Genomic DNA, 55,364 nt, shown 5'->3' with positions numbered 1-55,364 from the left:
ACTGCCTCGAAGATCACGACGACCATCCGAGCGATACCACGAGGACGCACATCCCGATGACCGGATGGCCGACCGACCAGGTGTACATGGAACTCAAAAACCAGCTTGAGGCGAGCGGCGGTGTCATGGTGATCGTTCTCGACGAGATCGACAAACTCGTCAAGAAGAGCGGGGACGATACACTGTATAATCTCACCCGGATCAACTCCGACCTCAAGGAGGCCAAGGTCAGCATCATCGGCATCTCGAACGATCTTCGGTTCACCGACTTCCTCGATCCCCGGGTGCTCTCGTCGCTCTCTGAGGAGGAGATCGTCTTCCCACCCTACAATGCCCCGCAACTCTGCGATATCCTGCAGCAGCGTGCCGACATAGCGTTTGCGGAAGGTGCCCTCGACGAAACGGTCATTCCCCTCTGTGCCGCGCTCGCGGCGCAGGAGCACGGTGACGCCCGCCGGGCGCTGGACCTTCTCCGGGTGTCGGGGGAACTTTCGGATCGTGAGAATGCTACGCTGGTGACGGAACGGCACGTCAAACTTGCCCAGGAGAAGATCGAGACGGACAGCATGGTGGAGTGTGTCTCAACCCTCCCGACCCAGAGCAAGGCCGTCCTCTACGCGATGCTGATCCTTGAGCAGATGGGCAAAAGGATCTTCACGAGCGGCGAGGTCACGATGGTGTACCGGGAGATCGCACGGATCCTCGATCTCGATGTTCTGACGCACCGGCGGATCACCGATCTCATCTCGGAGCTGAATATGCTCGGCGTCATCAACACGCGGGTTGTCTCGCGCGGCCGGTACGGCCGGACCAAGGAGATGTGGTTCGACGCCGCCACCAGCAAGATCGAGGAGGTCGTCCACCGCGATCCGCGTCTCTCGGATCAGCGGCTGAAAGAGATCGACAGCAATCGTTTGAAAGCAATGTTCAGGTGATTTCATGGATGAAACAGATCGTCTGCTCCTCCGCGAGCTGGAGGAGAACTGCCGCATCCCGCTCGGTGAACTTGCGGTGATGGCGGAATGTGATGAGCGCGAGGTCGAGGAACGCATCAGGAAGCTTGAGGAACTGGGCGCGATCCGGAAATACGCTGCATTTGTCGACTGGGAACGGGCAGGTGACGGTCTGGTTACCGCCGTTATCGAGCTGAAGGTGTCGCCGGAACGGGACTACGGCTACGACCGGATTGCGGACAGGATCGCCCGGTTCCGGCAGGTGCGGTCGCTTCGGCTGATGACCGGCGCATACGACCTCCAGCTCCTCGTCGTCGGCGGGAGCATGCATGAGATTGCCCGGTTTGTCTCCGAACAGATCGCTCCCATGGACAGTATCCGGGAGACGGCGACGCACATCACCATGAAATCCTACAAGGAGAACGGCACCATCCTTGCTGAACACGATGAGGTGGAACGCCTCCCATATTCGTTCTGAGGCGACGAAATGAGGGATTTTATCTCTGAGCGAGCCCGCGTCATCCCTCCGTCAGGCATCCGGAAGTTCTTCGACATTGCCCTGACAATGGACGACGTCATCTCGCTCGGGGTCGGTGAACCCGACTTTTGCACCCCCTGGAACATCTGCGAGGCGAGCATCTACTCCATCGAGCAGGGCGTTACGAACTACACCTCGAACAAAGGCACGCCTCAGCTTAGGGCCGCGATCTCCCGGTATCTTGATGCGCGGTTTCACACGCCCTACGACCCCGAGAGTGAGATCATCGTTACGAACGGGGTTTCAGAGGCGGTGGATATCGCCATCCGCTCCGTTGTGGATGCCGGTGACGAGGTGCTGGTTGCCGAGCCGTGCTATGTCTCGTATTCCCCGTGCGTCACCCTTGCCGGCGGCACGCCGGTCCCGGTCCCCTGCACGGCAGAGACCGAATTTCGGCTGACTGCAGATGCGCTGATGGAGCGGATCACCGGTAGGTCGAAGGTGGTCATCGCCAACTTCCCGAACAACCCTACGGGCGGCACCATGAGCGAGGCAGATTACCGGGCGGTTGCGGACGTGATCGTCGATCATGACCTCCTCCTGATCAGCGATGAGGTCTACGCCGAGCTCACCTACGACGGGCAGCACTTCTCGCCGGCATCGCTTCCCGACCTTGCGGAGCGGACGATTACCCTGAACGGGTTTTCAAAGGCATTTGCCATGACCGGCTGGCGGATCGGGTACCTCTGCGCACCGCCGCAGATAACGACCGCGGCGTTGAAGATCCACCAGTACGTTGCCCTCTGCGCTCCGGTCATGGCCCAGATTGCTGCGTACGAGGCGCTCCGGAACGGCGCTGCCGAGATGAATGCAATGGTGCGGGAGTACCACGTCCGGAGAAATCTCTTTGTGGACGGCCTGAACCGGCTCGGGCTCACCTGCCATGTTCCCAAGGGTGCATTCTATGCCTTCCCCTCGGTGGAGAGTACGGGGATGACAGATCCGGAGTTTGCCGAGTCTCTCCTCCGGGAGCAGCACGTTGCGGTTGTACCGGGCAGCGTTCTCGGCGGACCCGGGCACGTCCGGTGTGCCTACGCCGTCTCCCGTGCGGATCTGAAAACAGCGCTCGAGCGTATGGAAGCGTTCCTCTGCGGGCTGAAAACCTGAAATCTCTTAAAACCTCTCTATTCTCAATGAGAAGCTTTTTTATAGCTTCTTTCTGCCGATGGAACCTGCAAATTAATCTTTGTCCGACGAACGGAGGTCGGAGAACCCCTTTATTTCCAGTGGAGATGGTGATTTATTCGGCGATTTTTTTCATGCCGGGATCAGGGGCGCTCCGATCCGATGATACGTGTGCGGTACGTCAATTACCCCAAGATCCTCCCGGTTCTGCATGACCGCATGGTTTTGGAACATTCGGGACATCAACGATCCCGGTTGGCCAGAGGAACTCGTGAGAATGGGCGGGGATGGTAAAGATCCGTCAGTTCCACAGGAAACAAAGGGGTCTAAACAGATGTACATATTGTCTGTCCCGCATCTTCTTCGTGCCAGGTGCACCGGAGCACCCATCCCCATATACTCCGGCGTGGTATATTCAAACGAGGAAAAAGCGATGCAGAAAGCAGCAGTAAACGCATTCGTCGATATCATTGCGCTGATCGCGTTCATTCCCTCCTTCGTATCGGGACTGGTCCTAGAGTCGTCCTTCCCCCGGCTGGAGGCTTTCGCGGCGGCGCCGGGGTTGTTACGACCAACATCTTTCTCGGCATTGCCAGGAGCGGCTGGCAGGATCTGCATAATGCTGCGAGCCTTATCTTTGCGGCGTTCGTCGTCGTGCATCTCCTCCTCCGCTGGCGGTACCTGAGAGGCTTCGGGCGCATCTTCAGCCGTGCGAGCGGGACATCCGATAGGGGGCGAAATCTTCTCGGCGCTCACGGGTGTTGCTATCATCGCAGAGCAGCGGAAATGACCTGGTTTTTCCCTGGTTTTCCCGGTTTTGCAGCCCTGGAGTAAACGAGCACATTCGGTGCTTTTATCACTATGAATCACTCCATCCTACTTGATAGAACAATGAGTTGTACAGTTATCGTCGGCGGATTCTTCGGGGACGAAGGAAAGGGGAAGATTGTTGCACACGTTGCCCACGAGGACAGTCCGACTATCATCTCGCGCGGCGGTGTCGGACCGAATGCCGGTCACACCGTCCTCGTCGGGGATACGGAGTACGGAGTCCGGATGGTGCCGTCGGGCTTTGTGTACCCGGATGCCCGCCTAATGATCGGCAGCGGCGTTCTGGTCGACCCGCGGGTGTTTTTAAAAGAGGTTGACCTTGTCGGCGTGGATGACCGGATCTTCGTGGACGGGCGTTGCGGCATCATCGAGGAGGAGCATATCAAGCGTGACCGCGGCAGTGAACATCTCAAGACCAAGATCGGCAGCACCGGCACCGGTTGCGGCCCGGCGAACGCCGACCGGGTGATGCGGACCTCCCGGCAGGCGAAGGACGTGCCGGAGCTCGCCAAATATATCACCGATGTCCCGCTGGAGGTCAATACCGCCATCGAGAAGGGGGAGACAGTACTGCTCGAAGGCACACAGGGCTTCGGTATCTCTCTCTACTACGGGACATACCCGTATGTCACCAGCAAGGATACATCCGCATCGCAGATCGCCGCCGACAACGGTGTCGGCCCGACGAGGATCGACGACGTCATCGTCGTTTTCAAGGCGTACCCGACACGCGTGGGCGAAGGCCCCTTTACCACCGAGATGACGATGCAGAAGTCCCATGACCTCGGCATCGAAGAGTTCGGTACTGTTACGCGGCGGCAGCGCCGGATCGGTCTCTGGGACGGGGAGATGGCCCGGTATTCGGCGATGATCAACGGCGCCACCCAGGCGGCGATCACCGGCATCGACCGGATCGACCCTGCCTGTTACGGTGTCACCGAGTACGACAGGCTCACTGCCAAGGCACGGGACTTCATCACGCAGGCGGAGAAGGACATTCGCGCGCCGGTCACCCTGATCTCGACCGGGCCGGAGATGTCCCAGATCATCGATCTGAGGAAGGAGCTATGAGACGGGACCTTCTTGATATTCTCTGCTGCCCGGTCTGCAAGGGCGGACTCGTGCTGACGGTTGTGGAAGAGAATGACGAGGAGATCCTTGAAGGAAGTCTCCTGTGTGAGGCATGCGGCGCGTCGTATCCGATATGCGCGGGGATTCCGAACCTCCTCCCCCCCGGGATCGAGTGAGGACGAGCGAGTAACGATGCCGGTCGATATCCACCTGAACAGGCGAGGCATCAACTCCATCGAGGTACCTGCCGAGATAACGGTTCCTGCAGGGAGCGATCTCTCCGTCAACCTGATCAATCACGGCGCTCCCCTGCACCTGACACTCTCTTCCCAGAACTCCGGGATGTTCACCGATTTTTTCCACGCCAACCTCTACATCGTCGACCGTGATACGTTCACGATCCCCGTGCGGCCGGACGCCTATCCCGGCTTCTTCGACGTTGCCGTGATCACCGGCTACGGTGCGAGAAAGGCGCAGCTGCGGGTGGTCGTCCACCCGATGCCCGAAGCCCCGCCCCCGGAACCGAAGATGCCCGAGCCGGAACTGCAGGCTTCTGTGCGCAGGACGCACCCACTCCTCCCGGCAGGTCTCCTCGTCGGCGCCGCGCTGGTGCTGTACGGCCTCTGGCTCGTTCTGCAGATCGATACTCTCAATTACGCTGCATTCCTCGCACTGCTTGCCGGGGTTCTCGCACTATGGTTCTGGCGGCGTTCGTAGTCGCTGCCTCGCTGTTTATCGACCGGGTGATCGGTGACCCCCGTTCGCCGTTTCATCCGGTTGCCCTGCTCGGCCGCTTCATCGGGTGGTGGGGAGTCCCTTCCCGGTATCCGGCTGCTCTCCAGCGCGGCGTCGGGCTGCTCGCCGGGCTCGGAACCGCGCTGCTCTTCGCCGCACCGTTCCTCGCGGTGCAGGTCTACGCCCCTGCTCTCGTCTACCTGATTGCAGCCCCGTTTCTCCTGAAGGTCTGTTTTGCCTGGCGGGCGCTCGAAGAGCACACGCGCGCCGTCGTTGTTGCGGCGGCAGCGAGCGACCTTGAGCAGGGTCGCCGGGCCGCAGGCATGATGGTGAGCCGTGACACCGCCTCCCTCGACCGGGAGCACGTCCTCTCCGCTGCATACGAGTCGATGACCGAGAACCTGGTCGACAGCATCGTCTCGCCGCTCGTGTACTTCGGCATCTTCGGGCTTGCAGGCGCGGCCTTCTTTCGCGCCGCCAACACCATGGACGCGATGCTCGGCTATCGGGACGAGCGCGAACAGCTCGGCTGGTTTCCGGCCCGCCTCGACGATCTCCTCAACTACATCCCGGCGCGGATCTGCGGCGCAATCCTGCTCGTCTACTTTGCATTCCACGGGCGCTTCTGGCAGTCGTACACGATCCTCCGGCGCGACGCACGCAGACGAGCGGGCATCAACGGCGGCATTCCGATGGCTGCGATAGCGGGAGGGGTCGGGATCCGGCTCGAAAAGCCGGGAGCCTATGTGATAGGAGACGCCGAACGGTCGCTCGATGAGGCCGGAGAAGAGATCATCCGCGCCGTCCGTGCTGCGACCTGTATCTTCGCGGTTCTCCTGATCGCCGCACTATTTTTATTGGGGACAGCGAGCAATATATGAGAATAATGAAACTCGAGGAACTGAGATTCGGCACCGAGCTGATCAAGCGCGGGTTTGCATCCATGCAGAAGGGGGGCGTGATTATGGACGTCGTGAACGCGGAGCAGGCGTTGATAGCCGAAGAGGCCGGCGCCGTCGCCGTCATGGCGCTGGAGAGGGTCCCGGCAGATATCAGGAAGGCCGGAGGCGTCGCCCGCATGGCCGACCCGACGAAGATCCTTGAGATCATCGATGCGGTCTCCATCCCGGTCATGGGGAAGGTCAGGATAGGCCACTTTGTCGAGGCGCAGGTTCTGGAGGCGCTCGGGGTCGATATGATCGACGAGAGCGAGGTGCTGACGCCGGCGGACGAGCAGTTCCACGTCGATAAGACGGGCTTCACCGTGCCGTTCGTCTGCGGTGCCCGGAACCTCGGCGAAGCCCTTCGGCGGGTGAACGAGGGAGCGGCGATGATCCGGACGAAGGGCGAGGCCGGCACCGGCAACGTCGTCGAGGCTGTCCGGCACATGCGTGCGATCATGGGCGAGATCCGGGCGCTTGAGGGCATGAGCAGCCAGGAGCTGATCGCACGGGCGCGTGAGATCGAGGCGCCGGCAGACCTCGTGGCCGAGTGCGCCCGGCTCGGTCGCCTCCCGGTGGTGAACTTCTCCGCAGGCGGCATCGCCACGCCCGCAGATGCGGCGCTGATGATGCAGCTCGGCGCGGACGGCGTCTTCGTCGGCTCCGGGATCTTCAAGTCAGGGAGCCCCGAACGGATGGCGAAGGCGGTCGTCGAGGCGGTCAACAACTACACTGATCCGAAGGTCCTCGCCGACGTGAGCAGCGGGCTCGGGGAGGCGATGCCGGGTCTTGACGTGAAGACCCTGCGCGACGACGAGAGGCTTGCGGAACGTGGCTGGTAAGATCGGGGTGCTGGCCCTTCAGGGCGACGTCAGCGAGCATATCGGGGCCTTCGAGCGGGCGCTCGGGCCGGGAGCGGAGACGCGGGTCGTTGCCGTTCGGCGAGCGGAGCAGATAGCGGACCTCGATGCCATCGCGCTCCCCGGAGGTGAGTCGACCACGATATCCCGGCTCATCGAGAAGAACGGCATGCACCGCCTGCTCGCCGAGTTCGAGGGCGGAATTTTTGCCACCTGTGCCGGGATGGTTCTGGTGGCGAGTGAGGTGGACGATCCCCGGGTATCTCCGCTCGGCATTCTGGACATAGGGGTGGAGCGCAACGCTTTCGGCCGGCAGGCAGAGTCCCACGAGGCGTACCTCGAGATAGCGGGCCTCGATGAGCCGTTCCACGCTATCTTTATCAGGGCGCCGCTCGCTTCCCGCGTCGGAGCCGGTGTTGAGGTGCTCGCCCGGACGGAACTGGGTGTTGTGGCCGTCCGGCAGGGGCGGCATATGGCTTTTTCCTTCCACCCCGAGCTCGCCGGCGATCTCCGCCTGCACCGGCTGTTCCTCGAGAATCTCTCCCTCTGATCGGGCAGATGCCCGGAATCCTACCGATACTGTTTTGTTCTGCCGGCTTTGCGTGCCGCGAAACGGCTATGGAAGAGACCTGATGAAAATGGTGATCCTTAAGACCTCCCGGGTGGAGGGAGAGGATATTATGAAACAGAAAGTTCTCTTTGTCTGTACGCACAACGCCGGCCGGTCGCAGATGGCGGAGGGGTACCTGAACGCCTGTTACGCCGATCGCTATGAAGCCTTTTCTGCCGGCACCGATCCGACGGCCGTCAACCCTTCCGTCGTCCGGGCGATGGGCGAGATCGGGATTGATATATCCGGGCAACGCTCGAAGGAGATCGCCGAGTTCGACGAGCAGGAGATGGACGTCATGGTTGCCATGTGCGAAGGCGGGGTATGCCCGTTCTTCCCCTGGGCAAACGAGGAGATCCACCGGAGCTTCCCCGATCCGGCTGCGCTCTCCGGCACCGACGACGAGATCCTGGAGGGTATCCGGCGTATCCGTGACGAGATAACCGGGTGGATCGACGAGACGTTCGGGGAACGGTGAGGTGCGAGGCCGGGGAATTAAATATATTATATTTACTTCTTTAAAAATTCAATAAGCAATAGTTAAATTATTTTACAAATCACTTTTGTTAAGGTAAAATTATGCCCCGGGGCCACTGCCGCCGTCGACGGGTATCCCTCGGATGCGGCAGGCCGGTGGCCTCGCCGGGTTTTCGGACCTGAAGCGTGCCTGCCGTGCACGCTGCCGGACCCGGCAGCAATCAAAGAAAGGAGAGATTACTATCACACGAAAACAGTCCCTTCTGGGCATTCTACTCATCATCGGCATCTGTGCCGCATGTTTTGCATCGGCCTGTATAGCGGCATCGCAGGAGCAGCCTTCAACACCCGCCAACCGTACCATCGCCGACATGGCGGGGCGCGAAGTCGTTGTTCCGGCGGAGATCGAGAGTGTCCTCTGCACATCGCCGCCGTCGGCGATGCTTGTCTATATGGTCGCGCCGGAGAAGCTGCTGGGGTGGAATTTCGCGCCTACGGAAGTGTCGAAGCGCTATATTCCGGAACCCTACGCCTCCCTTCCTGAGGTCGGCGGGTGGTTCGGGAAACAGACCGGCAACTACGAGACGTTCATCTCGATGCATCCCGATATCGTGCTGGAAGGCTTCAATGTCGGCGGCAGCGTCAATGATACGGTCGCCGAGCGGCAGCAGAAGATGGGCTCCATCCCTGTCGTCGCGGTCGAGGATACGGTGAATGCATCCGGATATGCGGCACCTATCAGGTTCGCCGGCGACCTGCTCGGCGAGGAAGAGCACGCCGCCGCGATGATAGCCTTCTATGACGGCGTTCTGGCTACCGTGACGGAGCGGGTCGCCGCAATCCCGGAGGATGAGCGGGTGCGGGTCTACTACGCAGAGGGGCCCGAAGGGCTCTGGACGGACCCGTCCAGTTCGCAGCACGCGGAACTGATCGATCTCTGCGGCGGGAAGAACGTTGCCGACTGCGTGCTGAATCCGGGGTACGGCAGAACCGAGGTCTCCATGGAGCAGGTTCTCACCTGGAACCCGGAGGTCATTCTTGTCGGCGATCCGGTCTTCTACAAGTCGGTCGGAAGCGACCCGCGCTGGCAGGATATCACGGCCGTGCAGACGCACCGGGTGTATATGATCCCGACGACGGCCTTCTGCTGGTTTGACCGTCCGCCCGGCATCAACCGGATCATCGGCATTCCCTGGACCGCAAAGACCCTCTATCCGGATCGGTTCGAGGATATGGATCTTGCAGGCCTGGTCCGTGAGTTCCATGAGATGTACCTGCACACGACCCTTTCAAACGACGAGATTGAGCAGCTGCTCCATCCGTGAGGAACTGGTATGACAGACGGGACAGCGAGGTTCGACCGGGAAGGCGCACAGCGCATGGACAGGATCGCAAAGACCGTCTTTGCCCCGGTCTATCCCGTGATCGCCGGGCAGATCCTTGAGCGGTGCGGTATTGCCCGGGGCAGGTGCGTCGACATCGGCAGCGGCTCCGGCTCACTTGCCATCGCTCTTGCCGGGATCAGCGGCCTTGCGATCACGCTGCTCGACTCGTCCCCGGACATGCTCTCGGTTGCGGCGGAGAATCTCCGGGAGACCGGATTCTCCGACCGCTGTACCCTTCTCAAGGCTGACGTACACAACATCCCGCTCCCGGATGCCTCCGTCGATCTGGTGGTCAGCCGGGGCTCCGTCTTCTTCTGGGACGACCTTCCCCCGGCGTTTGCGGAGATATACCGCATCCTCGCCCCCGGGGGCAGGACGTACATCGGGGGAGGTTTTGGATCCGCCTCCCTCCGTGATGCGATTGCCGCGGAGATGATCCGGGAGAACCCGGAATGGCAGACGTTCCGGGAGAAGAACCTGGGGCCCGAGAACCGGGAGCGGATCGGCAGAGTACTTGCGGAACTTGGTGTTCCACACAGGATCGTGAACGACGGCTCCGGCTTCTGGATCATGCTGGAGAAGGAGCAGTGACGGGGCGGCTTGAACCGGTTTTGCGTACCCGTCTATTCTCCTATTGATTGCCGCAGGGGCGCGCGCGCATCCCCTTTCCCGTCGCGGCAGCTGCAGGTATGCAGCGGAATGCAGACCCTGCGCCCTGCTTCCTCGATATACCGCACGCAGACGTCGATACCGTACGCCGTGAGCAGGTTCTCCCGGGTGATCACGTCCTCAGCTCGCCCGTACGCAATCATTCTTCCGCCCTGCAGGACGGCGACCGAGTGCGAGATCATAAAGCCGTGATCCGGAAAGTGGGTACTCATCAGCACGGCGATCCCCCCGGCGGCGAGACGGTCTATCGTTGTTATCACCCGCATCTGGTTTCCGAAGTCGAGGTGAGACGTCGGTTCGTCGAGAATGAGCATTGCCGGTTCCTGTGCAAGAGCCCGGGCAATCATCACCATCTGCGACTCCCCGCCCGAGATCTCGGCGATCGATTTCTCCCGCAGATGTGTGATCCCGATCCGGGAGAATGCTTCGTCCGCCTTTGCATAATCCTCCTCCTTCGGAACGGCAAAGGTTGCAATATGCGGAGCCCTGCCCATCAGGACAAAGTCCAGTGCGGTAAACGGGAATACGGTGTTATGCACCTGGGGCACGTAGCCGATCTGTCGGGCGATCTCTTCGGGCCGCATTCCGGCAACATCCTGCCCGTTCAGGGATACGCGCCCGTTCTGCAGGCGGAGAAGGTTCATGATGCATTTGATCAGCGTCGATTTGCCGGTTCCGTTCCGCCCGAGAAGCGAGAGCACCTCGCCCTCCCGGAGGGAGAAGGTGATGCCGTCGAACTGTCGGGTTATGCCGTCGTAGGAGAACGATGCGTTGTCGACCTCCAGGATCATGTCCAACCCACCTTCTTTTTGGTCAGCAGATATGCAAAAAACGGTGCACCGATGAGCGCCGTCAGGACGCCGAGCGGGATCTCCGTGGCGGTCAGCGTTCGTGAGATATCGTCGACGACCAGCAGGAACGATGCCCCGAGGAGCGCCGAGGTAGGGATGAGCCGCCGGAAATCGGGGCCGACGAACATCCTGCCGACATGCGGGACGACAAGCCCGACCCAGCCGATGATCCCGCTGATACAGACCGCCGAAGCGGTGATAACGGTGGCGGCGACGATGATCACCCCGGTCATCCTCTCCGTATCGACACCGAGAGCACGTGCCTCCTCCTCGCCGACCGAGAGGAGATTGATCCGCCATCTGATGGCATAGAGGCAGAAACCCGCGATGAGGATGGGCGGGGCGACCGCGATGATGTCATCGTTCGACACTGCGGAGAGACTGCCCATCAGCCAGAAGACGATCGCCGGCAGCGTATCGTACGGATCCGCGAGATACTTGAGGAGGGAGAGAAAGGCGGAGAAGAGGGCGCCGACGACAATCCCCGAGAGGACGAGCACGAGTGTCGAGGTCGTCTTATAAACGCGGCTGATGCTGTAGGTCGCAACAACCGCGATAATTCCGAAGCAGAATGCGCTGAGCTGTATCATCAGCGGATTTCCCGACAGGAGAATGGCAAGAGCCGCCCCGAATCCGGCGCCCGATGAAACCCCCAGGATGTCGGGCGAGACGAGCGGATTTTTGAATAACCCCTGGAATGAGGCGCCCGCAACCGAAAGCCCGCCTCCGACGAGGAGTGCCCCGAGCACCCGCGGCAGCCGGATCTGGAAGATGACCGTGCTCTCGACACTCTCCCAGGTCTGCTCGAGCATCGGCAGATCGCACGGCTGGCCGGTGAGCAGCGGAAGCGTCCCGGAGATCGCTTCAAGAACGGCGTTCGCTGATCCGACGATCAGTATCCCAAGCGTGCTTACGGGATCCAGCATGTAGCGCCCGAAGAAGAGCGAGAAAAAGACGAGAAGTACCGGAAGGAGATAGAGCATCCGTTCAATGGAGATGGCTTTTGGGAACGCCGCAGCTGCGTTCGCTCTTCGGTGAGCGGTGACCGCGTTTCCCGGTGTATGACGATGATGTTCCTGTTCCTCAGTCACGGGTGTTCCCTTCCCGGAGCCGTTGGGAGGCTTCTGGTAACAATTGTTTCTGATATTTATTTAACACTTCGATTTTGTTAATTTATAAAAATTAATAGGCGGGTGAAAAAGCTGCAGGCGATCGCCCGGGACTGCCGGTCCGGCCGTACCGTGGGGCATTCGGCGGCAGAGACTGTTCTGATTCGTGCAGTCGTATCGAAGGCTGCGGTGTTCTGTGTCTGCTGCAGCAGAAAAGAGAGTTGTGAATGGATAGTGACGGAGGACAGCGCGCCGTCAGTCGATGCCGACGATGACTTCGGTCGCCTTGATGACGACGTAGGCTTCCTTTCCCGGGGCAAGGTTCAGATTGTCGGCAGACTTTCTCGTGATAATGGCCGTGATCTCGGTTCCCCCACCGAGATCGACGACAACTTCGGCGCTGACCGGTCCGCGCTCGATCTCTTTCACCGTTCCTTTGAACTGATTGCGTGCACTGATCTTCATAGGCGATCATCCGGGACTGATCGAATTTACTATTAAAAGTATGGGTGGTATGGTGCTTGCCGCATCAACGGGTGCTCCCCGCCGTCGGCATGCCGATCAGTCGCTTGCGGTGTATCGCCGCCTGAAGATAGATGGGGTGCCTGCACCGACCCCGCTGGCGGCGTCTGCCATCAGCGGCAGATCGCCTGCGGCGTGGCGGTTGATGAAGGGTGCGGGGGAGATCGGGGATACCGGATGCGTCTCCCGCCACTCCCAGATCGCATCCATCACGTCGCTTGCCGTGCTGAGGACACCGGCCGCCCCTACGTCGACCACGACGGGGTCTTCGAGCGACCAGCGTTCGATCACCGTATCAAGGAGCCGCCGGCGAACCGTCCAGACCATAGGCGGATGCGGGAGCGTGCAGAGCCGGTCGAGCTGCCCCGCCCAGACGACGCCCTGGAGCTCGAACCGCCCCACTTCATCGATGACCAGCAGATCGGTCTCTTCTGTGTCCTGAAGGGAGAGTGCCCTCCTCCCGAGGGCGAGCCCCTCGGGCCTGAAGCAGAATCTTCCATGAACCTCGCAGCCCGGGGAAGGATCTGTCGAACAGAGCATCTCCTGTCTCCCGGTGGCGAGGTCGACGAGGGTGAAGCCCGACCGTCTGCCGTCGCGGACGTGGCCGGGGGCGATCACTCCCCGGAGACGCAGATCGAGGCCGGTCATCAGCCCGAGCACCTGGTAGAGGAATGTCGTCTTGCACTGACCCTGTTCGCCGGTGATGATGAAGACCGGCGCCGTCTCTCTCATCAGGCACACCTTCCGGTATTGAGAGATACGGCTCCGGGAGACGAAGACCGGCGCGTGACGATTACCGGCGGTGCTGGTACTCCGGTAGACATACAGTATACCGTGAGCGTTCTGCTTTAATAATATTTTACATCCTAAATTTGTTAACGTCATTAATTTGACTTAACCTGGAATACTGCTGGACGGGTCAGAGGGCGTCATCGATATCGTCACTCCTCCCCCTGCGGTGTTTCACCGGCAGAATGCCGGAGGGAAACCTGCCGTGCTGCAGAAGAAGAGGGCGGATAGGCCGGGCACGCACCCTGCACTCCGCCGCATCAGTTAAGTAACGAAGCGGGACAATTGAATACGGAGTCGCTACTATGGCAGATCAGACAGAAGAAAAACAGGTCGTGCTGCACACGACCATGGGCGATATCGTGATCCGGCTCTATGCCGATATGCCGGTTACGGCAGGGAACTTTGAAAAGCTTGTCAACAAAGGATTTTATGACAAAACGCCTTTCCATCGGGTTATCTCGAAGTTCATGATCCAGGGCGGCGACCCGACCGGCACCGGCACCGGCGGTCCGGGATATACCATCGAGGACGAGTTCGTGAAAGGCCGCTCGAACCGCCGCGGCACTATTTCCATGGCCAACACCGGCAGACCGAACACCGGCGGGAGCCAGTTCTTCATCAATCTCGTGGACAACACCTTCCTCGACTGGGACAACCCCTCGACCCCGAGCGCTCACCCCGTCTTCGGGGAGGTTGTCCGCGGGATGGAGGTTGTCGACGCGATCGGCAAGGTGAAGACGAACAACGCCGACCGGCCGTTAAAGCCGGTCACGATCGAAAAAGCGGAACTGCTGTAGGGCGGTCGCTTCTCTTTTCCGGAAGGCTACCCGCAGGGGAGCGGCGGGGTGGGAGGAGGCTCACTCCTCGACCACTCCCTGGAGCTTCACCGCCGTCTCCTGCCGGGCTGCGGGCGGCCGCATCAGCACGAATGCGACGACGATCCCGATCACCGCGAGGAGGGCGACGTACGGGAAGACTCCGAGGTACGCTCCGGTGGAGCCTTTGATGAACCCGGCGAGCTGGGGGCCGGCGATCGCTCCGGCACCGTATGCCAGGAAGACCACGCCGTAGCATCGTGGGTAGTCGCATGTCCCGAAGTAGGAGGCCGTTGCCGTCGGGGCGATCGCCAGCCATCCGCCGAGGCATCCCCAGAGGACGGCGAAGGCCAGGATGTAGACCGGAACCGTCGGCACCTGCCACATCAGCAGGGACGCGGCGGCGATCAGGACGAAGGTCAGGACCGCCGCATTGCGGGGGTTCAACCGATCGGTGAGCGACCCGAAGACCGGCCGGCCGCCGCCGTTGAAGATGGCGAAGAATCCGACCAGCACGGTTGCGAGCGCCGCATCGATCTGCACCGCCTCGGTCCCGACCGGTTTGGCGATGGAGATCGCCATCAGGCCGGCCAGGCACCCGATGAAGTAGCAGATCCAGAGCCCGTAGAACGCACCGGTTCGCAACATCGCGCCGCGGTTGCACTCGCACGCGAGCGCGGCTCCCGGGGCGGGTACTGGCGGCGTCCAGCCCGCAGGAGTCCACCCCGGCTCCGGAAACCGGAGGGGCAGGGCGAGAAGCACCAGCAGGACGAGAAACCCTGCGCCGAAGATGCGGAACGTGGTCATCACCCCATAGGCTGTGATGAGCGCCCCTGCGATGTTCGCCGTCAGGAACGCCGAGAACCCGAACCCGAGCAGGGTCATCCCCACGGCAAGACCCCGCCGGTCGGGAAACCATCGGGCGGCGACGGCGACCGGCGCCCCGTAGGCTATTCCGACCCCGAGGCCGCCGATAACGCCGTAGACGACATACAGCATCTGGACGGAGGTTGCGGTCGAGGCGAGCAGCCAGCCCGCACCGGTCAGGACGCCGCCGAGGATCGTCATCGTCCGCGGCCCGAGTGTCTCGATGTACTTCCCGGAGAAGGGCATTGCTATCGCAAAGAACGCCAGGAAGACCGAAAACGGCAGCAGCACCTCGGCCGCCGTCACGGTCTCGCCCAGGGTTTCGGTGAAGTACTCGGTCAGGGGCGTGACGAAGACGCTCCACGAGTAGATGCTCCCGAGGCAGAGGTTGATGAGCAGTCCGAGCGTGACCAGCAGCCAGCGTCCCTTCTCGGGAGGCATACCGAATATTGTCGTATGTTCAGCCATAGGTTCCCTTTATGATTGTCGTGCCTCCTGGTGCGCGGGAGGAGGTTACTCCTCCAGCGTGGAGATATCACCGGGATCGACGCCGAGCTCCCGGGCTTTGAGGACCCGCCGCATGATCTTGCCGCTCCGGGTCTTGGGGAGCCGGTCGGCGTACTCGATCTCGGACGGTACGGCGACGGGGCCGAGCTCTTCGCGGACATGCTTTGCCAGCGCCGCCGTGAGCTCGTCGCTCTGGCTGCAGCCTGTGCAGAGGGTGACGAACGCCTTGATGGCATTGCCCTTCAGCGGGTCGGGTTTCCCGATGACCGCCGCCTCTGCCACCGCCTCGTGGGAGACGAGAGCGCTCTCGACCTCCGCCGTGCCGATGTTATGCCCGGCGACGACGATCAGGTCGTCGGCACGGCCGAGCACCATAATGTAGCCGTTCTCGTCCTTGACCGCCAGATCGCCTGCCGTGTAACAGCCCGGGATGGTGTTCCAGTAGGTGCAGTAGCGCTCGTCGTTGCCGTGCACTGTCCGCATCATCGACGGCCAGGGCTCCTTGATGACCAGAAACCCGCCGGTGCCGGGCGGGACGGGATTCCCCTCCCGGTCGACGACGTCGGCGACGACGCCGGGAACGGGTTTTCCTGCAAATCCGGGCTTCATCGGGTCGCCGATCATGGTGGTGATCATATGCATCCCGGTCTCGGTCTGCCACCATGTGTCCACGATCGGGCACCTGCTGCCGCCGATCACCTGATAATACCACTCGAAGGCCTCGGGGTTGAGGGGTTCGCCGACCGACCCGAGAACCCGCAGCGAGGAGAGGTTATACTTCTGCGGCCACTCTTCACCGTGCTTCATGAACATCCTGATGGCGGTCGGGGCGGTGTAGAAGATCGAAACACCGAGGTCCTGCACGAGCTTCCAGAACGCACCGGGGTCCGGGTAGTCCGGTGTTCCTTCGGTGATCACCACCGTCGTGCCGGTGGCAAGCGGCCCGTAGACGACGTAGCTGTGCCCGGTGATCCAGCCCGGGTCGGCGGTGCACCAGAAGATGTCGTTATCTTTGACGTCGAAGACGTGCTTGGTCGTGTAGTAGGTGCCGACCATGTAGCCGCCGCAGGTGTGGACGATACCTTTCGGTGCTCCCGTCGACCCGCTCGTATAGAGGATAAAGAGCGGGTCCTCCGCATCCATGACCTCTGCCGGGCAGCCCGGTGCGGATTGCTCCAGCAGCTTGGCAAAGTCCACGCCGCGCCCGGCCGGGGGCGTCGCAGACCCGCTCCGGTTCAGTACGATGACCGTCTCGACACTCGGGGCGTCGGCGAGGGCCTCGTCCACGATCTCCTTGAGAGGGATGATCTTCCCCCGGCGGTAGCCGACGTCTGCGGTGATGATCGCCTTTGCTCCGGCATCGTTAATGCGCATTCGCAGGGCTCCGGCACCAAAGCCGCCGAAGACAACGCTGTGGACGGCGCCTATCCGGGCGCAGGCGAGCATGGCGACGATCTGTTCGGGAACGAGCGGCATGTAGATGCAGACGCGGTCGCCCTTCCCGACGCCGAGGGCGGCAAGTCCGTTTGCAAACCGCGTGACGTCCTCGTAGAGCTGCTGGTAGGTGAGCGTCCTGCTCTCGCCCGCATCGCCCCGCCAGACGATCGCCGGTTTGTCACGGCATCCGTCGGTGAGATGCCGGTCGAGGCAGTTTCTGGTGATGTTCAGTTTGGCGTTCGTAAACCACCTGGCATACGGCGGGGTCCACTCCCGCACCCGGTCCCACGGTTCGAACCAGTCAAGCTCGCGGGCGAGCATCTCCCAGAACCCCTCGGGGTCTGCGAGAAATTCCCGGTAGGCAGATGCATAATCCGGTGTCCATGCGGTCTCCCTGAACCGTTGATCAGGCATGTAGTGCTTTTCATCGAGCTTCACGTCGAAGGTTTCAGTCATCTCCCCTCATTCCTAAATGATTAATCATGACATTTTCGGTCGGCGATCCCGGACTGCGGACGATCGCATGGACGCAAAAATGACATCATTCTTCGGGGTTCTCCGGTTTCCCGGAAATATACGCCCGATCTCTCTGGTACGCTACGGTGTCATCTCCCGGGGCAAACCGGTCACCCGGGCAGGTTTCTCTGGCCGGCCGTGCTTCGTCTGCAGCCGGACCGAATTCTACATGATTAATAATGTATAATCTTTGATAAACCTTCTGGTCGAAACCGGGATGAAAGCCTTTCGCCGACCCGATATGGTATCGGCAGGCTGCGATCCGGTGGATCGGTTACAGCCAGTCCTTCCGCAGCATGATGGCGGCCAGAATGCCGGAGATGACCAGCGAGACGAGAACGATCTCCAGAAACCCGCCAGGGTCGTTCTCGAGCGGCACCGGAACGTTCATGCCGAGGAAGCTTGCGATCATCGTCGGGACGGCGAGGATGATGGTGACGGCGGTGAGAAACTTCAGGATGCCGTTGAAGTTGTTGGAGATAATCGATGCAAATGCGTCCATTGTCTCGGTGAGGATGGTGCTGTAGGTGTTGGCCATCTCGATCGCCTGCCGGTTCTCGATGATGACGTCTTCGAGGAGATCGGTGTCGTCGGGATACATCCGCAGGGGCTGGAACTTGAGGATCTTGTCGAGCACGAGGGCGTTGCTCCGGAGCGACGTCGAGAAGTAGACCAGGCTCTTTTTCAGGTTTAAGAGCTGGAGCAGCTCCCGGTTCCGGAGGGACCGGTGCAGTTCCGCACCGAGCCGGTCGGATATCCGCTCGATCTGCCGCAGGTACTGCAGGAAGTACGAAGCGTTCCGGAAGAGGATCTGCAGGACGAACCGCGTCTTCTTAAAGGTGTAAAAACCCCTGACCCGCCCGGTTGCAAAATCGTTTACGATGGTGTTCTCGGCCAGGCAGACGGTGACGATAGCATCGCCGGTGACGACGATCCCGAGCGGAATAGTGGTGTAGAGGATAGTCTCCTTGGGATCGGGGATGGGAATATCGATGACGACGAGTGTGAAACCGTCTTCGGTCTCGATCCGCGGCCGTTCTTCTTCGTCGAGGGCGGCCCGGATGTAATCGGGCGGTATCGATAGGATTTTGGTGACCTGTGCAATCTCGTCCGGGGTGGGGGCGACCATGCTGACCCAGATTCCCGGACCGAACCGGTCGGCCGTCGTGATACGGGGTTTGCCGTCCTCGTCGATAGTCCTGTAGATCCGAAGCATGCGAGGTCGCTCCTTCTCGTTTCCCGGGTGAAATCCGGCATACCGTGTAAGGAGTCCTGCCAGATGAATCCTCTGATCCGGCACCTCCGCTCCGGGAAAGGTGCAACGGCAACGGCCGGGTGGTCTGCCCGGGAAAAAAAGGTTAGAGTACCAGGATCAGCGGTGCAAAGACCAGCGCGACCATGCTCATCAGTTTCAGGAGAATATTGATGGCAGGGCCGCTCGTGTCCTTGAAGGGATCGCCGACGGTGTCACCGACAACTGCGGCTTTGTGAGCGTCGGAACCCTTGCCGCCGAGGTGGCCTTTCTCGATGTATTTTTTGGCGTTGTCCCAGGATCCTCCGGCGTTTGCCATGGTGATGGCAAGCAGGAACCCTGCGGAGAGCGATCCGACCAGAAGGCCGCCGAGCGCATCGGTGCCGAGGACGAACCCGACGACGAGTGGTGCGGCGACGGCGAGGATGCCGGGCAGGATCATCTCACGCAGAGCAGCGTTGGTGGAGATGCCGATACAGGATGCGTAGTCTGCCTCTGCCTTCCCTTCCATCAGGCCGGGGATCTGCTTGAACTGGCGGCGGACCTCGTGGACGATGCTGTAGGCGGCCTTTCCGACTGCCATCATGGTGATGGAGCAGAAGAGGAACGGCAGCATGGCGCCGATGAGGAGGCCGATGAAGACGTTCGGGAGGGAGACGTCGATGGAGGTGAGGCCGACGGCCTGAGTATAGGCGGCGAAGAGTGCGAGTGCGGTCAGCGCCGCGGAGCCGATGGCAAAACCCTTGCCGATAGCGGCGGTGGTGTTGCCGACGGCGTCGAGCGTGTCGGTGATCTCACGGACATCGGGCTTCTGGTGGGACATCTCGGCAATACCGCCGGCGTTGTCCGCGACAGGGCCGTATGCGTCGACGGAGAGGGAGATGCCGAGCGTCGAGAGCATACCGACCGCCGCAATGGCGATGCCGTAGAGGCCTGCAAAGTAGTAGGCGACGTAGATGGCGGCGGCGATGATCAGGACGGGGAGGACGGTGCTCTCCATACCCTTGGCAAACCCGGTGATGATGGTGGTTGCAGAGCCGGTCTCGGTAGACTTGACGATGGCAAGCGTCGGTTTGCGCTCAAAGGACGTGTAGTACTCGGTAATGAGGCCGATACCGAATCCGGCTATAAGGCCGGCGATCGTCGCGTAGAAGACGCCGATGTACTCGGGGCCGAGCATGAGGTTGACGAGCAGGTACGTCGAGATGACGACCAGCACGAGACCGACGAGGAGACCCTTGTTGAAGGCCATGTGAATGGCGCTGCTCTCGGTCTTGTTCGTCCTGACGAAGAACGACCCGATGATGGCGCTGATGATGCCGACTGCTGCGATGAGCAGCGGGAGCAGGATGACGTTGAGAGGCGCGATGTTCGGGAACTGGACGGCGGCAGCGGTCGCGCCGAGCACCATGGTGGCGATGATCGAACCGACGTAGGACTCATAGAGGTCGGCGCCCATACCGGCGACGTCACCGACGTTGTCACCGACGTTGTCGGCGATGACGGCGGGGTTGCGCGGGTCGTCCTCGGGAATGCCGGCTTCGACCTTTCCGACGAGGTCAGCACCCACATCTGCAGCCTTCGTGAAGATACCGCCGCCGACACGGGCGAAGAGTGCGATCGAGCTCGCACCGAGACCGAACCCGGTGACGATGGCGAGGATGTCGGTCTGCGGCAGGCCGGTGAAGGTGCTGATGACGATATAGGCGATTGAAAGCCCGAGCAGGCCGAGACCGACCACGGACATGCCCATGACCGAGCCGCTGGCAAAAGAGACCTTGAACGCGTCGGCAATGCCTCGCCGTGCGGCGTTCGTCGTGCGAACGTTCGCCATGGTCGCGGTGAACATGCCGATGTAGCCGGCAGTCGCCGAGAGCAGTGCGCCGAGCACGAAGCAGGCGGCGGTAAGCGGGTGGATTCCAACTGCGAGTATAATCGCCAGAACGATGACGAATACTGCGATGGCGCGATACTGTTTGTTCAGGTACACCATTGCTCCCGTGTGGATGGCGGCAGCAATCTTCTGCATGGTGTCGGTACCTGTGCCCTCCTTCCTGATTGCAGTATAGGAATATCCTGCAAAAAGGAGAGCGACGACGGCACACAGTGGTGCCAGGTAGACCAGATAGTCCATCTCTCTACATTCCTCCGGTTGGGTACCATAATTAAAGGAGGAGCGGCTTAATTAAATCTATGGAAATAAAATTACGGGAAACGTACGGATTCAGCTGAAATCCAGAATTTCCGGCTGCAATGTCTCAAGATCGATCACCACCGCCCGGCCGGGTGTCGGGTTTATATTCATCTGTTTTTGAAACGCGGTCTGCGACTGCCATGTTCCTGTGTTGACCCCGAGGACGCCCCGGTATTTTGTTATTCCGCAGATATGAACGTGGCCGGTGTGCAGGATCTCGGGCAGCGGGTCGATAACCAGCCGGTCCTGTTTCATGGCGGCGATCGGCGTGCGCATCCCGTAGGTGGATGCAAGCAGCCGCCGTTTGAGCATCTCCTCCATAATCTCCCCGGGCCGCTCATAGGATGCGCCGGGGATGAGGCCGATCATATCGTCGATAGACCGGCCGTGATACATCAGCACCCGCACCCCCTGGAGACTGACAAGGCAGGGGTTTTCTACCATCATGCAGTTCTCCGGAAACCGGGCGGTGAACTCCGGCGGCAGTGCAGGCTGCGGTTCGGCCATGCGCACGACGTCGTGGTTGCCGGGTGCGAGGACGATCCGCAGGCGGGACGGCAGGTCGCGCATCATATCCGCAAAGACGTCGTACTGCTCGTAGATATTTCTGATGGTAAGTTCGTGCTCCTGCCCCGGGTAGATCCCGATACCGTCCACGAGGTCTCCGGCGACCAGGAGGTAGGAGGCGTCCGCATCCTGCAGCCAGTCGGCGAACCGGTTCCAGGCGTCCTCGAGGAATGTATCGCTCCCGACGTGAACGTCGGAGATCAGCACCGCTTTGCCCTGCCGTTCGCTGGTGTAGGGAGCGTGTTTGAGCGGGATATCCGGGCGAAAGAGCTGTTCGGCGAAGAAGAGTCCGCCGTCCTGCGAGAGTTTGCCCTTCACCCCGAGCACTTCGTCGGGGAGGATCCTTTCGGCGTCGGCGAACATCTCGTTGCGCCCTTTGTTGAAGAGGACCAGGATAGTGCCGGTCGGATCCTCGAGTTCCACGAGTCGGTGCCCCTTTGCGGTCGTCCGCACCTCGACGACCATCCCGATGACGGTGCATTCCTGGTCGTGGTAGCGGTGCGGGGAGGTGACCAGTGCTTCTATCGGCATCGAGTTTGTCCGGCTGCGGATGAGCGAGCTTAAGCGGTTGTAACGATCGCGAAAATAGTGGACTGCGTCCTCGAAACCGCTGACGCTGCCTGTCGTGCCCGGGCTGCCGACGATCACCTCGATCTCAGGATCGACAAGGAAACGGGTTCCGTCCCGCTCCTTCTTCAGTCCCGGTATGTGCTGTACCGAGACGACGAGCGCATCGCCGGGGATCTCTGCGATGATACGGTCTATCAGCGCAGGATCGTCCTGTTCTCTGATATAGTGAACCACATCAGGGTGGACCTGGAGCTTCGTGGCAAGGAAACGCTGCACGATCTCCCGTTCGGCGAGCATGGAGGTACCTATTGTCACTGCCTACGAATATGGCTTTATCTTTCGTCCCGTTCCTGCCTGCGAGGGTTGTTCCCTCCTGCTTTTCGCGACCCTCCTGTTCTGCGGGAAACGTATGTATACGAGCGGTATGATATTCATTACCAGCAGATATGTCAGAGTCTACTGTGCTGCAGCGTGCGGCAGCAGCCATACAGGCGTTTCGCACCAGCTCCCATCCGGCGGCATCCCTGGCGCGGGATCTCCTCTGGGTCGTGGCGGTCGTCGGCAGTATCGCCCTTCTCCTCTACCTTGTGGCGGGGACGTGGCCTGCCGTCGTCACGATAGAGTCGGAGAGCATGGTGCCGCATATGAACGTCGGCGATCTGGTGCTGGTCGTGGACAAAGACCGCTACGGGCAGCTCACCACCTGGGCCGAAGGAAATCTGACGGGATATACGTCGTTCGGAGACTATGGAGATGTCATCATCTATCGCCCGAACGGGGCGGAGGACGTCCATCCGATCATCCATCGTGCCATGATATACCTCGAGGCGTCGGAGGTCTCGGCCTCGCCGCTCGCACAGGCCTATGCCGACCCGCACGGCGGCTACATCACCAAAGGCGACAACAACCCGACGATCGACCAGGGGATGTACTTCGGCGGCATCGGTGTGGTCGAACCGGTCAGAGAGGAGTGGATTGTCGGCAAAGCCCTCTTCGCCGTTCCGCTCGTCGGGTACATTCCCCTGCACATCGTTGAATTTGCCATCATCGTCATCGTCGTCATCCTGATCCACGACTTCGTGCTCGGGCGGCGGAAGGGCGAGGAATAAATCCCCTGATTATCGTGAACTACTGATACGGTGCTGATATCGATGCAACAGCTACTTGACGACGTTCTGGCCGGCCACCGCCTCACCGAAGAGGAGGCTGTCCGGCTGATGAAGACCCGGGATCGCGGCGTTTTTGCGATTGCAGCCGCGGCAGACGAACTGCGTGAGAGAAAGGTCGGGGATGTGGTGACCTACGTCCGGAACCAGAACATCCACGTTACGAACATCTGCAAGAACCTCTGCGGGTTCTGCGGGTTCGGCAAACGGGTCGGCGACCCGGAGGCGTTCTGTGATGACGCCGAGACGATCCTCTGGAAAGTCGATCAGGCTGTGGAGCACAACGTCACCGAGATCTGCCTCCTTTCCGGCGTGCACCCCGATTATACGCTCGATTCCTACGTTGAGATGATAGGGTGCGTTCACGAAGCGGCGCCGCAGGTGGATATCCATACGGCCAGCCCGGACGAGATCGCCTGGGCTGCACAGCAGAGCGGCGTCACCACAGATGAGGCGATCGACCGGCTCCGTGCGGCGGGGCTCGGGACGCTGCAGGGCACTGCGGCCGAGATCCTGGTCGACGAGGTGCGCAGCACCATCTGCCCGAAGAAGTGCGACACCGCGACCTGGGTGCGGGTCATCAAAGAGGCGCACGAAAAAGGTGTCCGCTCGACGGCGACGATTATGTACGGCTCCTGTGAATCCGTCGAGGATCGTGTCCGGCACCTCGCGATCCTCCGCGAGATCCAGGACGAGACCAGGGGGTTCACCGAACTTGTGCCCCTCTCCTACCTCCACGAGAACACCGCCCTCTACCGCCGGGGACGGGCTCCGGCCGGCGCCACCGGGCGCGAGGATCTCCTGCTCTTTGCGGTCGCCCGGCTCTTCCTGGACAACTTCGACCACATCCAGATCTCGTGGGGCAAGGTCGGGAGCAAGCTGGCGCAGCTCGGCCTCCTCGCCGGCGGCGACGACCTCGGCGGAACGATGTTCTGCGACGACGTCAGCGTGACCGCCGGCGGTGAGAGCGCCGATTATCTCGATCCGGCGGAGATGGAGCGGATCGTCGGGGATATCGATCGCCGGCTCGTCCAGCGGACGACGACCTACGAGCCGGTCTGAGACGTTTTCTCTGCTCTCTCTTTTTTCCCGGGCCGATCGATCGCCCCGACCACGAGCACGTGCGAAAGATGCGTCAGCGCCTGGGGGAAGTTGCCGGGCATCACCCTGCCGACGCCGTCTATCCCCTCCGAAAAAAGGCCGAGAGGGCTTGCCGCACGGGAGGCTCGTGCATACCGGTCTTGAGCCCGGCACCTGCCATGCAAAATGGAAGTTTTTAGGTGTTGAATAGAGACCATTAGTATAAGCAATCTGTCTTTCGCCCTCTGCCGGGAGAGGGTGGGTGAGCAGGGATATTCTGGAGGATCATGGGCTTTCTGGACAAGATATTCGGGTTGAATACAGACGCCTTGATCGGCGAAGGCAGAAGGCATGCCGAGCAGGGGGAGCACGATGAGGCGCTCCGATGCTTCGACGAGGCCATCGGGCTCGACCCGCAGGCACTCTCCGCATGGTACTGGAAAGGCCGGGTCATGCAGCAGAACGGCCGCAGCCAGGAGGCTCTCCAGTGCTTCTACGCCGTAATCCGGGGCGAATCCAGGAATACGGCCGCCTGGAACGGCATGGGGCTTGCGCACCGGGCGGAAGGAAACACCCGGGATGCCCTGAAGTGCTTTGAGAAGGCAACCCGGATCGATCCCGATGACGCCAACGCCTGGCATAATATGGGATTTGTCCTGATGGATATGGGCAAAAATGATGAAGCAGTCCGGTGTTTTCAGAAAAAACTCCCGATAAACCCTGAAAATGCAGAGTCTTGGTGCCAGAAAGGAAATGCTCTGCGGGATCTCGGGCGGTACGAGGATGCGATCGCGTGCTATTCCATCTACCTCGATCTCTATCCGAAAGACGGCGCTGCATGGGTGCAACTCGGGGGCGCTCTGCGGATGATGCACCGCTACGGAGAAGCCGTCGCCTGCTTCGACCGCGCAATCAAGGTCGACCGAAGCGACGCCGGTGCCTGGAATAACAAGGGTGTCACGCTGAAGAGGATGGGGGATGTCAGGCAGGCGCTCCGGTGTTTCGAGCGTGCCCTCCGGGCCGATCCCGATAACGCCGTTGTCTGGTCGAACAAAGCACTTGTCCTCCATGATCTTGAGCGGGACGAAGAGGCAGCCGGGTGCTACCAGCACGCCCTCGAGCTCGACCCGGAAAATTCCGATATCCTGTACCGGCTTGCCACCGCCTACGACAACCTTGGCAGGTGGAGCGACGCCCTCCGCTACTATACCAGGTTCCTGAACGCCCGGCCTGAGAACGGCTATGCCTGGTTTCGGGCAGGAGTTGCGTTCCAGCAGGAGGGCGATCACGCCACAGCGGTCCGCTGCTTCAACAAGGTGATCGGCCTTGACGGGAGCGACGCCGACGCCTGGCACCACATGGGGCTTTCACTCCAGGCCCTCGATAATGGGAAGAAGGCTGAAGCATGCTTCCGGAAGGCACGCGAGCTGATGCTGCAGTACTAGAGTGTGCCCTCTTTACATCCGTTCAAGCGCCTCTCTTCCGCTCATGCCGACCTCGACGCGGCGCTGCGTCGCGTGGAGGTTGGCTGCCACAACCTCTCCGTCCAGCAGATCGCTGATACGCTCGATCTCTATTCCCTCCCCGGCATGAACCACCGCTGCCGGTATCCCGAGGTTTTCGAGCGCTTCGATATCGAATCCCGCCGTCCCGATCATGCCGTCCTCGGTGACGGCAGCGAGCAGAACCGTTGATCCCACCGGGATCGTATACCCGTATGCGTCTTTATACTGAAGCCGGATCCGTTCATGCATCATTTCCTGCTGCATACTGCCCGAAGTGGGTACACGTGCTAATAAGTGTATGCCTCTACCCGGGAGTGCGCCAACCTTATCATTGGTGGTGTGCAATCCTTCGTAGCCATGTGTGGCAGTGGAGAGTATGGCAATGACTGAGATGCGACGGCTCCTCGACGACGTGCTGGCAGGTCACCGTCTCACTGAGGACGAGGCCGTCCGGCTGATGAAAGAGCGTGGCCGGGGGGTCTTCGCGATTGCGACGGCGGCGGATACGGTGCGCGAAGAGAAAGTCGGAGGTGTGGTGACGTATGTTCGGAACCAGAACATCAATGTCACCAACCTCTGCATCAACGCGTGCGGATTCTGTGGTTTCTCCAAAAAGCCCGGAGACGAGGGTGTCTACGAGTACGGTCGGGAAATCATCCTTGCGAAAGCCCGCAAAGCTCTGGAACGGGACGTTACCGAGATCTGCACGGTGAGCGGCCTGCACCCCGACTTTACGGCACAGTCCTACAGCGATATCATCGGGTGGATCCGTGAAGGCGCTCCCGGTGTCCACATCCATGCCAGCAACCCGATGGAAGTAGCATACGCAGCGAAGAAGAGCGGCATGAGCACCGAAGCGGTGCTCCGTGCGATGCAGGAGGCGGGGCTTGGAACCCTCTGCGGGACGGCGGCGGAGATCCTGGTCGACGAGGTGCGCAGTGTCATCTGCCCCGGCAAGATCGGCACCGCCGAGTGGGTGCGGATCGTCTGGGAGGCGCACCGGCTCGGTATCAGGTCGACGGCGACGATCATGTACGGCCACTGCGAATCCGTCGAGGATCGTGTCCGGCACCTTACGATCCTCCGCGAGATCCAGGACGAGACCGGAGGATTCACCGAGTTCGTGCCGCTTTCGTTCATCCATATGAACACGCCCCTCTACCGGGCGGGGCTCGCCAGGGCCGGTGCAACCGGGAGGGAGGATCTCCTGATGTTTGCGGTCTCGCGGCTGTACCTCGACAACATCGAGAATCTTCAGGTCTCGTGGGTGAAGCTCGGGGTGAAGTTTGCCCAGCTTGCACTGCTCGCCGGTGCAAACGATCTCGGCGGCACGATGTTTGAAGAGAGCATATCAAAGGGCGCCGGCGCCCGGGATACCGACTATCTTGACCCCGGGGAGATGCGTCGGATGGCGGAGGATCTCGCGCGGCCGCTCCGGCAGCGGACGACCCTCTACGAGCTCCTCTGACGGGCAGCGCGGACGACCCCGTCTCTCCCGGGGAAAACCCCGGTATATGGGAAGGAGAGACGTCCGAGAGCAGTCTGGCGTGAATCCGGCGGTTCAGGGTGAAAAAGAATCGGGTATTTTTATAAAACTGGCAAAATTTAAAATACTCCTCCCCCAATACCGGGGATGCTTACCCGGTGCTCTGCCGGATAGGGGGAATGAGAAGATGGTAAATGGTTTGATCGGACTTGCAATCCTGTTCTTTGTTCTGGCACTGGTATTCGCACTGCTCGGGGCACGGGGGATTGCAGGCATGTCGATGTCGATAGCAAAGTGGCTGGTGATCATCTTCATCGTACTGGCGATAATAGCGCTGCTCCTGTAGCGCCTGCCGGATACGGGAAGAGAGCACTGATCCCATAGACAGGATCCGCACCTCAAAATCACTCTTTTGAAAATCCTTCTGCCGATCTTGCATACGGAAAAGAAGGGTACCCGGGGTGCGCCGCCGCGCGCCTCAGTCCTCGGGCTGCAGGAACCGAACAATGGAATCGGCAATGTTCCTGGCCTTCTGCATCGCCCGCCCATCCTTCCTGATGTCTCCCGGGGCATACCCCTTCCCGCAGACGTAGCCGAGATATGAGAACTCATGGGTGTTGAGGAACCCTTCGATGGTCTCGAGCGCCCTCTCGCAGCCCCTGTCTGCACAGACAGTCACTGCGACGCCCTTTCTGCCGGCGAGCTTCCGGTCATGGTAGAGGGAGTAGGTTCTGTCGATGAAATTCTTCAGGTGCCCGTTGATGTCGTAGTAGTAAGTCGGGGAGCCGAGAATCAGTACCTCGCAGTCCAGAACTTTCTCCATGATCGCAGCCCAGTCATCGTCTTCCGCGACGCACCATTTCCGCTCCTTGCAGACCTCGCACCCGGTGCACGGCCGGATCTCCTTATCGGCGAGGGTGATGTACTCCGTCTCGATTCCTGCCTCTTTCACCCCGTCCAGGATGACGTTGATGAGTTGTGCTGTGTTTCCATTCTCCCGCATGCTGCCTGAAATGCCGAGAACCTTCATACTGTATCCTTGTCACTCTCGTTCTTGATTGTTTTGATATCTGCATGCAGCCCGAGCGAGCAGAACGCAGCAACGAGTTCTTCGGTGGGACATTCGGGTCGGTAGAAGAGGTGCGAGGTGCAGGCACAGTCGCTACAGCCGAAGCCGGGCACCGCCTCCCCCCCGACGGCACGGGCGAGACCGCATTCGAGGGGCATACCGGTCGGTGCGGAGACAACGGCGGTGAGCGAGAACCCCGGGTCGAGCAGCAGGTAGTCTACGTGCCACCGGGGTGGTCTATCCCGTCGGCAGGCGAGGCGGATGTGCCGTTCTGCACGGGCAAGACCCCCGCTTCCGAGGGCGGAGCCGACATAGACGTGCCACCCGCCTGCAAACGCTCTGGCACCCAGACTGCCTACCCGGATCTCCCGAAGACTGTTGGTAAAGACGAGGCAGTAAATACCCTTATCCATAGGTCCGCATGAGTTCGCGTGCGGCGGCGATGTGTTTGTGTCCGCCCACAGCTACCGGCTCACCGTGGCCGGGGTAGAGCCCTTCGATCTCCAGATCTGCAAGACGGGCGAGCGAGGCGGCGAGCGCGGTGCGGTCGCCGCCGGGGAAGTCGTACCTGCCGAACGACCCGCCGGTAAAGACCGTGTCGCCCGAAAAGAGGGTCTGCTCATCACAGTCGTAGAGGCAGATGCATCCCGGCGTGTGCCCGGGGGTGTGCAGCACCGTGAGGCTTCCTACCCGGTCGCCTTCCTGGAGGATACGGTCGGGAACAACGGCCGGTGCTCGTGCCCCGAAGAGCATGGCAAGGTTCCGTGCATCTTCGGTGAGGCCGGGTGCATCCAGCGTGTGGATGCAGACTGTAGCGTCACACATCCGGGCTATCTCGACCACGTGGGCGGTGTGGTCGTAGTGGCAGTGGGTGAGAATGATTGTATCAATCTGATCGCGAAACTCTGTGAGCTTCATCGGAAGAACACCCGCATCTACGAGAATATTTCCGTAAACGAATGAATTGGCAGCCTGGAGGCCGTCTGTTATCCACCGGACCGGCATGCACAATAATAAGGATTCCAGACAAATGTTTCTTATGCACGATACCCTGATCAGAGCATGCCTGAAGGGGGTTCCGCCCGAGGTCGAGGCGATAGCACGAGATGAAGGGCAAAACCCGCACCACGCGGCGCGAGCAGTCACCCGTGGACGTGTTGTCGTCCCTGCAAATCCACTCCGGCCGCACCGCCTCTGTGCCATCGGCGAGGGGTGCCGGGTGAAGGTCAACGTCAACGTCGGGACATCCGCGAACCTCTGCAATCCCGATCTCGAGGTCGAGAAGGCCGGAGCAGCACTGGCTCAGGGTGCCGACGCAATCATGGACCTCTCGACCGGGGGAGATCTTGCCGCCATCCGAAGACGCATTCTCGCGCTGGACGCACCGGTCGGGACGGTCCCGATATATGAGGCCGTCCGGCGTGCCGGAAGCGCCGCCGACATTGATGCGGACACCCTCTTCTCCGTCATCCGGGAGCACTGCCGGCAGGGTGTCGACTTCCTGACCCTCCACTGCGGAGTGAACCGCGATGCGCTCGATGCTCTGCACCTCGATCCCCGGGTCATGGGCGTCGTCAGCAGGGGCGGAGCGTTCCATGTCGCTATGATGGCGGCTACGGGGGAGGAAAATCCTCTCTATGCTGAGTATGACTACCTGCTTGAGATCCTGGCCGAGTACGACGTCGTCATCAGCCTCGGGGACGGGATGCGCCCGGGCGCGCTCATCGATGCAACGCGCCTTGCGAAAGCGACGGAATACCTCACTCTCGGCCGGCTGGCGCAGCGCGCTCTTTCTGCCGGTGTCCAGCGAATGATCGAGGGACCCGGGCATATTCCCGTCGAGCAGATCGGCCACAACGTCCGGATGCTCAAAGAGCTGACCGAAGGAGCGCCTCTCTATCTTCTCGGCCCGCTCGTCACCGACCTTGCACCCGGCTACGACCACGTGGTCGCGGCGATCGGCGGTGTCGTTGCCTGTCAGAATGGGGCGGACTTCCTCTGCATGGTCTCCCCGAGCGAGCACCTGGCGCTGCCCCGCGTTCAGGACATCGAGGAAGGAACGCGGGTCGCCCGGATCGCCGCCCACGTCGGCAACATGCTTCGGAACTATCCGGGCAGCAGGAACCGGGAGATGCGGATGGCGGAGGCACGCCGGAGCCTCGACTGGGAGGCACAGTTCGAGGCGGCGCTCTTCGGCGACACCGCCCGCACCATCCACGAGCGCGACGGCGACCTCGATACCTGTTCGATGTGCGGTGACCTCTGCGCCGTCAAGATGGTGCGGGAGATCTTAAACCCGCCGGAGAAGCGGTAGCCCTGGTTCCGGGCTATAGTAGTGTACCCTCCTTCGTCACCCGTTTTGGTTGTTGACTGCCCGGAACGAGAGTGTGTGGGCAGCTCTGGAGGCGCTACCCCCCTCCCTCCGGCGTTGCGATTTTACTCGCTCGCCAGCGCAAGCATCCTGATCGCCAGGTGTGCGGCGTTCTCTCCGTTGTCCACCCCGACGCATGCCACCGGGACACCTTTAGGCATCTGGACGATCGAGAGAAGCGCATCCAGACCCATCAGTTTCCCGCTCACCGGGACGCCGATCACCGGGCGGGCGGTCTTGGATGCGATCACCCCCGGAAGGGCGGCCGAAAGCCCTGCAATCGCGATGAAGACTCTGCAGGGGCTCGATCGTATATAATCATCCAGGCGATCCGGGTCGCGATGAGCAGAGATCACCTGATAGTCGTAGGAAACTCCCTGTTCCCGAAGGACGGAGAAGACCTTCTCGGCGACTGCGGTATCGGAAGCAGAGCCGCAGATGACAGCAACATCCACCATATCTCTCATCCTGTAGCTGCTGACGGATGATTAACGCTGCTGTTTCGCACCCGGCACGAGGTGACCTTGATATGAAACGACGATCAAAACTCTCCCGAAGGTTTCCGAAAACTACGGATATACGGACTGATCCCTCATGGAAAACGAACCACTCCTGATGATTCCGGGCCCTGTGCCCATCCCGCAGAGCGTGCGCTCTGCAATGATGCGGCAGGCCATCAACCACCGCGGCCCTGAGTTCAGTGCTGCGTATGCGGAGATTGTGCGTACCTTAAAACCCCTGTTTGGAACGGAGAACGAGCTCTACGTCATCAGCGGCTCCGGCACTGCAGGTATGGAGGCGGCGGTCGCCAACTTCGGCAGAGACAGACGGATTGTATCGCTGGTGAACGGAAAGTTCGGTTCCCGGTTCGCAGAGATCGCCGGCAGGTACGGCAGCGCCACGGTTCTCGAGTCGACCTGGGGCACGCCGCTCGATCTCGCCGGACTCGAGGCGCACCTTGCAGAGGGTGCCGAGGTCATTACCATGGTGCACAACGAGACGAGCGCCGGCATCAAGAATCCCGCTCCGGCGGTCGGTGCCCTGGCACGCAAATACGATGCACTCTTCATCATGGACGGCATCACCTCCATCGGCGGCGATCTCGTGGAGGCCGACCGCTGGGGCGTCGACGTCGCCGTCGTCGGTTCCCAGAAGTGCCTGGCCGCTCCGGCGGGTCTTGCAGCCGTCTCGATCAGCGACCGTGCATGGGAGCGGATCGCCGAGACCCGGCCGTACTACCTCGACCTTGCTGCATACCGCAAGAGCGGCAAAAAAGACCTGATGGAGACGCCCTACACCCCCGCGGTCCCGCTCTTCCTTGCTCTCCGTGAAGCATGCCGTCTCATCGAGGAGGAGGGTATCGAGCAGCGTATCGCCCGGCACCGGCGGATGGCCGATGCGGTCAGGGCCGCGGCGGCCGCCTGGGGTGTCGACCTCTTCCCCGAGCTCGACGAGGTTCATGCCTACTCGAACACCGCAACGGCCATGAAGATCCCGGCAGGGATGACGGACAAGGATCTCCGGGGCACGGTGAAGAAGATGGGGATCGAGATCGCAGGCGGTCAGGATCACCTGAAGGGCAAGATATTCCGGATCGGCACCATGGGTGCGGTAGGAGCGCCCGAGATCCTCGCAACCCTGGCGGCAGTCCAGCATGCCCTCCGGAAGCACGGGTTCGACGCCGGCGACGGTGTCGAGGCGGCTGCCGGGGTGCTCGAATGAAGATCGGGATCGCCGATACGACATTTGCACGGGTGGATATGGGCAGGGCCGCCATCGACGAGATCCGGCGGCATGCCAGCGTCGGGATCGAGCGGTATACCGTCCCCGGGATCAAGGATCTCCCCGTCGCCTGCAAGAAACTGATTGAGGAGCGCGGCTGCGATATCGTCATGGCGCTCGGCATGCCGGGCGGCGCCGAGAAAGACAAAATGTGTGCCCACGAAGCCTCGCAGGGGCTGATCATGGCGCAGCTGATGACGAACCGGCATATCATCGAGGTCTTCGTCCATGCCGACGAGGCGAAGGACGACCGGGAGCTCGCGTGGCTGCTCGAGCAGCGCACCCGCGAGCATGCCGTCAACGCCGTCAAACTGGCGCTGTATCCCCGGGAGCTTGAAAAAGCGGCCGGAACCGGCCAGCGGCAGGGATTCCCGGACGCCGGACCTGCCCGCCTGTAGCGAAAAATGAGAAGCTTATCAATATCAGGATGCCAAACGATAACGGAGGAAGAAAAACATGACCGTGAAACTGGGTTTTGTGGTAGCTGAGTTCAACCGGGACATCACCTATATGATGGAGATCGAAGGCCGGGAGCATGCCGAATTTCTGGGTGCGGAGGTGACGGAGACGATCTACGTTCCCGGCGCCTACGATATGCCGCTCGCCATCAAAAAGATGCTGCAGACGGAGGACGTCGATGCGGTCGTCACCATCGGCTGCGTCATCGAGGGAGCGACCCAGCACGACGAGATCGTTGTGCAGCACGCTGCGCGGAAGATCATCGATCTCTCCCTGGAGTTCGGAAAACCCGTCGCGCTCGGCATCTCCGGGCCCGGGATGACCCGGCTTGAGGCGACCGAACGGATTGATTATGCGAAGCGTGCCGTCGAATCCGCCATAAAGATGGTTCAGAGATTGCAATGAGAGGTCTCTCTGCGAAGGTGGCTTCGATAGCACCGTCCGCCACTATCGAGATCTCGAATGCGGCGAAAAGGATGGCGCAGGAGGGCATCGACGTCATCAGCCTCAGTATCGGGGAGCCGGACTTCGCGACGCCGCAGCATATCACGGATGCCTGCATCGATGCCCTGCGCCGGGGGGAGACGCACTACGCCCCGAGCCAGGGAATCCCTGAGCTCACCGCGGCGATCGCGGAGAAGATCTCGACCGAGAACGGTTTTGCGGCATCGCCCGACCAGGTGATCGTCACCTGCGGTGCCAAGGACGCTATCTACGAGGCGATGGAGGCGGTCGTCAATCCCCGTGACGAGGTGCTGATCCTCGATCCCGCCTGGGTCTCGTATGAGCCATGCGTCCAGCTTGCAGGCGCCAGGCCGCGGCACCACGCCCTCGACCCGGGCTCGTTCCAGCTCGACGACTCCCTCCTCGAGGCGGTGACCCCGGACACGCGGATGATCGTGATAAACTCGCCCTCAAACCCCTCGGGGGCTGTGCTCGACGAGCGTTCCCTGCGGCTCGTCGCCGACATCTGCACCGACCATGACATAATCGCGCTCTCCGACGAGATCTATGAAAAGCTCGTCTACGGAAGAGAGCATATCTCGCTCGCCGGCATCGGCGATATGGCGGAGCGGACGATCACCGTCAACGGTTTTTCGAAGGCCTACGCCATGACCGGGTGGCGGCTCGGCTACGCCGTTGCGCCCGATCAGGTTATTCGGCAGATGAACAAGGTGCAGCAGCACACCATCTCGCACCCGGCGACGTTTGCGATGCACGGTGCGGTGGCGGCGCTCACGGGTGACCAGGGCTGTGTCGAAGAGATGCGCCGTGAATTCGAGCGGCGGCGCGACTACGTTATCGCCGCCCTCCACGGGATGGGGTACGTTACCGCTCCTGCAGAGGGCGCCTTCTATGCCTACGTAAAGGTGGACAGCGACGATGTCGAGATCGCCCGCAGGTGGCTTCGGGAGGTGCATGTCGCGGTCACGCCGGGCTCTGCATTCGGGACGCCGGGGTGGGAACGGCTCTCCTACGCGACGTCGATGGTGAACCTGCAGGAAGCGATGCACCGGATCAGCATGCTCTGATCCGGCCGGGTGAATCCCGTTTTTCTCTTTTTAGCAGTGTTTCCCGGAGAGAGATTCTATTCTGTCGAAACAGCGCTTCGCTTCACCGATCCGCCCGAGCTCGGTGAGTGCTTCGCCCATCGCGCCGAGAAACCTGGTATTCTCCGGATTTGCAGCGAGACACTGCGTGTAGCAGTCGACGGCGCGCTTATACTGCCTGAGTGCTCTGAATGCATCCCCCTTTGCGGCGATGGCGTTGATCAGTCCGGGGTCGAGGGCGAGGGCGCGGTCGAAGTACAGGAGTGCTTTGTCGTACCGCTCGAGCGCATGCATGATCAGCCCTTTGCGATACCAGGCATCCGTATGTTTCGGGTTTCTGGCGAGTTCCGTATCGTAGCAGGCGCTCGCCTCCGTATATCGTCCCATGATGCTCAGCAGATCGGCTTTCTCCTTCCAGATGCCCGGAAGATCCGGATCCATCTCGCTGGCCTGCTCGTAGCATGCAAGAGCCGCGTCATACTGTCCGAGGCGGGAGAGGACGCCTCCGCGGTTTTTCCATGCGGCGATATCACCGGGGTTGCGTGCACACCCCTGCTCGTACCAGGTGGCCGCCTCTTCGTACCGCCCGAGCAGGAAGAGTGATTCAGCCATGGCGAGCAGTAATCCGGCGTGACCCGGCTTGAGCTTGAGGGCGTGATCGCAGCACGCGCGCGCCTCTTCGTACCGGTTCAGGCGGAGCAGGGCAAGGCTCTTGTGATGCCAGATCTCCGGATTCGCCTGATCGATCTGCAGGGCGTGGTCATAACATCCGATCGCTCCATTGTATCGCTGCAGCGAATAGAAGCAGATCCCGCGATGAAACCACGTGGCTGCGTCCTTCCCGTTGATCTGCAGGATCTGGTCGAAACAGGCGATTGCCTCCTCGTCGCGGCCGAGGTGATGGAGCACGAGCCCTTTGTGGTACAGTGCATCGACGTCGCCGGGATTGATCGCAAGCGTTCTTTCGAGGCACTTTATCGCAACATCCGAATGCTGCAGGCGCTCTGCGGCGATCCCCCTGCTGTACCACGCTCCCGGGTGGTCGGGCAGGATCCTGACGACCTGATCGAAGCACCTGATCGCAGTCTCGTTCTGGTGAAGCATGAGATGCAGTTTGCCTTTGAGAAGCCACGCCTCGGCGTGATCGGGTTCGATTGTGGTCACCGCGTCGAGGCAGATCGTGGCTTTGTCGAACTCTTTCACCAGGATGAGGGCAGAGCCTTTCTCAAACCATGCCCCGGCAAAATCCGGGCGGATACCGATGACGCAATCGAAGCATTCCAGGGCATTTTCATAGCGTTTGAGGCGATTCAAGGCCTTTCCTTTCGCATACCAGGCAGCAGCATCGTCAGGGTTCTGTCTGATCACCTGCTCGCTGCAGAAGACCGCTTCGGCATACTGCTTCCGGTGGTAGAGTATCTGACCTTTGTTTCGCCAAGCTTCGGCGAGATCGGGATTGATCTCAAGAGCCCGATCAAAACAGACTCCCGCATCGTCGCACCGCTCGAGACGGCGCAGAACCTCTCCACGGCCGCACCACGCTTCTGCAGAATCCGGTTCAAGCCCGAGTGCCCGGTCATAGCACTTGAGCGCATCCGCATGCTGCCCCCTCTCGGTGAGTGCGAAACCTTTGCTCATCCATTCGCCGGCACCTTTGCGGGAGAATAACATACTACTTGGATGGTTCTCTCACGAGGATATATACATATCAGTAATTGTCCCGGAGCAGGCATGCCGCCGGTCCCGGATTGCTGCAGCCCGGCGTGACCGGCGCCGGCGCCTCCCGGTGCATTTAGGAACCTATACTAACCCCTGGATCAAAATCGTCGTTTACCACGTGCGGCAGGCCTGATGCGATGAAGCGAATTCGTGACCTCCCTGATCTTGATCGCCCGCGCGAGAAGTTGGCGAAGCGAGGGGCCGAGTCCCTATCTGAAAAGGAGCTGATCGCGGCGATCATCGGGAGAGGCACCCGGGGGCGCGATGTCCTTCTGGTTGCCTCGGATATATCCAGATTTCTCAAGACGGAGAACTGTTCCCCGTCATACGACGATCTGGTGGAGATAGAGGGAGTCGGAGCAGCCAAAGCCTGTCAGATCATTGCCTGCTTCGAACTTGCCAGACGATTCATCGATAGCGATCCCCGGGGGCACCGGATAGCTTCCCCGACGGATGTGCTCTCGCTCGTCACCGATCTCGTGGATCGGCGACAGGAGCATTTCGTCTGCATCACCCTCAACGGCGCAGGCGAGGTGATCACCAGGAGAACCGTTACGGTCGGGCTGCTCAACCAGAGTCTGGTTCACCCCCGGGAAGTCTTCGCCGATGCCATCACCGATCGTGCGGCGTCGGTTGTCCTGGTGCACAACCATCCGTCGGGGAATCTGGAGCCCAGTCAGCAGGATATCGCGATCACCCGCCAGCTCTCTGAAGCCGGATCCATCCTTGGAATTCGCGTCCTGGATCACCTGATCGTTTCGAGGAAAGGGTATGTCAGCCTGAAGGAGATCGGACACCTCTGACGGGACGCATGGCCGGCAGTCGGCGCCACGCTTCTGTTGTGACAGCGACATATTCCACCTGATAAAGTATTGCATGCGGCAGGGTGCATTTCTGGAAGGGTTTCTGCAATCATGGTCGATCCGCTACCGGTTCTCCCGAAGAGCAGGGCGGAAAACTACATTTTCTCGCAGATGCCGCGTCGGAAAGGGTATTGGGTATATCCGCCAAGTTATATATTGGCTATCAAATATTATGTGTACATTCATAGGTTGCCCGCCCGGGAGCGATCCGGATGGGTTTCCCGGCTGTGTCGGTTGGCGTAGCGATCTGCTGCGTACACTGCAGGAGAACGAAACCTGTTGAAGAGCAATGAATGCCCCACCACTGAACGAGGAGATCGAGGCCGTCCGCAGGTATCTGGAGGACCCTGACCGGCGTACCAAAGCCTCCCGGGGTTGCCTGGAGGTGTCCGGCGATATTGTGGCCAGGCTCTCCGGAGTCCTCGACGACCTGCTGAAAGCAACCGAGAACCTGCGCGAGAAGAACCGTGAGCTTGAACGTTCCCGGAGCGCGGCCCAGGAAGAGCGGGAGCGGTACCGGGAGTTCTTCGTCTCTGCGCCCGAGGCCTATGTCGTAACCGACCAGTTCGGGATTATCCGGGAGGCGAACCGGATGGCGGAGGAACTGCTCCGGCCGGGCACCGACGACCCGGCCGGCAGTTCTCTCCTGCAGTACATCTCTCCGGCAGATCGGGATGCCCTTCTCTCCTCGATTCTCAGGACGAGCGAGGGAGCAGGGGCGCTGCCGTGGGAAGGGATTGTTCGCTCGCCGGATCGCCGATCGCTCCGCATTTCCGGGACGGTTGCCCCGGTCTTCGACTCAGACGGAACCCTCGCCGGTCTGCGCTGGATATTCCGGGACGTCACAGAAGAGGAACTCCGCCAGGAAAAGGTGAAGGAGAGCGCGGATCTGCTCGAAGCAATCTTCGAAAACCTCGGGGATATCATCGGCATTCAGACACCCGACAGGAGGATGATCCGCTACAACCGTGCGACGTATGACCTCCTTGGCATGGAACCCGGGGAGGTCATCGGCAAGAGATGCTACGAGGTGATCGGACGGACAACTCCCTGTCCTGTCTGTGCAAGTGCACAGGCGGCTGAGAGTGGAAAACCCGTGGTCATCGAGAAGTACGTCCCCGAGCTCGGGCGGCATCTCGAATGCCGGGCGAGCCCTATCCTGAACGACGAGGGCGAGGCGGTTCTGATCATCGAGCAGCTCTGCGATATCAGCGACCGGGTTGCCGTATCCGAGGCACTTGAACGCGCAAATGCCTATAACCGCAGTCTCATCGAAGCCAGCCCCGATCCCATGGCGGTGATCGACCCGCATGGGGTTATTACCGATATGAACGCGGCGGTGGAGTCGATCAGCGGGTACGCCCGTGATGCGCTGATCAAAACCGCCTTTTCCGACTATTTCACCGATCCGGAGAGAGCGGCGGGTGCCTGCCGGGAGGCTCTTGAGACCGGCTCGGTCAGGGACTACCCGCTTCTGCTGCAGAACAGCGACGGGCACACCGTCCCGCTCCTCTGCAACGCTTCGGTCTTCCGCGACCCGGACGGCACCGTTCTCGGCGTTGTCGTGGCTGCCCGGGATACCAGCGAACTGCAGCATGCAAAAGCCGCGATCCGGGAGAATGAGAGAAAGTCCCGGCAGATCATTGAAAGCCTCAACGAGGGTATCTGGAAGATCGACCAGGACTGCCGGACAACCTACGTCAATCCGCAGATGGCAGGAATCCTCGGGTATACCGTCGATGAGATGCTTGGGCGCCACCTGTTTTCGTTTATGGACGACGAGGGCGTCGCCATAGCAGAGGACGCCCTCTCCCGGAGGCGGCAGGGTATCCGGGAGAGTCATGAGTTCGTCTTTCTCCACAAGGACTCGAGCCGGGTTCGTACGCTGGTCTCCGCAGCGCCGCTCGTCGATACGGAGGGCAATTATACCGGTGCAATTGCAGCCGTTCTCGATATTACCGAATGGACAGCGGCGGAAGCGGCGCTTCGGGAGAGCGAAGAGCGCTATCGCTCCTTCGTCCAGAACTTTCAGGGTGTTGCTTTCCGCAGCACGCTCGATTTCCGTCCGGTTTTCCTCCACGGGAAGGTGCAGGCGATCACCGGGTACACCGAGGACGAGATCCTCAGGGGCGTGAAGCGCTGGGAGCTCCTGATTCACCCGGATGACCGCGAAAGGCTCCGGGAAAGCACCGGGCTGCTCACGGCGACCCCGGGGCACGTCTCGAACCGGGAGTACCGGATCATCCGCAAGGACGGCGGTGTCAGGTGGGTTCAGGAACTGGCGCGGAACGTCTCCGACGGTTCGGGAGGTGCCGTCCGGATCGAGGGGACGATCTACGACATCACCGATCGCAAACAGGCTGAAGAAGCGCTCAGGGAGAGCGAAAAGAAATTCCGGGACATCACCCAGCGGAGCTTCGATATGATCTACACCTGCTACCACCGGGACGGGATCACCTTCATCTCCCCCGCTGTCGAGCGGATACTCGGGTTTTCGCCTGAGGAACTGGTCGGCTCCAAATGCGGAGACTATGTAGCCCCGGAGTGCAGGCCGCGGTGGGAAGCGGCGCATCGGACGATCGCCGGCGGCAACCCGGTTGAAGGGGTGCAGATCCGCCTTCTGCGGAAAGACGGGACATATGCTGCGGTAGAAATGAGCGAGTCCCCGATCTTCAAAGACGATGCGGTGGTCGGCGTCCAGGTGGTCGGCCGGGACATCACCGAGCGGAAAAAAGCAGAGATCGCTCTCCGGGAGAGCGAGGAGCGGTTCAGAAGCATCTTTGAAGAGTCGCCGATCGGCATTCTGGTCTACGACGCGCAGGGCAAACTCCTGACCCTCAACGATGCCTGTAGCGGTATATTCGGGATAGACGGCAGTGAGGATCTGCAGGACTTCACCCTGTTTGAGGATCCGAACCTGCCCGACCCGGAGCTTCGCCCCCTGCTTGAAGGGCAGGTCGTGCGGTTCCGGATACCCTACGACTTTGATCTGGTTCGGCGCCGGAATCTCTATACCACGAAGCGGTCGGGTGTTATCTTCATCGATGTGCTGATAACACCGATCGAAGCGGGTGGGAGCGATACGCCCGGGTACATGGTCCAGGTGCAGGACGTCACCGGGCAGGTGAGGATGGAGGCGCTGAAACAGCAGGCATATGACCGGATCAACAAGAACATCGAGCAGTTTGCAATCCTCGGCGATCATGTCCGGCAGCCGCTCCAGGTGATCCTGGGTACCTCGGAGCTGATCGACGATGACCGGACGGAGAAGATTGTCGACCAGGTAGGGCGGATCAACGACATCGTCAAACAGCTCGACCAGGGGTGGGTCGAATCGAGGAAGGTCCGTGAGTTCCTGCAGCGAAATGAATAGGGTTTGTCCGATAACGGACGTGCCGGCCGGAGTGCATCATGCGTGATCCGGAGCGCCTCGAACGAGCGCTGCACCATCCCGACTCCGAAGTCCGGTGGACTGCGGTTCTGCTGCTCGAAGAGGCGCGTACCGACCGTGCGGTCGAACTGCTTGCGGCGGCGCTGAAGGACGATTATCTCAGCGTCCGTTGGCGCTCTGCCGTAGCTCTCGGCAATATCGGCGATCCGCGGGCGGTCGAGCCTCTCGTCGAGGCTCTCAACGACGAGAGCAAACACGTCCGGGAAGAGGCTGCCGTGAGCCTCGGGAAGATCGGTGATCCGCGGGCGGTCGACGCACTCGTCCGGCGGCTGCAGGACCGGGCTATCGCCGTCAGGATTGCGGTGGCACGGGCGCTGGTGAACCTCGGCGAACCGGCGCGAAAGGCACTCGTTCAGGTGTCGGTGACCGGTGACGCAGCGGTGCGGCAGGTCGCCCGCGATCTCCTGCAGGAGATTGAGGAGCGGGAGATCCGGCAGCGGCAGCTTGGCCGGTGAGGAGGATTGCATGAAGGGCGATCTGCTGATCGAATGGAGGCGGGCGGCGCCTCCCCGTCACCCTGAAAGGGATGCGGCGTTTCGGGCGATTCTCGCCGATCTTAAGAGCCGGCTCGAGGAGCGGGGGGTCTGGGTGGCGATACTGGAGACACCGCTCCCCCGGGATGCCGCCGGGCAGGTGTTGATGAACGGCGCTCCTGTGGAAGAACTTGTTCCGGTACAGGGGTGCGATGAGGGGTGCAGCGGGTGCACGGGCGGCGGTGCCGGCTCCGGCCGCCCGGCCTGCGAGGAGATGCCCGAACCCCTTCTCCGCCTCGCTGCGCTGCGGGCATCCGGCATGAAACGCTGAAATGGCAGGATTCTGCTGGAGCCTGGCCGTCTGCAGGTCTGTGCATCCCGGGCGCTGTCACGCCGCCGTTCTCTTCTTTTGCTCGCATCTCCGCGATAATACGGTTCGCCATCGGACCGGGAACGTATGTCCCCGCCGCCCGGCAGTTCCGGAGACGGATCCCGATCGCAGTGTCGCGCCCGGAATCCTTCCAATCCTTTTGAAAATCTCCAATCTCTCTGATACTGCAAGTGGCTTTCCGGGCGAGGCTAATATAGGTGGTGCGACATACCTGATTCCACACGTGGTTGTTATGGCTGGAACAACACAGGATCTCTTTCTCAACCCCCGGGCATTCTTTGACGCAAAGAAGGCCGAAGGCGATAGCCTGAAGGTGCCCGCACTGATCGTGCTCGCCATCGGGATCGTCAGCGCAATCTCCGCGTACGTACTCGCTCTTCCGTTTCTGCAGTACCTGCCCAGCGAAATTGCGGGTCTTGGGCCTGTGCTCGCTGCGTTCGGCGGGATATTTGCGCTGGTTATGGTCCTCGTCGTGTGGGTTCTCTTCGCGGGTGTCTTTTACGGTATCTCCGCACTCCTCGGCGGAGAAGGTTCGTTTAAACAGACACTGGCGTTCGTCGGCTACGGGTATGCCCCGCAGCTCGTCGGTACCGCCATCTATGTCGTATTCGTCTGGCTCTTCATGGCGAACCTGGTGCTCCCACCCGCATCGGCGATATCCGATCCGACCATCTTCGCCGATCTGATGAAAGATCCCTACATCCAGATAGGCGGCATTATCAACCTGCTCTTCGTGCTCTGGAGCGCGAACATCTGGATCTTCGGCGTCAAATCCGCACGGAATCTCTCTCTGAAGAATGCCGCGATCGCGGTCGGCATTCCGGTGGCGCTCTACGTGCTCTATACGCTCTTCTCCCTCCTGTGAGGTCTCTGCATGAAAATAGCACATATTTTTATCATTGCGGTTCTCGCCGCGGCAAGCCTTCTCGTCCCCGCGGTCAGTGCGGGACCGGCCGATGTGACGGTCACGTCCTACCAGGTCGATCCTCCCTCGCTGATGCGCTGGGACACCGGCACGCTCACCGTCACCGTCAAGAACAACGGTGCGGAGAGCGTCGCCATCAGAAGCGCCCGTCTCTTCGGGGACGATATCCAGGTCCTGAGCGACGCCTACGGATCGGTCGGCGACATCGGGGCCGGCACCACCAAAGAGTTCACCTTCACTATCCGGGCGAGCGCCCCCGACGCGACCCACTACCCGAAGTTTGTCCTCGACTTCCGGGACGGTGGGAGCCTCCGGTACCCTATCCCGGTGCGGGTTGAGAACACCGGCCTTGCTGTAGCCGTCGCGGCTCAGCCGAACGCTTTTGCAGAAGGGCGGGAAGCGGATATCAGCCTCACGGTCGGCAATCCCCGCTCCGTCCGGGTTACCGGCGTTACGGTTGTGCCCGAGGGCGACGGATTTACCGCCACGCCGTCGAGCGCCTTTATCGGAACGCTTGAGCCCGACCAGGCTGCACGGGTGATCTTCAACATCACCCCGGCCGAACCGACGGAGATTGCATTCCGCGTCATCTCCCGGAACGGCGTGAATACGCACGAGACCGTGCTCGCACTCCCGATCGCCTTCACGGACGACAAGCGGAGCGCCGACCCGGTGCTCACGAACATCGAGGTGGAGCCGATCAGCGGCGGTTACCGGGTGACCGGCGACGTGACCAACGCCGGCCTTGAGTCGGCGCGGTCGGTGGTCGTCACGAGCGCCGATCCGGCAGTACCGATCGATCCCTTCCGGGTCTACGTCGTCGGGACGCTCGACTCCGATGACTTCTCGAGCTTCGAGGTGACCTTCCGGGCGGAGACGGGTGCAGCGGAGGTGCCGCTCGTCATCGAGTACCGCGACGCCGACGGCAACGTCTATACGGAGCAGATCACGGTGAATATCGGGGAAACGGCCTTTCTGCCGGAGCAGCAGAACGATGGACTCCCGCTCCCCGCCATCGCCGTTCTTGCCCTCGTGGCGATCGTGATAGCGGGCGCGGTCATCCATTCGTGGAGAAGGGTCTAATATCCATGGCGGTTATTCAGTTCCAGGATGTCACAAAGGTCTATCCGCTCCCGGCGGGAGATGTCGTTGCGCTCGACGGTGTCTCCCTCGATATTGACTCCGGGGAGTTCGTCTCCATCATGGGGCCGTCCGGGTCCGGGAAGTCTACCCTCTTAAATATCATGGGGTCTCTCGACGTCCCGACCTCCGGCGACGTCTACATCAGCGGATCGAGGATCGGTGTCATGAACGACGACGAGCTGACCCTGCTGCGGCGCGACCATATCGGGTTCATCTTCCAGCACTTCAACCTCATCCCGCTCCTCTCGGCGGTCGAGAACGTCGAGTACCCGATGATCCTCCGGGGCAGGAAGACCGAGGCCCGGAAACGGGCGGTCGAGGTGCTCGCGGCGGTCGGGCTTGAGGAGAGCCTCTACACCCATAAACCGAACGAGCTCTCCGGTGGCCAGCAGCAGCGTGTTGCCATCGCCCGGGCGCTCGTCAACGAGCCCGACTTCCTCCTCTGCGACGAACCGACCGGCAATCTCGATACGAAGACCGGAACCGGGATCATGAACCTCCTCTCCCGGATGAACGACGGGGGAACGACCGTCATCGTGGTCACCCACGATCCCAGGATGACGGAATACTCGAACCGGACGATCTCGATCGTCGACGGGAGACTGGCATGACCTTCTTCGACCTTGCCCGGCGCAATACGGAGCGCCACATGTTCCGTTCGGCGCTTGCGATCATCGGGATCGTCATCGGTGTGGTCGCGATCGCCTCGATGGGCGTCCTCGGCAACAGCATCAACCTCATGGTAGGGGACGTGGTCTCGGACGTCGGCGACACCATCATCGTCTCCCCCGCCGTCGGCGGAGGGGGTATCTTCGGCGGGGGCGGAGCCAGCACCGGCCTTTCCGAACGGCAGGTCGAGGATATCCGCCGGGCTATCGGGACGAACCGCGCCATACCGGTGATCACCGGGGCCGATCGGATGATGGTCGGCGCTACGACCGGCGGGGTGATGATCTATGCGATGCATGCCGAGGATATTCCCTATCTCCTCGAGAAGGAGTCGGGAGCGTATCTCAAAGAGACTGCTGCCGCCTGCATGATCGGCAAGGGACTCGCCGACTCCTGGAAGGACGAAGGTCTCAAGCTCGGCAGCAGAATACGGATCGGCGACGAGACGCTCCGGGTCGTGGGGATCCTCGAAGAGCGCGGGATGAGCTTTGATGTAAACCCCGACCATGCGATCGTCGTCCCGCACCGGTGGTACTCCGACCGCTACGAGACCGACGAGTATGACCAGGTGATCGTCAAGGTGCGGAACGTGAACGACATCGATGCGGTGAAGGATGCGATCGACGAGCGCATGAACCGGCGCGACGATGTCGTCAACGTCATGGACACCCGCCGGATCCTCGAGAGCATCACGTCGATGTACGAATCGGTGACGCTCTTTCTGATGGGGATCGGGGCGATCTCGCTCCTCGTCGCCGGCGTCTCCATCCTCAACGTGATGATGATGTCGGTGACCGAACGCACTCGCGAGATCGGCGTTCTGCGGAGTATCGGCACCCGCAGAAACGAGCTCATGCGGATCTTCATCTATGAAGCGCTGATCCTGGGCACCATCGGTGCCGTCGTCGGCGGCATTCTGAGTTTTGGAGGCGGCTACCTGATGACGGGGGTCTTCCTTGGTGACTCCACGTACCTCTTCAACCCGACGAGCCTCCTCTATATCGCCTTCGGAATGAGTTTCGGGGTCGGAACGAGCGTTCTCTGCGGCCTCTACCCGGCGTGGAAAGCGGCGAAACTCAATCCCATCCAGGCACTCCGGCACGAGTGAGTGACCTCTCCTCCCCGCTTTTGTCGAGCGCACCGTTGTACGCTCCGAGAGTATCCTGCTCTACCGGTGACGGCAAAGAAGAGCTATCTTCGTCACGGCGAGTCGGATGGGCGCGCGCTCGTGCGGACAACCTCGGTGCAGAGAGCTTCAATCCCGCACCGGAGTTCTTCCGAGGCGCTCTCCGCGGAGAGATACACGATCTCCTCCACACCGTCGTCGATAACGATGAGGGCGACCGGGACGACCGAGACGTAGCCGCCGGCGCACCCGGTGATCGTCGAGAGGCTGACGACCGGAATGATGCAGCGGTCGTCGACCGTCCGCATCCCCCCGGCCACGAGTTCCCGGGAATACCCCGGCGTTCCGCGGCTACGCACCGGCCGCACCTCTCCCTGAGAGCACCCTCAACCGGTCCCGGACCGTTTTGTGCATCAGCGCCGCGACGATCGGTATGAGGATCGTCAGCGGCCGCTCGATATTCACCTGTACGTCCACCTTCCCTTCGAGGATCTCATCGCCGAAGACCGGATGCATGACGAGATCGATCCGCTCCACCGGCCAGAGTGCGTAGCGGAGAGCGGTCATATAGCCGTAGATCCGCCCCGTCGCTGCGGGGCTCGCAAGGCCGAGCGTGACCTCTCCGATGCACCGCTTAAGCGAGAGCGATCGCAGAAACGCATCGATTACCCGGCGGATGTACGGCCAGAGATCGGTGCCGGCACCGACGTACTCTCCGATACGGAGAGGCGGCCGCTCTTTTGGCACCTCCTCCGGCTTCTCCTCCTCGGCGATTGCCGCAAGGTCGCGTTTCAGCACCGCACGCCCGGCGAGCAGCACCTCGACCGTCCGCTCCTCATCGAGAACCCGAAACCGCACGCCGAAGATGCCCCAGACGACCGTCCCGAGCAGCAGCAGGACTTCGCCGGTCTTCTCGATCGCGATCGTCGTCGCGACAGGGACAAGGTAGAGTGCGACGATGAAACCGAGTATGAGGAGCGCAACAATCAGCAGGATGACAAGGAGGAGCGATGCGGCCATACAAGAAGAGGTGGGCGGGGAACCTACAGTTCTCCTTCACCCTTGACCCGGATCTCTTTGGATTCTCCGGCAGGTTCTGCTTCTTTCTGGCGTTTCATCATCATCTCGGAGCCTTTCTCCATCGCTTTCCCGATGTGCGGGCCGACGGTCTCGCCGAGTGTGGTGATCACCTCCGAAAGTTCGCTCTTCTTCTTGAGCGAGATGACCTGAACACCCTCGGGGCCGGTGACACTTCTGTGGATGATCACGAGCGCCACGACGGAGACACTCCCGCCTCCGCCTGTGCCGGCTCCCCCACTCTTCTCTGCTTCGGTTTTTCCTCCGCTCCCCTCTCCTGCACCGAATCCGAACCCGAATTCGGCCACCGGGAGTATCACCCGGTCGCCGGCCTCGATCGGTGCACCGATGACGGTGCTTGCACAGAGCATTTTGCCGAGCTGGTCGACGGTCAACTGCAGCATTGATTCGCCAGTCATGTCTTCACCACATCTACCAGTCTCAGGTATCGTATATAACCGTTGGGGTGACCGGATGGTCTTTTCCGCCTGTTCGCGGGATCTGGAGCAGCGGTTCCCCTGTCCCGGTCACCGGCCCGAGTGCGGTGCGGTAAAACGTGCGGCGATGCCGCGGATCAGCCTGCGGAGCGGGCGCACGGGGCATCGTGCGAGGAGTTCCCGCAGCTCGCGGTGGTAGAAGTAGCCGAGGATGCCGGCGGCCGCTACGAAGAAGACCCACTCGGACGGCTGGGAGATCTCGCGCCAGAATGCGTTCCAGAAGTAGTCGGTATAGAGGTGTTTCGGATACGCCCCGAGCAGTGGCCAGTACCACTCGATGGGGTGACGCCACATCCCGTCCATGATCTGGTGGGAAAAGACGGCGGCTGCGAGCACGATGCCGAGGACGACTCCACGGTAGCGCCAGAGGACGAGCCCCAGGATCAGCAGCACGAGCAGGACGGCAAGGCCGTGGAAGTAGATCCTGCCGTAGTCCACGCTGCCTTTCAGGAAGATGTGCCCGAGCGGTTTGTCGATGACGTCGGAGAGTACGCCTCCGACGGCGCCGACGATGACCGCACGCCGATCGCCCGAGATCTTCCAGAAGGTCAGTCCTATGAGTAGTCCTGCGACGAGGTGGGCGAGGACGAACATCGCTCCCTGTTATCGGGGGTATATGTTATACCCTTCGGCACTGTCCCGGGCGCGAGGCGTGGAGCGGTCGGCCGGCAGGTCTCCGGAGTCCGCCTGTTCAGATACTTCAAATGACATATGTGCACCACAACGTATATTAATGTACATGGCATACAGTGATCTATGCAGACAAAGGTTCTCCTGGACGAGGGGGAGATGCCGAAGCGATGGTATAACATCCAGGCGGACCTGCCACGGCCGATGGATCCTGTACTTCACCCGGCCACCGGCAAGCCGGTCACCCCTGACGACCTCCACGCCATCTTCCCGATGGAGCTGATCCGGCAGGAGGTCAGCACGGAGCGCTATATCGATATCCCGGAAGAAGTGCGCGAGATCCTCACGCTCTGGAGGCCGAGCCCTCTCTATCGGGCGCACCGGCTCGAGCGGCACCTCAAGACGCCGGCAAAGATCTACTTCAAGTGGGAAGGTGTCAGTCCGCCCGGTTCTCACAAACCGAACACCGCCGTCCCGCAGGCCTACTACAACCGGCAGGAGGGGATCGAGCGTCTCGCCACCGAGACCGGCGCGGGACAGTGGGGATCTTCCCTTGCGTTTGCGACCAGCCTCTTTGAGATGGAATGCACGGTCTACATGGTCCGTACAAGCTACGAGCAGAAACCCTACCGCAAGATCATGATGCAGACCTACGGTGCCGAGTGCCTGCCGAGCCCGACGATGCAGACGAATTCGGGGCGTGCAGTGCTGGAACGTGACCCCGACACGCCGGGCTCTCTCGGGATCGCCATCTCCGAGGCGGTCGAAGACGCCGCGACCCACGAGAACACCAACTACGCGCTCGGGTCGGTGCTCAACCATGTCTGTCTCCACCAGACGGTCATCGGGCAGGAAGCACAGGCACAGCTTGCGCTCGAGGACGCCTACCCGGACGTCGTGATCGGGTGCGTCGGCGGCGGGTCGAACTTCGCAGGGCTCGCGTTCCCGTTCGCCGGCGACAAGATGACCGGCAGGCACCCGGAGACCGAGATAATCGCCGTCGAGCCGGCCGCCTGCCCGACGCTGACGAAAGGGCTGTACACCTATGACTTCGGCGACGTGGCCGGGTTGACGCCGCTTATGAAGATGTTCACGCTCGGGCACGACTTCGTACCCCCCGACATCCATGCCGGCGGCCTGCGCTACCACGGGGCGGCGCCGCTGGTCTCACGGCTTGCCCGCGACGGCGTCGTCCGGGCGACCTCCTATCACCAGAACGAGGTCTTCGCTGCTGCGGTGCTGTTTGCGAGAACCGAAGGGATCATCGTCGCTCCAGAGGCCGCCCATGCCGTGAAGACTGCCGTCGACGAAGCGCTCCGCTGCCGGGAGACGGGTGAGGAGAAGGTCATCCTCTTCAACAACTCGGGGCACGGCCACTTCGACTTCTCGTCCTACGACGCCTACTTCGCGGGAAAACTCATCGACTACGAGTATCCGGCCGAGCTGATCAAGGAATCGCTCGGACGGCTGCCGGTGGTGGGGTGATGCCGGTGGACTGGCCGGCGCTCGAAGAGAGCCCTATCCACAACTGAACCTGACCTCTGCGGAGTTTCAGGCTGCGGCAGGACAGCGGGGTGGCGCCCTGCTTGTCCCGCTCTTCTGCAGGGTTCCGCTCCCGGGCTGCTCGCCGTCGGCGCTCTACGGGCACCTGCGCACGGATCGCGGCTGCCTGCTCGAGTCGCTCGAGGGGAGCGAGAAAGTTGCCCGCTACTCCCTCATCTGCGCCGACCCGGAGCTCTTCGTCTCCGTCGAAAGCGACGGATCTGTCACCCTCACGGGCGATCCGCGGCTGATGGCGATCGCCGCATCACCCGACGGGGACGATCCGGTCGCGCTGATCCGATCGGTCATGGGACGTTTCTCCGTTGCACCGGTTGCCCTTCCCCGATTCTTCGGTGGGATGGTGGGCTACTTCGCCTACGACATCGTCTCTTCGACCGTGCCGACGATGCGATCGTGCGCCCGCGACGACCTCGGGATGCCGGTGTCCCGGTTCATGCTCGCAACGGACTGCCTTATCGTCGATCACCATGAGCGGGAGGTCTTCGTCATCAGGACGCCGCTGCTGACGGAGGAATCCGATCCGGCAGCGGTTTACGAAGAGACCTGCCGCATGATCGCCGCGACGGCGGAGCGGATCGTATCCCTGACGGACGAGGCCGCGACGGCGGCAGCACCCGCCCCGGAGCCCCGTTCCGTCAGGACGGTATCGTCGGTCTCACAGGAAGAGTATATGCAGGCGGTGCTCCGGATCAAGGAGCACATCTTTGCCGGCGACATCTTCCAGGCCGTCATCTCCCGGCGGATCGAGGCGCCGGCTCCGGCCGATCCCTTCGCCCTTTACCGGGCGCTCCGGTCGGGCAACCCGAGCCCGTATATGTATTACCTCGACTTCGGGGATATGTCGGTCATCGGCAGCAGCCCGGAGATGCTGGTGCGGGTCGAGGGCGATCGAGTGATGACCGTCCCGATAGCGGGGACTCGTCCCCGGGGCGCCACGCCGGAAGAAGACGATCTTCTGGCTGCCGAGCTCCTTGCGGACGAAAAAGAGCGGGCTGAGCATATCATGCTCGTCGACCTTGCGCGAAACGACATCGGTTCTGTTGCGGCCTACGGTTCCGTCCGCCTCGACGAGTTTATGGCCGTCGAGCGGTTCTCGCACGTCCAGCATATTGTCTCGACGGTCAGCGGAACGCTCCGGCCGGAGTGCGACTGTTTCGACGCCCTGAAGACCTGTTTCCCTGCAGGCACCGTCAGCGGCGCCCCGAAGGTCCGGGCGATGCAGCTCATCGACGAGGTGGAAGGAACAAGGCGAGGCCCGTATGCCGGCGCCGTCGGACAGCTTGGGTTTTCGGGCGCGATGGATATGGCCATCACCATCCGGACGGTCGTCGTCCGGGGAGATACGGCATACATCCAGGTCGGGGCCGGGATCGTCGCCGACTCCGATCCCGAGAGCGAATGGCACGAGACGGAGCGGAAGGCGGCGGCCATGCTCCGGGCACTCGGTTCGGGAGGCGGCGTATGAGGGTTCTCGTCATCGATACCTACGACAGCTTCACCTTCAACCTCTGCCAGCAGATCGGTGCCCTCGGCGCCGAACCGGTCGTGGTGAAGAGCGATGCGCCTTTCGCGCTGGTCCGCGCCATCCCCTGCGATCGCATCGTGCTCTCGCCGGGACACGGCCACCCCCGGGACTCCCACCTCTATCGGCAGGTGCTCGCCACCATGAGCCTGACTGTTCCGACGCTCGGCGTCTGCCTCGGCCACCAGGCGATCGGGCTTGCTTTCGGTGCCGGGGTTGTGCGGGCGGGCCGCGTGATGCACGGCAGGACGTCGCCGATCCGGCATGACGGCAGAAGCATCTTTGCAGGGCTCGCCGACCCCCTTACCGCCACCCGCTACCACTCGCTGATTCTCGATGTCGGGACCCTACCGCGGGAGCTCGCGGTCACCGCCCGGAGCATGGACGACGGCGTGATCATGGGCGTCCGGCATACCGTCTACCCGATCGAAGGGGTGCAGTTCCACCCTGAGAGTATCCTCACCCGGGACGGAATGCGGATATTGGAGAACTTCCTCGCGTACCCGGAGGGAGCGGCATGATTCGCGAGGCGATCGCACACATCGCCGCCGGCAGTGACCTCTCTACCGACGATGCTACGGCGGTGATGCGTGAGATCGTTGAAGGGAAAGCAACCCCGGCGCAGATCGGAAGCTTCCTCACGGCCATACGGATGAAGGGGGAGACTGCCGCGGAGATCGCGGCCTTTGCCCGCGTGATGCGGAGCGCCGCACGCACGGTTGCGGTTCCTGGCCTCGGCAGGCTCGTCGATACCTGCGGCACGGGCGGTGACGGGTTTGGCAGCTTCAACATCAGCACGGCGGCTGCCTTCGTCGCTGCGGGTGCCGGGGTGCCGGTGGTGAAGCACGGCAACCGGAGCGTCTCGAGCAGGTGCGGTTCCGCAGACGTGCTCGAAGCACTCGGCGTCCGTGTCGGAACGCCCCCCGAGGAGATCGGCAGGGTGCTCCGGGCGGCGGGGATCGCTTTCCTGTTCGCGCCGGTGCACCACCCGGCGATGCTTCACGCCCGCGACGCCAGGCAGGAGATCGGGATTCGGACGCTCTTCAACCTGCTCGGGCCGCTCGCAAACCCGGCCGGGGCAGAAGCGCAGCTCATGGGCGTCTACGACCCGCGGCTCGTCGGCACGCTCGCGGAGGTGCTCGCCCTGCTCGGTTCTGAGCGGGCGATGGTGGTGCACGGTTCCGGGATCGATGAGTTCACGACGGCGGGAACGACGCTCGTCGCGGAGCTCGAGGATGGCCGGGTCCGGATGAGCACGATCGACTGCGAGGATTTCGGGATCCCGCGGGCGGATGCCGTGGCCATACGCGGGGGCGATTCCCGGGAGAATGCCCGGATCCTCCGCCAGGTGCTGGCCGGCGCTTTTGGCCCTGCACGCGACGTCGTCATCCTCAACGCGGGCGCGGCCGTGTACCTCGGCGGAAAGGCCGCCAGCCTTGCGGACGGGATTGCCCAGGCCGCGGACGCGATCGACTCCGGGCGGGCTGAGGAGAGGCTCTCCCGCCTGATTGAGGCGACCGGGGGCGAGGTATGATCCTCGATGAGATCATCAGATCCACCGGCGAACGCATCGGCAGCCTCGAGGCTCTTCCTGCCGTCGATCCCGCGAAGCTGCCGCACCGAAGTCTTTGTGCGGCGATACGGGGGTGCCGGGAGAAGAACGCGATCATCGCCGAGGTGAAGTACGCCTCTCCGTCGCGCGGCAGGATCCACGATGGCTCCGCCCCCGAAGATATCGCCCGCGAGTTCGCCGCCGCGGGAGCCGTCGGGCTCTCGGTGCTCACCGAACCCACGTTCTTCGGGGGGAGCACCGAGCTCCTCATCCGGGCACGGCGTGCGGTATCGGTGCCGATCCTCCGGAAGGACTTCATCATCGACGAACGCCAGCTCGCTGAGAGCCGGGTACTCGGCGCCGATGCCGTCCTCCTCATCACCCGGGTGCTCGGGTGTCGTCTCGCTGCCTTCGTCGAGGAGGCACATTCGCTCGGCCTTGAGCCGCTCGTCGAGGTTCGCGACCAGAGCGAGATGGAATGTGCCCTCGCCACCGAGACAAGCCTCATCGGGATCAACAACCGCGATCTCGGGACGCTCACGATCGATCTCTCGACCACGACCCGCCTTGCGGAGGCGGCACGCGACGAGGGAAGGCTGGTGGTCTCCGAGAGCGGGATCGTCTGGCCGTACGATGTCAGGAACCTCCGGCGGCACTGCGATGCATTCCTGATCGGCTCCGCCATAATGTCGGCCCGGGATCGCCGAAAGAGACTGGAGGGATTCGTATTCGCGTGAAGATCTGCGGGGTCACCACCGCCCGGGACGCCCGCGGCGCCGTAGCGGCGGGAGCCGACGCCGTCGGAGTGGTGATGAAGAGCCCGTCTCCGCGGTCGGTGACGCCGGAACGGGCGCGGGAGATATTTGCGGCGGTTTCGCCGTTCGTGACCACGGTCGCCGTCACATCGACCGACCGGAATGAAGACCTCGCAGAGATCCTCGCCTCACGGCCGGATGCGGTGCAGATCGGGGGCGATCTCGATCTTCCCTGCGGTGCATCGGTGCGGGTTCTCCGGATGCTTGCGCCCGGCGACGCTCTCCGGGACGACTGCGACGGGGTGGTCGTCGACGGCAGCCGGGGCACCGGACGGGCATTCGACCGCGAATACGCCAGACGGTGCGTGGCATCCTCGCCGGTGCCGGTCATCCTCGCGGGAGGACTGACCTCCCGGAACGTAACCGAAGCGATACGAACGGTGCGGCCGTATGCCGTCGACGTCTCTTCGGGCGTCGAGACGGCGCCGGGATGCAAGGACGCCCGGCTCATGCACGCGTTTGTGAAGATATGCAGGACGACATACCTATGAAAGCAGGACGATACGGAGTATACGGCGGGCAGTACATGCCCGAGACGCTGATGAGCGCATTGATCGAGCTTGAGGAGACCTACCGGCGGATCTCTGCCGACCCTGAGTTCTCTCGCAGGCTCGATTGGTACCTGCGTGAGTATGCCGGCCGGGAGACGCCGCTCACCTACTGCACGAACATCTCCCGCGAGCTCGGCTGCCGTGTCTATCTCAAACGCGAGGATCTCCTCCACGGCGGTGCGCATAAGCTGAACAATACCCTCGGCCAGGCACTGATGGCGAAGTTCATGGGAAAACGCCGGCTTATCGCCGAGACCGGCGCCGGGCAGCACGGCGTGGCGACGGCGATCGCGGGCGCGGCCCTCGGCCTTCCCGTCGACGTCTACATGGGCGAGGTGGATACCCGGCGGCAGGCGCTGAACGCCTTCCGGATGGAACTCCTCGGAGCCCGTGTCATCCCGGTTGCGTCCGGAACGCGGACTCTTAAGGATGCAATCAACGCAGCAATGCGCGACTGGGTGACAAACCTTGGCAGTACCCATTACCTGCTCGGCTCTTGCGTCGGCCCGCACCCCTTCCCCCGGATTGTCAGGGACTTCCAGTCGGTCATCGGCGAGGAGGCGAGACGCCAGGTGCTCGAACGTGAAGGACGGCTCCCCGATACCGTCGTCGCATGCGTCGGCGGGGGTTCGAACGCGATCGGCATCTTCTCCCCGTTCGTGGACGACGACGTGGCGCTCGTCGGCGTGGAGGCCGGCGGTGCGGGACTCGACACTCCCCGGCACGGAGCGTCGCTCTCCGCCGGCTCGGTCGGGGTCTTCCAGGGGGCGCTCTCCTACCTCCTCCAGGACGCCGACGGCCAGGCGCTCGAGACGCACTCCGTTGCCGCAGGTCTCGACCACCCCTCCGTGGGTCCTGAGCACGCCATGCTGAAAGATACGGGAAGGGTCCGCTACGAGGCGGTCACCGATGCCGAAGCGCTCGCGGCTTTCCGCTATCTCTCCCGTGCCGAGGGGATCATCCCGGCGCTCGAGTCCGCCCATGCGGTCGCCTACGCTCTCCGGAGCGCGGGCGACCTCGACCGGGACGGCATCCTCGTCGTCAACCTCTCGGGAAGGGGCGACAAGGACGTCGCCGACGTCGCACAGATCCGCGGGGGTGCGGCATGAGCCGGATCGCAGAGTTATTTGCCCGGAAAAACCCGGTCTTCATTGGCTTTGCCGTCGCCGGAGACCCGGACGGCGAGACGTCGCTGCGGGTGGCGAAAACCATGATCGATGCCGGCGTCGACCTCCTTGAAGTTGCCGTCCCCTACGCAGACCCCGTAGCGGACGGCCCCATGATAGAGCGGGCGCATGTCCGCGCCCTTGAGGCAGGCACCACGCCGGACGCCGTATTCGCCCTCGTCCGGCAGGTCAGGGAGTACGCGCCGGATCTGCCGATCGTCCTCTTCACCTACTACAACATCATCTACCGCCGGGGGGCGGATCGGTTCTTTGCAGATGCCGCCGCTGCCGGTGCCGACGGCGTCCTGATCGTCGATCTCCCGGTCGAGGAGTCGGACGAGGCTGCGCCGGCCGCGAGACGGCACGGGATAGACCGGATCGCCCTCATCGCCCCGACGACCTCGCCGGAGCGCAGGCGTGCGATCCTCCGGGACGCTTCCGGGTTCGTCTACCTCATCTCGCTCGAAGGGGTTACCGGCGAACGCGACCGGCTCTCCCCGGATATCGCCGGGCTGGTCGGCGCGGTGCGGGAGGGCACCGCTCTCCCGCTCGCGGTGGGGTTTGGGATC

At 61.9% G+C, this 55,364-nt stretch carries 60 protein-coding genes (2 of these 60 only partly in view); 40 read left to right on the top strand and 20 right to left on the bottom strand.

The window, feature by feature from the left end; all coding sequences use genetic code 11:
* The 3 genes in view from FGU65_RS08240 to FGU65_RS08230 are tightly spaced (at most 9 nt apart) and all read left to right on the top strand, a layout consistent with a single transcriptional unit that may run on beyond the window.
* Positions 1–935 carry the 3' portion of an ORC1-type DNA replication protein gene (locus tag FGU65_RS08240; protein ID WP_301663958.1) on the top strand. It extends 349 nt beyond the left edge of the window, so 935 of the gene's 1,284 nt are visible here — the last part of the coding sequence; the start codon falls outside the window, past its left edge; the stop codon is at positions 933–935.
* Positions 936–939: 4 nt separating this feature from the next.
* Positions 940–1,431 carry an Lrp/AsnC family transcriptional regulator gene (locus FGU65_RS08235; RefSeq protein ID WP_301663957.1) on the top strand — a complete coding sequence of 164 codons (492 nt, stop codon included), beginning with the start codon at positions 940–942 and terminating at the stop codon, positions 1,429–1,431.
* Between the two features lie 9 nt (positions 1,432–1,440).
* Positions 1,441–2,598: an aminotransferase class I/II-fold pyridoxal phosphate-dependent enzyme gene (locus FGU65_RS08230; protein ID WP_301663956.1), complete on the top strand. Its 1,158-nt coding sequence runs from the start codon at positions 1,441–1,443 to the stop codon at positions 2,596–2,598.
* 150 nt (positions 2,599–2,748) lie between these two features.
* On the opposite strand, the gene FGU65_RS08225 is transcribed toward FGU65_RS08230, so the two are convergent.
* On the bottom strand, positions 2,749–3,276 hold the full coding sequence (locus tag FGU65_RS08225) for a hypothetical protein (RefSeq protein WP_301663955.1): 528 nt from the start codon (positions 3,274–3,276) through the stop codon (positions 2,749–2,751).
* Between FGU65_RS08225 and FGU65_RS15895 the strand changes: the two genes are divergently transcribed.
* From FGU65_RS15895 to FGU65_RS08180, 10 genes are all read left to right on the top strand, one after another.
* Complete coding sequence (locus FGU65_RS15895; RefSeq protein ID WP_367652369.1) at positions 3,193–3,450, top strand: DUF4405 domain-containing protein; 258 nt, start codon at positions 3,193–3,195, stop codon at positions 3,448–3,450. The two genes, FGU65_RS08225 and FGU65_RS15895, sit on opposite strands and share 84 nt — an antisense overlap.
* Positions 3,451–3,507: 57 nt before the next feature.
* Positions 3,508–4,518, top strand: a complete 1,011-nt coding sequence (locus FGU65_RS08220; protein WP_301663954.1) for an adenylosuccinate synthetase — start codon at positions 3,508–3,510, stop codon at positions 4,516–4,518.
* Positions 4,515–4,694: a methytransferase partner Trm112 gene (locus FGU65_RS08215; protein ID WP_301663953.1), complete on the top strand. Its 180-nt coding sequence runs from the start codon at positions 4,515–4,517 to the stop codon at positions 4,692–4,694. The genes FGU65_RS08220 and FGU65_RS08215 overlap by 4 nt, the downstream gene beginning before the upstream one ends.
* 16 nt (positions 4,695–4,710) lie before the next feature.
* Complete coding sequence (locus FGU65_RS08210; protein WP_301663952.1) at positions 4,711–5,235, top strand: DUF7524 family protein; 525 nt, start codon at positions 4,711–4,713, stop codon at positions 5,233–5,235.
* Positions 5,214–6,134 carry an adenosylcobinamide-phosphate synthase CbiB gene (cbiB, locus tag FGU65_RS08205; RefSeq protein WP_301663951.1) on the top strand — a complete coding sequence of 307 codons (921 nt, stop codon included), beginning with the start codon at positions 5,214–5,216 and terminating at the stop codon, positions 6,132–6,134. The genes FGU65_RS08210 and cbiB overlap by 22 nt, the downstream gene beginning before the upstream one ends.
* 5 nt (positions 6,135–6,139) lie before the next feature.
* Positions 6,140–7,036, top strand: a complete 897-nt coding sequence (pdxS, locus tag FGU65_RS08200; RefSeq protein ID WP_301663950.1) for a pyridoxal 5'-phosphate synthase lyase subunit PdxS — start codon at positions 6,140–6,142, stop codon at positions 7,034–7,036.
* Positions 7,026–7,604, top strand: coding sequence for a pyridoxal 5'-phosphate synthase glutaminase subunit PdxT (gene pdxT / locus FGU65_RS08195; RefSeq protein ID WP_301663949.1), 579 nt, complete (start codon positions 7,026–7,028; stop codon positions 7,602–7,604). Before pdxS ends, pdxT begins: the two co-directional genes overlap by 11 nt.
* A 130-nt stretch (positions 7,605–7,734) precedes the next feature.
* Entirely contained in the window at positions 7,735–8,142 is a 408-nt protein-coding gene (locus FGU65_RS08190) for an arsenate reductase ArsC (RefSeq protein WP_301663948.1), read from the top strand.
* 142 nt (positions 8,143–8,284) lie between these two features.
* Positions 8,285–9,466: an ABC transporter substrate-binding protein gene (locus tag FGU65_RS08185; protein WP_301663947.1), complete on the top strand. Its 1,182-nt coding sequence runs from the start codon at positions 8,285–8,287 to the stop codon at positions 9,464–9,466.
* Between the two features lie 9 nt (positions 9,467–9,475).
* Positions 9,476–10,117, top strand: coding sequence for a class I SAM-dependent methyltransferase (locus FGU65_RS08180; protein WP_301663946.1), 642 nt, complete (start codon positions 9,476–9,478; stop codon positions 10,115–10,117).
* 32 nt (positions 10,118–10,149) lie between these two features.
* Here FGU65_RS08180 and FGU65_RS08175 read toward each other — a convergent pair whose 3' ends face one another.
* The 4 genes from FGU65_RS08175 to FGU65_RS08160 all read right to left on the bottom strand — a co-directional run bounded on the left by FGU65_RS08175 (position 10,150) and on the right by FGU65_RS08160 (position 13,409).
* Entirely contained in the window at positions 10,150–10,986 is an 837-nt protein-coding gene (locus FGU65_RS08175; protein ID WP_301663945.1) for an ABC transporter ATP-binding protein, read from the bottom strand.
* On the bottom strand, positions 10,983–12,137 hold the full coding sequence (locus FGU65_RS08170; protein ID WP_301663944.1) for a FecCD family ABC transporter permease: 1,155 nt from the start codon (positions 12,135–12,137) through the stop codon (positions 10,983–10,985). The genes FGU65_RS08175 and FGU65_RS08170 overlap by 4 nt, the downstream gene beginning before the upstream one ends.
* Positions 12,138–12,410: 273 nt before the next feature.
* Positions 12,411–12,620, bottom strand: coding sequence for a TOBE domain-containing protein (locus FGU65_RS08165; protein WP_301663943.1), 210 nt, complete (start codon positions 12,618–12,620; stop codon positions 12,411–12,413).
* Between the two features lie 96 nt (positions 12,621–12,716).
* Positions 12,717–13,409 carry a nucleoside-triphosphatase gene (locus tag FGU65_RS08160; protein ID WP_301663942.1) on the bottom strand — a complete coding sequence of 231 codons (693 nt, stop codon included), beginning with the start codon at positions 13,407–13,409 and terminating at the stop codon, positions 12,717–12,719.
* 362 nt (positions 13,410–13,771) lie between these two features.
* Here FGU65_RS08160 and FGU65_RS08155 point away from each other — a divergent pair, with 362 nt between their 5' ends.
* Positions 13,772–14,266: a peptidylprolyl isomerase gene (locus tag FGU65_RS08155; protein ID WP_301663941.1), complete on the top strand. Its 495-nt coding sequence runs from the start codon at positions 13,772–13,774 to the stop codon at positions 14,264–14,266.
* A gap of 60 nt (positions 14,267–14,326) precedes the next feature.
* Here FGU65_RS08155 and FGU65_RS08150 read toward each other — a convergent pair whose 3' ends face one another.
* The 5 genes from FGU65_RS08150 to FGU65_RS08130 all read right to left on the bottom strand — a co-directional run bounded on the left by FGU65_RS08150 (position 14,327) and on the right by FGU65_RS08130 (position 22,491).
* Positions 14,327–15,619, bottom strand: a complete 1,293-nt coding sequence (locus tag FGU65_RS08150) for an L-lactate MFS transporter (protein WP_301663940.1) — start codon at positions 15,617–15,619, stop codon at positions 14,327–14,329.
* Positions 15,620–15,664: 45 nt separating this feature from the next.
* Positions 15,665–17,551, bottom strand: coding sequence for an acetate--CoA ligase (gene acs, locus FGU65_RS08145; protein WP_301663939.1), 1,887 nt, complete (start codon positions 17,549–17,551; stop codon positions 15,665–15,667).
* A gap of 334 nt (positions 17,552–17,885) precedes the next feature.
* Positions 17,886–18,827 (bottom strand): magnesium transporter CorA family protein, encoded by a 942-nt coding sequence (locus FGU65_RS08140; protein ID WP_301663938.1) that lies wholly within the window; start codon positions 18,825–18,827, stop codon positions 17,886–17,888.
* A 142-nt stretch (positions 18,828–18,969) separates the two neighbouring features.
* Positions 18,970–20,997 carry a sodium-translocating pyrophosphatase gene (locus tag FGU65_RS08135; RefSeq protein WP_301663937.1) on the bottom strand — a complete coding sequence of 676 codons (2,028 nt, stop codon included), beginning with the start codon at positions 20,995–20,997 and terminating at the stop codon, positions 18,970–18,972.
* Positions 20,998–21,087: 90 nt separating this feature from the next.
* Positions 21,088–22,491 (bottom strand): DNA-directed DNA polymerase II small subunit, encoded by a 1,404-nt coding sequence (locus tag FGU65_RS08130; RefSeq protein ID WP_301663936.1) that lies wholly within the window; start codon positions 22,489–22,491, stop codon positions 21,088–21,090.
* Between the two features lie 149 nt (positions 22,492–22,640).
* On the opposite strand from FGU65_RS08130, the gene FGU65_RS08125 reads away from it, so the two are divergent.
* The 3 genes from FGU65_RS08125 to FGU65_RS08115 all read left to right on the top strand — a co-directional run bounded on the left by FGU65_RS08125 (position 22,641) and on the right by FGU65_RS08115 (position 25,885).
* Positions 22,641–23,303, top strand: a complete 663-nt coding sequence (locus FGU65_RS08125; RefSeq protein WP_301663935.1) for a signal peptidase I — start codon at positions 22,641–22,643, stop codon at positions 23,301–23,303.
* 42 nt (positions 23,304–23,345) lie between these two features.
* Complete coding sequence (cofH, locus tag FGU65_RS08120; protein WP_301663934.1) at positions 23,346–24,422, top strand: 5-amino-6-(D-ribitylamino)uracil--L-tyrosine 4-hydroxyphenyl transferase CofH; 1,077 nt, start codon at positions 23,346–23,348, stop codon at positions 24,420–24,422.
* 305 nt (positions 24,423–24,727) lie between these two features.
* Complete coding sequence (locus FGU65_RS08115) at positions 24,728–25,885, top strand: tetratricopeptide repeat protein (protein WP_301663933.1); 1,158 nt, start codon at positions 24,728–24,730, stop codon at positions 25,883–25,885.
* 12 nt (positions 25,886–25,897) lie between these two features.
* Here FGU65_RS08115 and FGU65_RS08110 read toward each other — a convergent pair whose 3' ends face one another.
* Positions 25,898–26,209 (bottom strand): YunC family protein, encoded by a 312-nt coding sequence (locus tag FGU65_RS08110; protein ID WP_301663932.1) that lies wholly within the window; start codon positions 26,207–26,209, stop codon positions 25,898–25,900.
* A 118-nt stretch (positions 26,210–26,327) separates the two neighbouring features.
* Between FGU65_RS08110 and cofH (FGU65_RS08105) the strand changes: the two genes are divergently transcribed.
* Together cofH (FGU65_RS08105) and FGU65_RS08100 are read left to right on the top strand one after the other, a co-directional pair.
* Positions 26,328–27,413 (top strand): 5-amino-6-(D-ribitylamino)uracil--L-tyrosine 4-hydroxyphenyl transferase CofH, encoded by a 1,086-nt coding sequence (cofH, locus tag FGU65_RS08105; protein ID WP_301663931.1) that lies wholly within the window; start codon positions 26,328–26,330, stop codon positions 27,411–27,413.
* 205 nt (positions 27,414–27,618) lie between these two features.
* Positions 27,619–27,777: a DUF1328 domain-containing protein gene (locus tag FGU65_RS08100; RefSeq protein WP_301663930.1), complete on the top strand. Its 159-nt coding sequence runs from the start codon at positions 27,619–27,621 to the stop codon at positions 27,775–27,777.
* Positions 27,778–27,909: 132 nt separating this feature from the next.
* Here FGU65_RS08100 and FGU65_RS08095 read toward each other — a convergent pair whose 3' ends face one another.
* The 3 genes from FGU65_RS08095 to FGU65_RS08085 are packed head-to-tail and all read right to left on the bottom strand — an operon-like array spanning position 27,910 to position 29,505.
* On the bottom strand, positions 27,910–28,461 hold the full coding sequence (locus FGU65_RS08095; protein WP_301663929.1) for a flavodoxin family protein: 552 nt from the start codon (positions 28,459–28,461) through the stop codon (positions 27,910–27,912).
* On the bottom strand, positions 28,458–28,913 hold the full coding sequence (locus tag FGU65_RS08090; RefSeq protein WP_301663928.1) for a GIY-YIG nuclease family protein: 456 nt from the start codon (positions 28,911–28,913) through the stop codon (positions 28,458–28,460). Before FGU65_RS08090 ends, FGU65_RS08095 begins: the two co-directional genes overlap by 4 nt.
* A complete protein-coding gene (locus tag FGU65_RS08085; protein WP_301663927.1) occupies positions 28,906–29,505 on the bottom strand; it encodes an MBL fold metallo-hydrolase in 600 nt (199 codons plus the stop codon). Before FGU65_RS08085 ends, FGU65_RS08090 begins: the two co-directional genes overlap by 8 nt.
* Positions 29,506–29,530: 25 nt before the next feature.
* Here FGU65_RS08085 and thiC point away from each other — a divergent pair, with 25 nt between their 5' ends.
* Complete coding sequence (gene thiC / locus FGU65_RS08080; protein WP_301663926.1) at positions 29,531–30,814, top strand: phosphomethylpyrimidine synthase ThiC; 1,284 nt, start codon at positions 29,531–29,533, stop codon at positions 30,812–30,814.
* 122 nt (positions 30,815–30,936) lie between these two features.
* Here thiC and purE read toward each other — a convergent pair whose 3' ends face one another.
* On the bottom strand, positions 30,937–31,329 hold the full coding sequence (purE, locus tag FGU65_RS08075) for a 5-(carboxyamino)imidazole ribonucleotide mutase (RefSeq protein WP_301663925.1): 393 nt from the start codon (positions 31,327–31,329) through the stop codon (positions 30,937–30,939).
* 136 nt (positions 31,330–31,465) lie between these two features.
* On the opposite strand from purE, the gene FGU65_RS08070 reads away from it, so the two are divergent.
* The 4 genes from FGU65_RS08070 to FGU65_RS08055 are packed head-to-tail and all read left to right on the top strand — an operon-like array spanning position 31,466 to position 34,644.
* Positions 31,466–32,593: a pyridoxal-phosphate-dependent aminotransferase family protein gene (locus FGU65_RS08070; protein WP_301663924.1), complete on the top strand. Its 1,128-nt coding sequence runs from the start codon at positions 31,466–31,468 to the stop codon at positions 32,591–32,593.
* Complete coding sequence (gene ribC, locus FGU65_RS08065; protein ID WP_301663923.1) at positions 32,590–33,051, top strand: riboflavin synthase; 462 nt, start codon at positions 32,590–32,592, stop codon at positions 33,049–33,051. The genes FGU65_RS08070 and ribC overlap by 4 nt, the downstream gene beginning before the upstream one ends.
* 58 nt (positions 33,052–33,109) lie before the next feature.
* A complete protein-coding gene (ribH, locus tag FGU65_RS08060; protein ID WP_301663922.1) occupies positions 33,110–33,517 on the top strand; it encodes a 6,7-dimethyl-8-ribityllumazine synthase in 408 nt (135 codons plus the stop codon).
* Positions 33,514–34,644: a pyridoxal phosphate-dependent aminotransferase gene (locus tag FGU65_RS08055; RefSeq protein WP_301663921.1), complete on the top strand. Its 1,131-nt coding sequence runs from the start codon at positions 33,514–33,516 to the stop codon at positions 34,642–34,644. Before ribH ends, FGU65_RS08055 begins: the two co-directional genes overlap by 4 nt.
* Positions 34,645–34,674: 30 nt before the next feature.
* Here FGU65_RS08055 and FGU65_RS08050 read toward each other — a convergent pair whose 3' ends face one another.
* Positions 34,675–36,333, bottom strand: a complete 1,659-nt coding sequence (locus FGU65_RS08050; protein WP_301663920.1) for a tetratricopeptide repeat protein — start codon at positions 36,331–36,333, stop codon at positions 34,675–34,677.
* A gap of 185 nt (positions 36,334–36,518) precedes the next feature.
* Between FGU65_RS08050 and radC the strand changes: the two genes are divergently transcribed.
* The 8 genes from radC to FGU65_RS08010 all read left to right on the top strand — a co-directional run bounded on the left by radC (position 36,519) and on the right by FGU65_RS08010 (position 45,404).
* The gene (gene radC, locus FGU65_RS08045) at positions 36,519–37,184 is read left to right on the top strand and encodes a RadC family protein (RefSeq protein ID WP_301663919.1); all 666 of its coding nucleotides are present in this window, start codon (positions 36,519–36,521) and stop codon (positions 37,182–37,184) included.
* A gap of 349 nt (positions 37,185–37,533) precedes the next feature.
* The gene (locus tag FGU65_RS08040) at positions 37,534–40,617 is read left to right on the top strand and encodes a PAS domain-containing protein (protein WP_301663918.1); all 3,084 of its coding nucleotides are present in this window, start codon (positions 37,534–37,536) and stop codon (positions 40,615–40,617) included.
* Between the two features lie 38 nt (positions 40,618–40,655).
* Positions 40,656–41,150, top strand: a complete 495-nt coding sequence (locus FGU65_RS08035; protein WP_301663917.1) for a HEAT repeat domain-containing protein — start codon at positions 40,656–40,658, stop codon at positions 41,148–41,150.
* A gap of 10 nt (positions 41,151–41,160) precedes the next feature.
* Positions 41,161–41,499, top strand: coding sequence for a hypothetical protein (locus FGU65_RS08030; protein WP_301663916.1), 339 nt, complete (start codon positions 41,161–41,163; stop codon positions 41,497–41,499).
* 292 nt (positions 41,500–41,791) lie between these two features.
* On the top strand, positions 41,792–42,424 hold the full coding sequence (locus FGU65_RS08025; RefSeq protein ID WP_301663915.1) for a Yip1 family protein: 633 nt from the start codon (positions 41,792–41,794) through the stop codon (positions 42,422–42,424).
* Positions 42,425–42,433: 9 nt separating this feature from the next.
* Positions 42,434–43,567 (top strand): COG1361 S-layer family protein, encoded by a 1,134-nt coding sequence (locus tag FGU65_RS08020; RefSeq protein ID WP_301663914.1) that lies wholly within the window; start codon positions 42,434–42,436, stop codon positions 43,565–43,567.
* A 5-nt stretch (positions 43,568–43,572) separates the two neighbouring features.
* Positions 43,573–44,238 carry an ABC transporter ATP-binding protein gene (locus tag FGU65_RS08015; protein ID WP_301663913.1) on the top strand — a complete coding sequence of 222 codons (666 nt, stop codon included), beginning with the start codon at positions 43,573–43,575 and terminating at the stop codon, positions 44,236–44,238.
* Entirely contained in the window at positions 44,235–45,404 is a 1,170-nt protein-coding gene (locus FGU65_RS08010; protein ID WP_301663912.1) for an ABC transporter permease, read from the top strand. The genes FGU65_RS08015 and FGU65_RS08010 overlap by 4 nt, the downstream gene beginning before the upstream one ends.
* A 92-nt stretch (positions 45,405–45,496) precedes the next feature.
* On the opposite strand, the gene FGU65_RS08005 is transcribed toward FGU65_RS08010, so the two are convergent.
* The 4 genes from FGU65_RS08005 to FGU65_RS07990 form a co-directional block, all read right to left on the bottom strand.
* Positions 45,497–45,781 carry a hypothetical protein gene (locus FGU65_RS08005; RefSeq protein WP_301663911.1) on the bottom strand — a complete coding sequence of 95 codons (285 nt, stop codon included), beginning with the start codon at positions 45,779–45,781 and terminating at the stop codon, positions 45,497–45,499.
* Positions 45,774–46,442: a DUF2953 domain-containing protein gene (locus FGU65_RS08000; RefSeq protein WP_301663910.1), complete on the bottom strand. Its 669-nt coding sequence runs from the start codon at positions 46,440–46,442 to the stop codon at positions 45,774–45,776. Before FGU65_RS08000 ends, FGU65_RS08005 begins: the two co-directional genes overlap by 8 nt.
* Positions 46,443–46,465: 23 nt before the next feature.
* Positions 46,466–46,918 carry a spore germination protein GerW family protein gene (locus FGU65_RS07995; RefSeq protein ID WP_301663909.1) on the bottom strand — a complete coding sequence of 151 codons (453 nt, stop codon included), beginning with the start codon at positions 46,916–46,918 and terminating at the stop codon, positions 46,466–46,468.
* Positions 46,919–47,026: 108 nt separating this feature from the next.
* Entirely contained in the window at positions 47,027–47,590 is a 564-nt protein-coding gene (locus FGU65_RS07990) for a metal-dependent hydrolase (protein WP_301663908.1), read from the bottom strand.
* A gap of 162 nt (positions 47,591–47,752) precedes the next feature.
* Between FGU65_RS07990 and FGU65_RS07985 the strand changes: the two genes are divergently transcribed.
* The 8 genes in view from FGU65_RS07985 to trpA are tightly spaced (at most 10 nt apart) and all read left to right on the top strand, a layout consistent with a single transcriptional unit that may run on beyond the window.
* The gene (locus FGU65_RS07985) at positions 47,753–49,111 is read left to right on the top strand and encodes a TrpB-like pyridoxal phosphate-dependent enzyme (RefSeq protein WP_301663907.1); all 1,359 of its coding nucleotides are present in this window, start codon (positions 47,753–47,755) and stop codon (positions 49,109–49,111) included.
* 10 nt (positions 49,112–49,121) lie between these two features.
* Positions 49,122–50,654 (top strand): anthranilate synthase component I, encoded by a 1,533-nt coding sequence (trpE, locus tag FGU65_RS07980; RefSeq protein ID WP_367652368.1) that lies wholly within the window; start codon positions 49,122–49,124, stop codon positions 50,652–50,654.
* Positions 50,651–51,232, top strand: coding sequence for an anthranilate synthase component II (locus FGU65_RS07975; RefSeq protein WP_301663906.1), 582 nt, complete (start codon positions 50,651–50,653; stop codon positions 51,230–51,232). The genes trpE and FGU65_RS07975 overlap by 4 nt, the downstream gene beginning before the upstream one ends.
* Positions 51,229–52,245: an anthranilate phosphoribosyltransferase gene (trpD, locus tag FGU65_RS07970; protein WP_301663905.1), complete on the top strand. Its 1,017-nt coding sequence runs from the start codon at positions 51,229–51,231 to the stop codon at positions 52,243–52,245. Before FGU65_RS07975 ends, trpD begins: the two co-directional genes overlap by 4 nt.
* Positions 52,242–53,000: an indole-3-glycerol phosphate synthase TrpC gene (locus FGU65_RS07965; protein WP_301663904.1), complete on the top strand. Its 759-nt coding sequence runs from the start codon at positions 52,242–52,244 to the stop codon at positions 52,998–53,000. Before trpD ends, FGU65_RS07965 begins: the two co-directional genes overlap by 4 nt.
* Positions 52,997–53,569: a phosphoribosylanthranilate isomerase gene (locus tag FGU65_RS07960; RefSeq protein ID WP_301663903.1), complete on the top strand. Its 573-nt coding sequence runs from the start codon at positions 52,997–52,999 to the stop codon at positions 53,567–53,569. Before FGU65_RS07965 ends, FGU65_RS07960 begins: the two co-directional genes overlap by 4 nt.
* Positions 53,566–54,738 (top strand): tryptophan synthase subunit beta, encoded by a 1,173-nt coding sequence (trpB, locus tag FGU65_RS07955; RefSeq protein WP_301663902.1) that lies wholly within the window; start codon positions 53,566–53,568, stop codon positions 54,736–54,738. The genes FGU65_RS07960 and trpB overlap by 4 nt, the downstream gene beginning before the upstream one ends.
* A protein-coding gene (trpA, locus tag FGU65_RS07950; RefSeq protein WP_301663901.1) for a tryptophan synthase subunit alpha crosses the window boundary here: on the top strand, positions 54,735–55,364 show its 5' portion. 207 nt of this gene lie beyond the right edge of the window; the window shows 630 of its 837 coding nt (coding positions 1–630); its start codon is at positions 54,735–54,737; its stop codon lies off the right edge, out of view. The genes trpB and trpA overlap by 4 nt, the downstream gene beginning before the upstream one ends.

The sequence above is a fragment of the Methanoculleus frigidifontis genome, assembly GCF_030464345.1.
Lineage (GTDB): Archaea > Halobacteriota > Methanomicrobia > Methanomicrobiales > Methanoculleaceae > Methanoculleus_A > Methanoculleus_A frigidifontis.
The sequence above is the reverse complement of the archived record's forward strand: the minus strand, read 5'-3'. Positions and strand labels throughout refer to the sequence as shown.

Coding starts and splice junctions, on each gene's coding strand:
- FGU65_RS08235 (WP_301663957.1), top strand. CDS start 940: ATGGATGAAACAGATCGTCTGCTCCTCCGCGAGCTGGAGGAGAACTGC.
- FGU65_RS08230 (WP_301663956.1), top strand. CDS start 1,441: ATGAGGGATTTTATCTCTGAGCGAGCCCGCGTCATCCCTCCGTCAGGC.
- FGU65_RS08225 (WP_301663955.1), bottom strand. CDS start 3,276: ATGCACGACGACGAACGCCGCAAAGATAAGGCTCGCAGCATTATGCAG.
- FGU65_RS08220 (WP_301663954.1), top strand. CDS start 3,508: ATGAGTTGTACAGTTATCGTCGGCGGATTCTTCGGGGACGAAGGAAAG.
- FGU65_RS08215 (WP_301663953.1), top strand. CDS start 4,515: ATGAGACGGGACCTTCTTGATATTCTCTGCTGCCCGGTCTGCAAGGGC.
- FGU65_RS08210 (WP_301663952.1), top strand. CDS start 4,711: ATGCCGGTCGATATCCACCTGAACAGGCGAGGCATCAACTCCATCGAG.
- cbiB (WP_301663951.1), top strand. CDS start 5,214: ATGGTTCTGGCGGCGTTCGTAGTCGCTGCCTCGCTGTTTATCGACCGG.
- pdxS (WP_301663950.1), top strand. CDS start 6,140: ATGAAACTCGAGGAACTGAGATTCGGCACCGAGCTGATCAAGCGCGGG.
- FGU65_RS08190 (WP_301663948.1), top strand. CDS start 7,735: ATGAAACAGAAAGTTCTCTTTGTCTGTACGCACAACGCCGGCCGGTCG.
- FGU65_RS08185 (WP_301663947.1), top strand. CDS start 8,285: ATGCGGCAGGCCGGTGGCCTCGCCGGGTTTTCGGACCTGAAGCGTGCC.
- FGU65_RS08180 (WP_301663946.1), top strand. CDS start 9,476: ATGACAGACGGGACAGCGAGGTTCGACCGGGAAGGCGCACAGCGCATG.
- FGU65_RS08175 (WP_301663945.1), bottom strand. CDS start 10,986: ATGATCCTGGAGGTCGACAACGCATCGTTCTCCTACGACGGCATAACC.
- FGU65_RS08165 (WP_301663943.1), bottom strand. CDS start 12,620: ATGAAGATCAGTGCACGCAATCAGTTCAAAGGAACGGTGAAAGAGATC.
- FGU65_RS08160 (WP_301663942.1), bottom strand. CDS start 13,409: ATGAGAGAGACGGCGCCGGTCTTCATCATCACCGGCGAACAGGGTCAG.
- FGU65_RS08155 (WP_301663941.1), top strand. CDS start 13,772: ATGGCAGATCAGACAGAAGAAAAACAGGTCGTGCTGCACACGACCATG.
- FGU65_RS08150 (WP_301663940.1), bottom strand. CDS start 15,619: ATGGCTGAACATACGACAATATTCGGTATGCCTCCCGAGAAGGGACGC.
- acs (WP_301663939.1), bottom strand. CDS start 17,551: ATGACTGAAACCTTCGACGTGAAGCTCGATGAAAAGCACTACATGCCT.
- FGU65_RS08140 (WP_301663938.1), bottom strand. CDS start 18,827: ATGCTTCGGATCTACAGGACTATCGACGAGGACGGCAAACCCCGTATC.
- FGU65_RS08135 (WP_301663937.1), bottom strand. CDS start 20,997: ATGGACTATCTGGTCTACCTGGCACCACTGTGTGCCGTCGTCGCTCTC.
- FGU65_RS08130 (WP_301663936.1), bottom strand. CDS start 22,491: ATGCTCGCCGAACGGGAGATCGTGCAGCGTTTCCTTGCCACGAAGCTC.
- FGU65_RS08125 (WP_301663935.1), top strand. CDS start 22,641: ATGTCAGAGTCTACTGTGCTGCAGCGTGCGGCAGCAGCCATACAGGCG.
- cofH (WP_301663934.1), top strand. CDS start 23,346: ATGCAACAGCTACTTGACGACGTTCTGGCCGGCCACCGCCTCACCGAA.
- FGU65_RS08115 (WP_301663933.1), top strand. CDS start 24,728: ATGGGCTTTCTGGACAAGATATTCGGGTTGAATACAGACGCCTTGATC.
- FGU65_RS08110 (WP_301663932.1), bottom strand. CDS start 26,209: ATGCAGCAGGAAATGATGCATGAACGGATCCGGCTTCAGTATAAAGAC.
- cofH (WP_301663931.1), top strand. CDS start 26,328: ATGACTGAGATGCGACGGCTCCTCGACGACGTGCTGGCAGGTCACCGT.
- FGU65_RS08100 (WP_301663930.1), top strand. CDS start 27,619: ATGGTAAATGGTTTGATCGGACTTGCAATCCTGTTCTTTGTTCTGGCA.
- FGU65_RS08095 (WP_301663929.1), bottom strand. CDS start 28,461: ATGAAGGTTCTCGGCATTTCAGGCAGCATGCGGGAGAATGGAAACACA.
- FGU65_RS08090 (WP_301663928.1), bottom strand. CDS start 28,913: ATGGATAAGGGTATTTACTGCCTCGTCTTTACCAACAGTCTTCGGGAG.
- FGU65_RS08085 (WP_301663927.1), bottom strand. CDS start 29,505: ATGCCGGTCCGGTGGATAACAGACGGCCTCCAGGCTGCCAATTCATTC.
- thiC (WP_301663926.1), top strand. CDS start 29,531: ATGTTTCTTATGCACGATACCCTGATCAGAGCATGCCTGAAGGGGGTT.
- purE (WP_301663925.1), bottom strand. CDS start 31,329: ATGGTGGATGTTGCTGTCATCTGCGGCTCTGCTTCCGATACCGCAGTC.
- FGU65_RS08070 (WP_301663924.1), top strand. CDS start 31,466: ATGGAAAACGAACCACTCCTGATGATTCCGGGCCCTGTGCCCATCCCG.
- ribC (WP_301663923.1), top strand. CDS start 32,590: ATGAAGATCGGGATCGCCGATACGACATTTGCACGGGTGGATATGGGC.
- ribH (WP_301663922.1), top strand. CDS start 33,110: ATGACCGTGAAACTGGGTTTTGTGGTAGCTGAGTTCAACCGGGACATC.
- FGU65_RS08055 (WP_301663921.1), top strand. CDS start 33,514: ATGAGAGGTCTCTCTGCGAAGGTGGCTTCGATAGCACCGTCCGCCACT.
- FGU65_RS08050 (WP_301663920.1), bottom strand. CDS start 36,333: ATGTTATTCTCCCGCAAAGGTGCCGGCGAATGGATGAGCAAAGGTTTC.
- radC (WP_301663919.1), top strand. CDS start 36,519: ATGAAGCGAATTCGTGACCTCCCTGATCTTGATCGCCCGCGCGAGAAG.
- FGU65_RS08040 (WP_301663918.1), top strand. CDS start 37,534: ATGAATGCCCCACCACTGAACGAGGAGATCGAGGCCGTCCGCAGGTAT.
- FGU65_RS08035 (WP_301663917.1), top strand. CDS start 40,656: ATGCGTGATCCGGAGCGCCTCGAACGAGCGCTGCACCATCCCGACTCC.
- FGU65_RS08030 (WP_301663916.1), top strand. CDS start 41,161: ATGAAGGGCGATCTGCTGATCGAATGGAGGCGGGCGGCGCCTCCCCGT.
- FGU65_RS08025 (WP_301663915.1), top strand. CDS start 41,792: ATGGCTGGAACAACACAGGATCTCTTTCTCAACCCCCGGGCATTCTTT.
- FGU65_RS08020 (WP_301663914.1), top strand. CDS start 42,434: ATGAAAATAGCACATATTTTTATCATTGCGGTTCTCGCCGCGGCAAGC.
- FGU65_RS08015 (WP_301663913.1), top strand. CDS start 43,573: ATGGCGGTTATTCAGTTCCAGGATGTCACAAAGGTCTATCCGCTCCCG.
- FGU65_RS08010 (WP_301663912.1), top strand. CDS start 44,235: ATGACCTTCTTCGACCTTGCCCGGCGCAATACGGAGCGCCACATGTTC.
- FGU65_RS08000 (WP_301663910.1), bottom strand. CDS start 46,442: ATGGCCGCATCGCTCCTCCTTGTCATCCTGCTGATTGTTGCGCTCCTC.
- FGU65_RS07995 (WP_301663909.1), bottom strand. CDS start 46,918: ATGACTGGCGAATCAATGCTGCAGTTGACCGTCGACCAGCTCGGCAAA.
- FGU65_RS07990 (WP_301663908.1), bottom strand. CDS start 47,590: ATGTTCGTCCTCGCCCACCTCGTCGCAGGACTACTCATAGGACTGACC.
- FGU65_RS07985 (WP_301663907.1), top strand. CDS start 47,753: ATGCAGACAAAGGTTCTCCTGGACGAGGGGGAGATGCCGAAGCGATGG.
- FGU65_RS07975 (WP_301663906.1), top strand. CDS start 50,651: ATGAGGGTTCTCGTCATCGATACCTACGACAGCTTCACCTTCAACCTC.
- trpD (WP_301663905.1), top strand. CDS start 51,229: ATGATTCGCGAGGCGATCGCACACATCGCCGCCGGCAGTGACCTCTCT.
- FGU65_RS07965 (WP_301663904.1), top strand. CDS start 52,242: ATGATCCTCGATGAGATCATCAGATCCACCGGCGAACGCATCGGCAGC.
- trpB (WP_301663902.1), top strand. CDS start 53,566: ATGAAAGCAGGACGATACGGAGTATACGGCGGGCAGTACATGCCCGAG.